The sequence below is a fragment of the Acinetobacter venetianus RAG-1 = CIP 110063 genome (assembly GCF_000368585.1).
GTDB lineage: Bacteria > Pseudomonadota > Gammaproteobacteria > Pseudomonadales > Moraxellaceae > Acinetobacter > Acinetobacter venetianus.
In genome coordinates this window covers 702,270-759,940 of the sequence record NZ_KB849557.1, presented here as the reverse complement: position 1 = coordinate 759,940, position 57,671 = coordinate 702,270, and the positions used below count along the sequence as shown (strand labels likewise).

The following is a 57,671-nucleotide window of genomic DNA, read 5'->3' as shown; positions in this document are numbered from 1 at the left end:
ACAAATTATTGTGAAATGGGGCATTAAGTAATGGACAGTTTCGATCTGAAAATACGCTATCCACATCATATTGATTTAAAAGATGTAGAGCAGCTTGGGGCACTCAATACCATTGGGGTGTTAACTCGTTTTGATAAAATGGGTTGGAAGCAGCAACTCAGTCGTTGGTTACAATTAGATGGTGCAAGTCCGACTTTTACTATCACAGATGGAAAGACGGAACGGACGATAGAAATTGTCTTAAATACTTATGGTTCAGCGCAAGAGCTGAAGTTTATTGTGAAAACAGATATTCCAGTACTAGTTGATAAAAAGCAGGTATTCGGATTAATTAAGCGTCAGGCAAAAGAAAAGATTCATTTTAATCAATTGTCATTAATGCAAGTGAAAACCTATCTCACTGCATTTTTAAAGCAAGACACAGATGCTTTAGCGCGTTATTACCAAGAAAGTAAATACGTGGTCTGATCTTTTGAAAGGGGCGAAGTATCTCTTCTTTAAATTTGGTCTAATTCTCATTGTATTTTATTTAAGTTACGCCAATCTCAACTTTAAGTGAAAATCTATAGAATCCCCCTAAATCCCCCTAAATCCCCCTTTGATAAAGGGGGACTAATTCTGAAATTACTAGAGGTATTGAATTTTTGATGTTCCTCCCTTTTTAAAGGGAGGTTAGGAGGGATTTTTAAACATATCAAAAAGTATGTATGCAATTGATATTAAATTATTTTTATATAATGGTGAGATTGGCTTTTAAGTTATAAAAAAGAGCGGCAACACATCATGGTCTTGCCACTCTTAATCAAATCACTTACAAAACATTTTCAACAATCGCGCGAATGACCCCGAGCGCCAAACCGATAAATGCACCTACGATCACACCATTCACACGAATCATATGTAAATCACCACCAACCTCACTTTCGATTTTGGCAATCATTTCTCTTGAGTCCCATTCATGGATGCGTTCGCTGATATAACGAATGATTTTGTCGCTATATTGCTCACTAAAATTGATCGCTAAGCCGACCATTTTTTCATTTAAAACTTGGCGAACTTTTTCATTCTGTATCAAGCTTTCTCCAAGCTGTTGAATCGCAGCCTGCAAGTTGGTTGCTATGCCTGAATCTTCCTGCATTAAATCAGTTTTGATCGCATCACATAAAATAGCGATGGCACCACTGATAAAGTTGAGTACTTGTGGACTATCCAAAAGTGCATCTTTACCATCATTTAAACGCTGGCTCGCTTCACTATTGCCATCTGCAAGTTGTAACATCAGTGAATGCGTTGTCGCTTCAATGTCTTGTCGCCATGGATGCTCTGGATTCGCCAACATAGATTCCACTTTTTCAATCAGTGAATCAATGGTTCTTTGTTGTACATCAATACCGATCCAACTTGCACCTTTTGCCAGTTTCCAAACCCCCAATTCTTGAAAGAGTTTACGGGATAAATCGCGAGCTTCTTCTGGATGTGAAACCATCCATTCATGTGCAAGATCAAGACCTCGTTGTAAAACATCTTGATGGAAATCATTTTCCAAAACGGCACGTAACATTTCGCTGGCAAGCTTATTGATTTTGGTACTACGCACCCATTGCACACTGTTATTTTGAACGAAATGTGCGATTTGATCTTGGCTGACAAATTCAAAAATTCTGGGCACAGTATGCTGGATCATCTGTACCACTTGTTTATTATTTTTTGGATTGGCAAGCCATTCGCCCACAGCCAAACTTAAATCTGCATTTTGCAAACTACGTTGAACAACTTGTGGTGATAGGAAATTTTCCTGTACAAAGCGCCCCATAGATTCTGCGATACGGGCTTTGTTACGTGGAATAATTTCAGTATGGTCACGCAACAGCTTCGGTAACGGCATTTTCCCAAATGGGTTACGAAATAGAACGGTAACGGCATACCAGTCAGCTAATCCACCAACAACACCTGCCTCAGCGGCAAGCATGAAAATATGAATGATCCATTTATATTCAGGGAGAAAATGTGCCGCGACCATTAAGCCAATCCATGACACCACAGCGATGATTAAGGCCATAGTGGCAAAGTATTTACTTCTTTGCAGGCTAGGTACGTGGATCTCTTCAGCTGAACTCATCTAGTCATCCTTTAAATTCATTTTTTGTTTTCAGGTGGCACAGGTGGTTGTAGAACTTCACCTGTTGGACTCAACCCGTATTTTTGTCCCAAGGATTGCAAGATCAACTGAGCATCAAATGCATCAGGGGATTGTTCCTGAGTCTTGAAACATTCAATAGTATACGACACTTGGATTGGATCAATATTGACCACTTGTGGCATATCATAGAATGGATCAGGCCAAAAGGCTGGATGACGACGATAATAACCATAAGGGTAGTAATTAGGTGTTGGATAAATAACGGCCTGACGTTGAGCCTTGTGGCGTGCATTACTTGGGTCATCCATAACGGTGAAGTAACGGAAGCCATTTTTCACCGTGGTTTGTGCAGCTTTTAATAAGGTAATTTCCTCTGCTGTACCATAACTCAAATTATTATCAGCTTGAAAACCGACCCGGAAAGTTCTGTTATTTAATGGATAAGCGGTAAATTGGCCGAGCTGATCAAAGGTTCTGGGTTGAGTGGGTAAGCTTGCACATCCTGCCACTGTCAAAGCAACAAGGAGTGGGGTGCACATCAATAAACGTTTCATATGCAATTCCTATGGTTTAAAGCCGTGGGAGTAAGGCTTAAAAACTACTATTCGGTTGTGTTAAAAATTCAAGTTCTTCTGCTGAAGAGTCGCGTCCTAAAATTTTATTCCGATGTGGATATCGACCAAAACGGTCAATAATCACCTTATGTTTTTTCTCAAAACTGAGATTAATTTCATTGCCTAAGCGTTGAAACAGTTGCAATGCAAATTCATGAATGACTTTTGATTCACTATGCATAAACGGCATATATAAAAAAGAGCGTTGATCAGGGCTTAACTGAGCATCAAGTTGTAAACTAATTGCTTCTTGTGCCAGTATCAGGGCAATTCCATCATAAGCAAAGGCTTGAGCCTGATCTCGATATAGATTACGAGAGAACTGATCGAGGATAATAATTTCAGCGAGCCGTCCTTCTGCTGTTTTGCGCCATGACCAAAGTTCCCCTTGGCTTGCTTGTTGGTGAATTGTTTGAAAAAGCGCATGAATTTTTGCATCAAATTCATCACTTTTCGCATACCAAAGTGAGCGATGATCTGGATCAAACCAAAAATCTAGAATATCTTGCGCTTGCATGGGTGAGTACTCTTCGGAAGGTTTATTTTCAATAAAATCACAATTTCAGCGTGTCTTATGTAACAAGATTGTGATAAAAATTGCCAAACTAAATCAGATGACTAGCGCAGAATTGTCGTTATAATTGGCATCACAATGAAGTCGTTCCCTTTGATTTGGTCGGCTGATCTTGAATAAGCGAGCATATAAATTATGAATCAACCCAGCACACATTCTTCCTCTGTGATACCAAATTGGGTAGATGCTTCGCTATTAACAGGGATGCTGCGTGGTATAGAGCGTGAAAGTTTACGCATGCAAAGCAATGGATTTTTATCACAAAAAAATCACCCTAAAGCTTTAGGTTCAGCGCTGACGCATCCACATATCACCACAGATTATTCTGAAGCGTTGATGGAGTTTATTACCACGCCACACAACACCATTGCTGCTGCATTAAATGAATTACGTGATATTCATACGGTTGTACATCAACATTTGGAAGCAGGTGAAAAGCTGTGGCCATTATCAATGCCATGTATGCTGGATGATGATGAAGAAAATATTAAATTAGCCCAATACGGCACGTCTAATATTGGGCGTTTTAAGACCTTGTATCGTCATGGTTTAGGTGTGCGTTATGGTCGCCGTATGCAGACAATCTCAGGCGTACACTATAATTTATCTTTCCCTGAAGAATTATTTGCCGAATTAAAGCAACATGAAAGCAATCCTGAGCTAAAGCAACTTAGCCTACAAGATTATCGGAGTCATCGTTACTTTGGTTTGATTCGTAACTTTATTCGTTTAACACCATTGGTTATGTATTTATTGGGGGCAAGTCCATCGGTTTGTCGCTGTTTTCTAACCAATCGTCAACATCATTTGCAGCCTTTGGTCAAAGGTACACTTTATTTACCAGAGGCAACTGCATTGCGAATGGGGCGTCTGGGGTATCAGAATTCAGCTCAGAAACAATTAGGAATTCATTATAACGATCTGCATGATTATTTAGATGGATTGCAAAAGGCAGTGCATACGCCGTATCCGCCATTTACTGATTTAGGTTTGAATGATCAAAATGGCGAACCTATTCAGATTAATGACCATGTTTTACAGATTGAAAACGAGTACTACAGTCTCGTTCGTCCAAAACAAGTGCCTGAAGCTGGAGAGACACCGTCACAAGCATTGAAAAATCGTGGCGTGGGATATGTCGAACTTCGTGCAGTAGATGTGAACCCTTATAGTGAAATTGGGATCGACGAAATAACTGCAGGTTTCTTGGAAAGTTTAGCGCTTTATTGCTTACTGCAAGATAGTCCAGATTTGTTTGATGAAGAACAAGAGCAAGTTGATCGTAACCAAACTGAAGTGGTCAATCGTGGTCGCGCAGCTGATGCTAAAATTGAAGAAGGGCATACAACAACTTCATTACAAGCTTGGGCGCAAAAGCATTTAGATGCCATCAAAGATTGTGCTGTTTTATTAGATCAGATGTCGGCGACATCACTGTATCAAGATGCGCTGCATATTATGCAACAGCGTTTAGATCATGTTGATGCAACACTTTCATCGCATGTGATTGAAGATACTTTGAAGCATGGCGGTACTTGGAATTTTGGTAGCATGATGGCTGAGCAGCATGTCAATCGTTATGATCAACATCAGTTAAGCCAAGAACGAGCTGAATATTTTGAACAGTTAGCGCAAACTTCTTTGCAAAAACAGTCGCAACTTGAACAAGATAACGACACGAGTTTTGAGCAATATCTTGCACAATACCGTTAAAATTTTAGAGGACTTCCCATGCGATGGAATTACCGTTTAGTTAGTGCAGTTCTGGTACTGACCAGCATTATTGGTATCTCGTTTGCGTTGTATTTAGAGCATGTTCAAGGTTTAGAACCTTGCCCGCTGTGTATTTTCCAACGTATTGGTCTCATTGGAATGGGGCTAGTGGCGTTGATTGCATTTATTCATAATCCTATTTCAAATGGTTTTAAGCGGTTTTATGCATTATTGGCAACTTTATCAATTGGTTGGTCTGTTGGTGTTGCCGCTCGCCATGTTTGGTTGCAGCATTTGCCACCAGATAAGGTGCCTAGCTGTGGTCCAGGCTTAGACTATTTAGTTGAAGCATTGCCAATGAAAGCAGTTTTCCAAGAAGTGCTTTCAGGTTCTGGTGAATGTGCTGCAATAGATTGGACTTTCTTAGGTCAATCGCTACCTGTTTGGTCGTTTATCTATTTCCTTTTGATTTTATTGGTTTGCTTATGGCAGTTATTTAGAAAGTATAATTTAAAATAGTAAATAATAAAAAAGCCGACTTAAGTTGGCTTTTTTATTATTTACCAATAATTAAATTTAAGTCTCAACAATTCCTTCTAGATCATCAAAGGTATAATTATTCGGCACATTAATCATATGTGTTTGAACGCCATCCTCAACAACTTCACCGACTTCGGGATATAACCAACGGGTGATTTGTTCAGCTACACTTGAATGATATTGAATTTCAAAATGATTTAAACCATAGAATACGGCTTTATGCGTATCTGGCAATTTAAGCTGAAAACGGGGGTTTGGATGTTCACCCAAAGCACTCTTAACACTGACGAGATAATCCCCAATTACTTTAAGCGCTTTATTTTTTACCTTTTCAAACTCTAAAGTTCCAGCAATCAGGAATGTGTTGATATGTGAGGGTAATGGCGCAGGCTTACGATTGTCATCTGCAAAGCCGATACGTGCGTCATTATGTTCCCAATCATCATCACGAACACTACCATAACGCAGATCGAGTATCCCATTACTACGGACATTCACTAATTGACCAATAAGACTGATAAAAGGGAAAGCACCCAGTTTATCTTGTAAAATAAATCCAAAGCGTTCAAGTACCGCACCATGATGAGGCGAACCGATACAAACGAGGTTCTCAACCATGTGAACCCATTGATATAAGTTCTGTTTTCCATAAAACAATGCACTACGAGAGACTAATCCACCCATACTGTGACCGATTAAATCGATACTGGTAATACGTGGATTTCGTTGTACTAAGTCTTCCAGTACATTGGCAAAACTACGACCATTCGCAGAAATACGACGACCTGTGTTGTAGTTAAGGTACAGCATCGTATTATTGTCACGTTGTGCTAAGAGGCGTTCACCAATCCCACCATAACGTTGATTTGACCAACTTAAATGGTTCATACATAAACCATGTGTCAAAATCACAATACGCCCAGTTAGCTCACCTTGCTGTAATGATCCATAATGATCATAAAGCACCATTGGTAAAGCCATTGGATTGTGCTGTTTTAAAAAGAAATCACCAAAGATTCCATTGAGTGCACCAACTATAAAATGAAGGGTTGGATTCAATGGTTTATCATGCAAAACAGGAAATTTTTCAACGATATGGCGTAAACTTGGTGCAAGAAAACTGCTACCGTATTTTTGCAGTGCATCATAAGAAAATTGATAAAATTTCTGTAGTTGCGGCAATTTTTGTAATTTTTTTGCTTTTTGTGCGCTTAAACCAAGTGTAGTCCTTAACACTTCAGTTTGCACCAATTGCACCAATTCGTGAACACCGCTTAAACTTGTGCTCACAAGTTGTGCCAAACCTTCCAAAACATCTGCCTGACTTGGGGGCGTACTGTCCCATTTGCAGTAGGTTTCATGCAGAGGTGTTAAACTTGGCATTTTTATTTCCCCATCCTTGATATATATACCGAAGGTTTGAAGTTATTAACTTATCATTGTTTAGATAAACTACAACAAACTCTTACATCTTATGTCTTTCATAAGTAATTTTTTTAGAATACTGATGAACGGAGTACAGTATCGTTATTTGTGTCGGACAATATCGAGCTTAAATGTAATTCATATTGTTATATGTTTATCTATTAAGCAGAATAATGTGATTTATTTCACAACAAGTCAAGTTGTTGTCTATTTTGGTGCGTATGGAAATTATATATTTACACGGCTTCCGTAGTAGTCCGATGTCTATAAAAGGGCAACAATTGAAACATTATTGTGCAAAATTAGGCGATGTGCATGTTCATCTCCCTGATTTAAATCTTTCTCCAGATCAAGTGATTAAACAAGTTTCTGCCTTGATTGAGACATTACAAAATCAAAAAGTTGTGTTGGTAGGGAGTAGCTTGGGAGGTTTTTATGCGACATACTTTGTCGCCAAATATGCTTGTCCAGCTGTACTGATCAATCCTGCTATGCAACCATGGCAATTATTTCAAGATTTATTTGGGATTGAGCAAATACCACTCAAAGTCACCGAATCATGGACACTTGATCATGATCAATTGCAGCAATTACAATCGATTGCTGACACGAAGTTACGTCATGCTGATAAAATTCTCGTGCTATTGCAGCAAGGCGATGAGGTCTTGGATTATCGTCAAGCACAACGTTATTATAGTGCAGCAGGTCCATCCTCATTGATTTTAACCGACGCTAATGGTAATCATGCAATGGATGATTTTGAAGAAAAATTACCCTTAATTCTCGAGTTTTTATCGGCAGCCATCCAATAAGGAAGTCAGACCCAGTGACACAATACACGGCACAATCCCTTGAAGTTCTTTCTGGTTTAGATCCTGTTCGTCGTCGACCAGGCATGTATACCGATACCTCGCGTCCAAACCATTTGGCGCAAGAAGTGATCGATAATGCTGTGGATGAAGCACTCGCAGGACATGCAAGCCAGATTTGTGTCACGGTTTATGAAGATGGTTCTTTATCAGTAGAGGATAATGGGCGTGGCATGCCTGTTGATATTCATCCTGAATATGGGCAAAGTGGTATTGAGATTATTCTGACCAAGCTGCATGCAGGTGGCAAATTTAGTACCGATAATTATCAATTCTCGGGTGGTCTACACGGTGTTGGGATTTCCGTGGTCAATGCTTTATCTACGCGTGTTGAAGTTGCCGTTCAACGACAAGGCAATTTGTATCAGATGGCCTTTGAGCAAGGCGAACCTGTTGCCCCTTTATCCGTATTGGAAGGTAAAGTTGCAAAACGTGCGACGGGAACAACAGTACGTTTCTGGCCAGAAGCCAAATATTTTGATAGTCCAAAATTTGCATTAAAAGCACTAAAACATAATTTAAAGGCCAAAGCCGTTTTAGCGGCAGGTCTCAAAATTACTTACGACGATAAGATTAATAAAGAAAAGATTGAGTGGCAGTTTGAAAATGGTCTAGTTGACTATTTAATGGATGAGTTGGAAGACCGAGAGATTTTACCAAGTCCTGCATTTGTGAGTAGTGGACAAGCAGAACGTGCTGCATGTGAATTTGCGATCTGTTGGAATGTCGAAGGTGGTGAACAAATTCAAGAAAGTTACGTTAACTTGATTCCAACCGCACAAGGTGGTACTCATGTGAATGGGTTACGTTCAGGTGTAACCGAAGCTTTACGTGAGTTTTGTGAGTTACGCAGTTTGTTACCACGGAACGTCAAACTTTCTGCTGAAGATGTTTGGGATGGTGTGAATTTCATTTTATCTTTGAAATTTCAAGAACCTCAGTTTTCAGGTCAAACCAAAGAGCGTCTATCGAGTCGTGAAGCATCCAATATTGTTTTAAATATTGCCAAAGATGCCTTTGCTTTATGGTTAAACCAACACGCCGAGATTGCGACACAATTGGCTGAGATGGCGATTGCTAAGGCTGGGCGTCGTCTAAAAGCGGCAAAGAAAGTTGAGCGTAAGAAAATTGTTGCAGGGCCAGCCTTACCTGGAAAATTAGCAGATTGTGTGGGCTTAACGCGTGAAGACAGTGAATTATTTATTGTCGAAGGGGATTCTGCGGGTGGCAGTGCCAAGCAAGCGCGTGATAAGAATTTCCAAGCGATTATGCCGATCCGTGGAAAAATCTTAAATACATGGGAAGTATCTTCAGATGAAGTATTAGCTTCACAAGAGGTACATGATATTGCCATCGCCATCGGTGTTGATCCAGGCAGTGATGATCTTTCGGAATTACGTTACGGTAAGATTTGTATCCTTGCTGATGCAGATTCGGACGGTTTACATATTGCGACGTTGCTCTGTGCCTTATTTGTGAAACATTTTCCTGCCTTAGTCGAAGAAGGTCATCTCTTTGTGGCGATGCCACCGCTGTTCCGTATCGATATTGGTAAAGATGTGCACTATGCCTTGGATGATGACGAACTTGAAACCATCTTGAAAAAGATCAAAGGCAATAAGAATCCACAAATCACCCGATTTAAAGGATTAGGTGAGATGAATGCCAGTCAGCTACGTGAAACGACGATGGATCCGAATACACGTCGTTTGGTGCAATTGGATTTGGATGATGCACATTTAACTGCCGGTTTGTTGGATAAGTTACTTGCGAAAAAACGTTCAGCCGATCGTAAGCATTGGTTAGAACAAAAGGGTAATTTAGCGGATATCGTGGTGTGATACCGGATCAAAAATAACTTTTAAGAGCCAAGCACATGCTTGGCTTTTTTTCTTATTAATATTATTGAGTCTTTTATTGAATAAATTTGCATCATTTTAGTTCATTACGTATTTTTTGTATGCAGCGTTGTATACAAGATTGGATTTTCACCCAAAAATTATAGTTAATATTAATATAAAACAATAATTTAAATTGTTGGCATAGAAATTGAATAACTCCATTCAGTAAAGATCAAAATATCAATGGGTGGAGAAAAAAGATGCAAAATAAATTCATGTCAATGTCTGTGTTAATGGCAGCGATGATGGGGGTAGGCTTGGTCGGTTGTTCTAAGCCAGCGGAAAAAACAGAACAAACAAAAACAGAATCCACAGCAACACCAGCAGCTGATGGTGACACGATTAAAGTGGGTATTCTTCATTCACTTTCAGGCACGATGGCAATTTCTGAGACATCACTTAAAGATACTGCCCTCATGACCATCAATGAAATTAATGCCAATGGTGGGGTATTAGGTAAAAAATTAGAACCTGTCGTTGTTGATCCTGCATCTGATTGGCCATTGTTTGCTGAGAAAGCACGTCAGTTAATTACGCAAGATAAAGTGGCTGTAATTTTCGGTTGTTGGACTTCAGTTTCTCGTAAATCAGTTTTACCTGTTGTCGAAGAACTCAATGGGTTGCTGTTCTATCCAGTGCAATATGAAGGTCAGGAACAATCTAAAAATATTTTCTATACAGGTGCTGCGCCGAACCAACAAGCGATTCCAGCTGTTGAATATTTAATGAGTGACGAAGGCGGTAAGGCTGAGCGTTTTGTTTTACTCGGTACGGACTACGTTTATCCGCGTACCACCAACAAGATTTTACGTGCTTTCTTGAAGTCTAAAGGTGTTGCCGATGCAGACATCATGGAAGAATACACACCATTTGGTCATAGCAACTATCAAACTATTGTTTCAAATATCAAAAAATTCTCTGCGGGTAAAAAGACTGCGGTGATTTCAACCATCAATGGTGATTCAAACGTTCCTTTCTATCGTGAGTTGGGTAACCAAGGCATCAAAGCATCAGATATTCCAGTGATGGCTTTCTCTGTCGGCGAAGAAGAGCTACGTGGTATTGATACTAAACCATTGGTCGGTCATTTAGCGTCATGGAACTATTTCATGTCAGTAAAAAATCCGAAAAATACGGATTTTGTGAATAAATTTAAGCAATACGCAGTCGAATATAAATTGCCAAATGCTGACAAAGTTGTGACCAACGATCCAATGGAAGCGACTTATGTCGGAATCAATATGTGGAAACAAGCGGTTGAAAAAGCAGGTACAACCGATGTTGATAAAGTTCGTGATGCAATGGCAGGTCAAACCTTCGCAGCACCATCTGGCTATACCTTAAAAATGGATGAGAGCAATCACCATTTACACAAGCCTGTGATGATTGGGCAAATCCGAGCAGACGGACAATTTGATGTGGTTTATAAAACCCCTGAGACCATCAAAGCAGAGCCTTGGAGTCCTTACATCCCTAAATAATTTCTTTTAAACCTGCTGTTTTAAGCAGCAGGTTTCTTTATTTTCCGCTTCAATCATTTCAAAAATACAGTAAATAAGGGGAGTCATATGGCGAAACAATATGTTTTGGCGCTGCTCTGTGTCATGGCGCAAGTGATTTTTAGCCCTGTATGGGCAGAGCAAGCCACATCGACGATAACACCAACAACAGTGACGCCTACAGCTTCTCAAGATGCAATTCAAACCTTTGTTCAAGCAGATTTCGTAACGCGCCGAGCGATGCTGAATCAATGGCCTGCAAGTATTGAGGAGCTTGATCAATTGGTTGCTTATATTGATCAAAATCAGCTTTATACTGATAGTGCAGGGCGTACTTATATTCTGCAAGATGATGAAAAATTATTAAGCTATCCACAACAACAAGTTATTGAAAATTGGCCTGCGGACTTATCACAAGTGACGTTGGTCAATACTTTGCGCAAAGCTTTAAATTTTGGACAAGCCAAAGTTAAGCTCAATTCAAATGACGCATCGCAACGTTTAGCAGCGGTTGATATTTTAGAAAATAATTTGGATGAGCTAGATCTTGCGACAGTAAAACAACTTTATCTGAATGAGAAAAATGATCAGGTCAAAGCACGTTTAGCGCAATTGAAAGCGCGTTTAGATTTTAACAGTGCCGATGAGTTCACCAAGATTGAAGCAGTTAAAGTTCTTTCAGATTCTAATCGTCCTGATGTGTTGGCATTGATCGAACAGAGCTTAGCCCAACCCCAAAATAACGCAGTATTAAAAACAGCTTTAGTCGATGCGCAAAAGAAAATTAAAACACGTATTCAAATGAGTGAATGGTCTGGACATGTATTCTCGGGTTTAAGTACTGCAAGTATTTTACTTTTGGCGGCGTTGGGGCTTGCGATTACTTATGGCTTGCTTGGTGTCATCAATATGGCGCATGGCGAGCTGATCATGATCGGCGCGTATACCACTTACGTGGTGCAAAGCTTCTTTAAAACTCATTTTGCTGGCTTAGTCGATTGGTATTTATTAGCTGCGATTCCTGCCGCATTTTTAGTGAGTGCTTTGATTGGCATGTTGATTGAACGCACTGTGATTCGTCCGCTTTATGGTCGCCAACTCGAAACATTATTGGCAACTTTCGGGGTCAGTCTGATCCTCATGCAAGCGGTACGTATGATTTTTGGTGCTCAGAATGTTGAAGTCTCCAACGTGGCATGGCTCAGTGGCGGGATTGCCGTTACTCCAAGTTTAATGCTGCCGTATAACCGTATTGCCATTATTGGCTTTACTGTTGCGGTGTTGCTGTTGTTGCTGTTTTTACTCAATAAAACTCGTTTTGGTTTATTTGTCCGTGCGGTCACGCAAAATCGTCAAATGGCGCGTGCGGTGGGGATTCGTTCAGCGCGTATCGACATGATGGCATTTGGTCTGGGTTCTGGTTTAGCAGGCCTTGCTGGTTGTGCTTTGGCTCAAGTGGGCAATGTCGGGCCTGACTTAGGACAAAACTACATTATTGATGCCTTCCTTGTTGTTGTGGTGGGTGGTGTCGGTCAAGTTTGGGGTGCAGTACTTGCTGCGTTAGGTCTTGGGATCAGTGGTACGGTCTTGGAGATCGGGCTAGGTGCTGTGCTTGCAAAAATTATTCTCTTGGTTCTTGTGATTTTGTTTATCCAAAAGCGTCCACAAGGTTTGTTTGCCATCAAAGGTCGTTTCGTGGAGTAAGCCAATGAAAATCACTTCTCTCTTTGCAGATAAACCGTATAGCGCCGTCGCGATTGCAATTTGTTTTGCAGTGTTGATGGCACTACCGTGGTTACATTTACTTTCTCCAGATTCTGCATTTTATTTGTCTGCTTACTGGATCACCTTGATTGGCAAAATCATGTGCTTGGCCTTGGTCGCATTGGCACTGGACTTGGTTTGGGGTTATGCAGGCATTTTGAGCTTAGGACATGGTTTGTATTTCGCTTTAGGTGGTTATGCGTTTGGCATGTACTTAATGCGTGAATCAGCAGGTGATGGCTTGCCTGATTTCATGCGCTTTTTGAGCTGGACAGAATTACCTTGGTATTGGATTGGAACAGAGCATTTTTTATGGGCCTTGGCTTTAGTCGTACTGGTTCCAGGCTTAATTGCTTTTATCTTTGGCTTCTTTGCTTTCCGCTCAAAAATTAAAGGCGTGTATTTCTCAATTATTACCCAAGCCATGACCTTTGCGGCAGCGCTATTGTTCTTCCGTAATGAAACAGGCTTTGGTGGCAATAATGGTTTTACTGGTTTTAAAACGATTTTAGGTTTTGACATCACCTCAGCACCGATGCGTGCCAGCTTATGTTTTATGACTGCTTTGGTTCTGATGTTGTGTTTTATTGGTTTACGTCAATTGATGAATCGTCCTTATGGTCGTGTGCTTGGTGCGATTCGAGACAGTGAAAATCGTTTGCAATATCTAGGTTATCGCACGCTTTGGTACAAGCTGTCTGCATGGGTGCTTTCTGCGGTGATTGCAGGCATTGCAGGTGCGCTGTATGTCCCGCAGGCAGGCATTATCAATCCAAGTGAAATGAATCCTGTGAATTCGATTGAAATGGCAGTTTGGGTCGCAGCAGGGGGGCGTGGCACATTGATTGGACCAATTTTAGGTGCTGGTTTGATTAATGCGGTGAAAACTTATTTTACCGTGGCAGCACCAGAAGCATGGTTACTCATCCTTGGCGCATTGTTCATTGTGGTGACTTTATTCTTACCAAAAGGTGTGATTGGTTTATTTGACCGTTTTAAAAAGGAGAGCAATTAAATGAGTGATTTATTAACAAACTCTGCTCAACATGGCGGTCAACTCGGTGAAGGCTATGGTCGTACCAAACCTCAAGGCGCTGATTTTAGTCATGGTATCGCGCTTTATTTAGAAAAAGTTAGTGTTTGGTTTGATTCGTTCCGTGCCTTGAATGATTTATCGCTGTATATCGCAGAGGGTGAATTACGCTGCATCATTGGTCCAAATGGTGCAGGCAAAACTACCTTAATGGACGTGATCACAGGCAAAACTCGCCCGACGACAGGCACGGCATTTTTTGGGCAGAATTATGATCTTGCCAAAATGAGTACTGAACAGATTGCGGAAGCAGGAATTGGTCGTAAATTTCAAAAACCAACGGTATTTGAAAATTTCACGGTGATGGAGAATTTACTTCTCGCAGCGCCGCGAGACAAAAGAGTGAAGAAAAGCTTTTTTAGTCGTTTAGCCCCAGAAGCGCAGTTGGCATTGGATGAGAGTTTGCAGCAAATTCGTCTGCAAGAGTTCATTCATAAACCCGCAGGCTTGCTGTCACATGGTCAAAAACAATGGTTGGAAATCGGTATGTTGTTGATGCAACGCCCGAAGCTAATTTTGTTAGATGAACCCGTCGCTGGCATGACCGATGCAGAGACAGAGCGTACTGCTGAACTCTGTTTAGAATTAAAAAAGAATCATACCTTGGTGGTGGTGGAGCATGATATGAGCTTTATCGATACCATTAGTGAAAAAGTCACAGTCTTGGCACAAGGTGCAATTTTGGCAGAAGGCACATTGGCAGAGGTTCAAGCCAATGAAGATGTGATTGAAAAATATTTAGGACGCTAGGAGACTGCCATGTTAGAAGTTAAACAAGTCAACCAGTTTTATGGTGGCAGCCATATTCTTCGTGATGTGTCTTTGTCTGCCCCAGTCGGCGAATGTAGTGTTGTGCTAGGACGTAATGGTGTGGGAAAAACCACATTACTCAAGTGTTTGATGGGGATTCTGCCGATTAAGTCGGGTGAAATATTATTGGATGGAAAAGACATCGCAAAAATGACACCTGAGCAGCGTGTTCGTGCCGGTTTAGCTTATGTGCCCCAAGGTCGTGATATTTTTTCGACATTAACCGTTGAGGAAAATATTTTAATTGGTATGGCTAAATTTTCAGGGGCTAAAACTCGTAAAGTTCCAAGCCATTTATATGAGATTTTTCCTGTTCTTGATGAAATGAAACATCGCCGTGGGGGTGATTTATCGGGTGGTCAACAACAACAACTTGCGATTGCGAGGGCTTTGGCATCAGAACCTCGTGTCTTGATTCTGGATGAGCCCACAGAGGGGATTCAGCCATCCATCATTAAAGATATTGGTCGAGTGATTCGCAAGCTCGCCGATCAAGGGGAAATGGCAATTATTTTGGTTGAGCAATTTTATGATTTTGCCGAAGAGCTCGCGGATGCCTATACGGTAATGGCGCGTGGGCAAGTCGTCGCTCATGGGAGAGGTGAGGAAATGCCTGAAAAAGGGATTCGCGAGTTGGTAGCGATTTAATATTCTTCAACTAATGATTTTTTAGCTGTTTTCTAAATCATGTGCCTGAGTGATATATTTTACTTTTGAAAGATCAAAAGTAACAAAAATCTTTTGTTCGACTGACGGTACGTCCTGAGCAATTCCAAAGCATGGCTTTGGAAGCAGCGCAAGGCAGTCGAACAAGGCGACATCCATGTCGCCTGTCAAAATAGTGAATGGTGGGTAAATACAATTTAGAAAATTAAATGGTTGGTACTAGATTTATTTGCCTTCAACCTTATAAAACGTGCCACCTGCATAAACATTGTGTCCAAAGCCACAGGTTGAATCACCATTGTTTTGCTCAACCTCGATTTTTTGACCATTTTGTAGGTCATTTAAAAACTGTAGTTTGATGGTGCAATCTTCATAACGATAGCTGGCTTGCTTTGATGTAACAGGCATGTTGGTGTCAAATTGACCCATATTTGGACCATAAATTAGACCTCTAAGCCCAAAGTAATAACCATCGAAGTCGATTTCATATTTATTTTGTTTTTTACTCACCTTGATGTAGTCCCATTGCCCAAAACCATTGGCTCGGACATAAGTGCCTTGTAAGTCTTTGGTGATCTGAGGTTTTGGGAGCTGTTTTAAGTTGTATTGACTGGTTTTAGAATCTTTATCTCTAAGAAACCAAACTCTGGCCCATTGAGGTTTTCCAAGTTTGGCATAGCTTAAACCGACATTATTATTGGCGATTTCTATATCACGATCGCTGACTTGGATACCGCTTTCATCAGCATTTAATTTACAGAAATGCGCCCATGCTGCTTGGTCTTCAAATTGTTTTACTGCTTTAGCATACTGTTTTTGATCGTAGAACTTCTTACCTTGCTGGGTATATTGTTTTACTTTGGCACAACCTTGTTGTAACTCTTCTGCAAAAGAAGATTCAGCAAAACTACTTGCAGAAACAATGGCAGTGATGGCGATTAAACTGAGCTGAGATATTTTAATCATTTTCAATATTTTTAAAGTTGCTATGGCAACAGTTTATCCAATGACGATGGATTTGCGCTGTGATGAAATTGTTAGTTGCTGAGCTGTAGTTGCATCCAAACTAAGTCTCGCCAAGTTCCCTTTTTTTGTCCAACTTGGGGCATATATCCCGTTTGTACAAAACCAAGCTGTTCGTGTAGCATAATTGAACCCATATTTTCACTATCAATTGCGGCAACCATGATATGCATCTGTTGCTGTTTTGCTAGATGAATCAATTGTTGCATGAGCGCTTTTCCCATTCCTTTACGGGCATAACTTGGATCGATAAACACAGAGTGTTCAATTGTTTGACGATAACCCGAAATACTTCGAAAACTTGCATAATAGGCATAGCCCGCGATTTTTTTGAGTTGTAAATCCTCAACCACAATCATTGGAAATTGTTGTTCTTGTAAGGTTAGAAAACGTTGTCGGTAGTCTGCAAAAGAAACCGCTTGATCGTTCCAGTTCGCTGTTCCATTTAAAATCTCTGCATTATATATCGCGAGAATTTGTTCGAGATCGTGTAAGTTAGCAAAACGAATTTGATAATCTGATGAGAGTGTTGTTGGAGCAAGTGAAAGCAGAGCTGACATGGGTGAGACCATCAAAGCAGATTAAAAATATAGATTAAATCATATTTCAATACGAGAAATATCAAGTGATTCCAATATGATGGATGCAAACAAAAACAGCAAGGAAATCCTTGCTGTTTTTTCACATTCTAAAAGGCTTAGAAATGATATTTGATCAAAGCACTGACGTTATTTTCGTCACGGTTTTTAAGACCAAATTTGTTATTCCAAACAGAATGTTCAACACCTAAATATAAACGAGTGTCTGGTGAAATGTGTTTACCGACATTCCACTTATATTGTGTTGTCCAGTTGAGTTCGCTCGCATGATCTTTCTCACCCGTAGACCAATCAAGGAAACCATCAACCAAGAAATCTTCGTTAGATACTTTAAATGGCAATGCATATGCGATCGTCATTTGATAGTCATCAGCAGTTTTTTCGTTGTTTGCGCGATAGAAATTCACATTCGCATATTGGAAATATGGAATTGCAAGATCGAAACCTACGCCGTATAAGAAGTTATCAAAACTAGAGAAATCATCATTGTTGCTTTCCCAAGTTGTTGAGATTAAAACATCTTTCACTGGACCAAAAGCAAGTTTTTGACCTGAAATTTCGCCTAGGCTTAAACGTGGAGAAAGTTCGAAATAAGTGCTTTTATGATCGTCGCTACCACGCATGCGATCCATAAAAAAGAAAACATCGGCATATTTAACTTTTGCCGCATATTCGACAGTCAAAGTTGTTTGTTTTTCATCAACAACTTCGTAATTTTCACCATATAAACCAGTTAAGCTGAAATCCTGCCAAATTGGTTTCGCCTGAGCGAAAGCTGCTGTAGATACCAATAGACACGTAGCCGCAAGTTGCTTCAATTGCATTTAAAAAATCTCCCCCACAAAAGGCGTGTAAAGCATACAAGTTATGAAGCAAAAATAAAGCCAAATTTGACCAAATGCTCAAAAGAATTGTATACGGCAAAATTCAGCTTAAAAGACAAGGCTTGAGCGCTGAATTTTTAATCATATTTCGATGAAAATCTGCAAAATCAGCTTGCATATTTATAAGGAAAGACAGATATTGGAATGAGAGAAGATCTTCTAAATGACTGAAACGCAACAGATGTGAAGCAAGGAGACGACAAGCATTTACATAATCAAAATATACAACTGCACTGAATGAATGCATGCTCAAAGTGTGCTGAATAAATAAAGTTTCGTAGAACCGTCTCACAGAAAAGAGAGGAAGATATTTATGAATATTGAAATCCGTACAGATAAAAACATTCAAGGTAGCGAACGTTTAATTAGTTATGTCCGTGCAGAACTTACGCAAGAATTTCAACGCTATAGCGAGCGTATTACACATTTTTCGGTTCATATTAGTGATGAGAATGGGGAGAAAACGGGCGATCATGACAAACGTTGTATGATCGAAGCTCGTCCAGCTGGAATGAAGCCAATTGCTGTGACTCATAAAGCAGCCAATATTGATGCATCTATTCATGGTGCAATCGATAAGCTGAAACGTAGTTTGGAACATTTATATGAGAAAAAAGACCATCATCGTGGTGGCTTACCAGAATATGTCGATGTTGAGGTCGATGACGAAGCGTAAATGTCGGTAAAGACATAAAAAAAGCCCTTAGTTGGGCTTTTTTTATGTGTGTATCAAATTTATACATGATTTTTGGGTCGTTTTATAAAAACCTGTCAGGATATTCGGCATAATAGAACCATTAAAAATATTGAGAGAATTGGTCATGTTAAGTAACCAACAGCAGACCTTGGTGCAAGCCATACAACAACTCGACTTAAACCAAGTGCAATCTTTGCTTGCTGAAGGACTCGACCCAAATTTTATTGATCCTGAACAAGGTCCTCCGGTCTCAATGATTTGTGATGGTTTATTTGCTTGGTGGGAAAAGATTTGCGAAGCATATGAAGCTGGTGAACCACTCAGTGAGACAGAAAAACAACAAGAACTCCAAGTCTATTTAGATATTTTAGATGCACTGATTAAAGCAAAAGCAAACCTGCATTTATGGGATGCCGAAGAGTTTTATGGCCCACTTTGGGATGCAGCAAGTTCAGCATGTGTACCAGTTGTACAACGTTTGTTGGATGAAAAAGTTGATCCAAATACCCGCGATGAAGAGGGCTTAACTATTTTATCGTCTATTAGTCAGCTATTCTTTGATTGTGAATTTGATGAAATTGATTGGTCAGAGTCATTAAAAGAAGAGCGCGAAACGCTAGAGTTGCTCCGTCAAAATGGTGCGAAAATGTCAAAAGAGCTAACGGCATAAGCTTAGCCAACAGAATGAAACAGGGGATAATGATGAAAAAAATTCAGACATTGGGCGTTGTAGCCGTATCAATGATGGCAAGCACAGCTTTTGCGGCAGACTTTTCTTTTGACCGTCCGGGTTCAGGGATCAGCACGGGCATTACACCTGTAGGTCAACTCGCTTGGGAGCAAGGTCTACCATCTGCGAGTTACCAAGAAGATACGATTGATGGTGAGAAAACCAAAACAGTTACTTTAAATGGCGATATGTTGCTACGTACAGGTCTTGCGGATGGGCTTGAGTTACAACTTGGTTGGCAAGGTCCAGTTTGGCAACAGTATAAACGTGCGGGTAAAACCAAAGAAACGAATGGTTTAGGCGATGTAAGTGTTGGTCTAAAAAAGGCGATTGATTTAAAAGATGATCGTTTAACGATGGCTTTGTTGGCTGAAGCAATTATTGCGACAGGGAACGATGAATTTACAGCGCATGATGACATTTATAGCTTAACGTCTGCGGTCGCTTATAAGTTTAGCGATCTCATCGGAACATCAATTACCATGCGTTACGAAGCACAAAATAGTGATTGGGCTGTAACCGCAATTCCAACGATTGATTATAAAATTGCAGGTAAATTATCAGGTTATTCTGAGTTCGTTTATCGAAAAGCTGAAAGTCAAGACTATGAATATGGCTTAGGTACAGGCCTTATTTATGCGATTAATGACCGTGCACAATTAGATGCAAGTGTTGGTGTCGATTTAAATGGTGACGCACCTAGTTATAACGGTGGCTTAGGCGTATCTGTTTTATTTTAATGAAAAAATGCTCTGAGTTATTCCTGTTTCTATGATTTTTGAAGCACTGAAATGAGGTCTCGGAGCACATCAGAGAGAAAATAATGAAAATGTGTGTTCAGGGTGAACGCAGTTCCCAATGGATAAGTTATTTTATTGGAACGTTGCTATTACTCTGCGGGTCTTTGACCTATGCGCAAGACAATTCAGCAACCTTACTAAGCCCTGAAGATGCATTTACATTTTCAGTTGAATCGACCAAGACCAATCAAGCGCGTTTACATTGGACGATTCAGCCGAACTATTATTTATATCAGCACAAATTTGAAGTACAGCAAGGCAATCAAGCGGTTGCACTTAATTTTCCAAAAGCTGTTGATCAATATGATGAAAACTATGGTCATAGCCAAGTTTATTATCAACAAGTCGAATTTGATATTCCCACACAAGCATCACAACACTATCGTGTCACATGGCAGGGTTGTGCCAAAGATCGTATTTGTTATCCTCCACAAAATATTGAATTTCAAACAGATGCAGATGGTTTGGTCAGTGTACAAAACACCAATCCAAATGCACAAAAACGATTTTTGGATCTCGCACGATCGTCCAATGCTTTAGATACTCAAACCACTTCGTTAGAAACAACTGAACAAGCACCTAATGTAACCTCATCTGATCAAGCTGACGGTGCGGTTATGGCTCAAGACCAAAAATGGTCAAGTCGTTTGGAACAGCACTCTTTGGCTTATAGCCTATTATTATTTCTTGGTTTAGGCATATTGCTGGCTTTTACCCCATGTTCATTGCCTATGCTGCCAATTCTCACGTCGTTGCTTGTTCGTGAGCATAGAGGCGTTCGCGCTTGGTCGATTGCACTTACTTTTGTGGTGAGTATGGCGCTGGTTTACGCTGTTTTAGGTATGATCGCATCAGCAGCAGGTTTGAATTTTCAGCGTTGGTTACAGCAACCCGCAACCCTCATTGCTTTTAGCTTATTGTTTGTGGTGTTTGCACTAAATTTGTTTGGTTTGTTTGAAATCAAATTACCGCAAAAATGGATCAATCGACTGGATCAAATGCAGTCAGCACAACAGGGTGGTACCTTGGTGGGCGCAGGCATCATGGGGATGATTTCGGCGCTATTGGTCGGACCCTGTATGACCGCACCTTTGGCAGGTGTACTGCTATTTATTTCCCAAACTCAAAATCAATGGCAGGGAGCTTTACTGCTTTTTGCACTGGGTTTTGGAATGGGGATTCCTTTGCTGTTGGCAAGTGTGCTTGGCTCTCGTGTGTTGCCAAAAGCAGGCGATTGGATGAATCAAATCAAGATCATTTTTGCCTTTTTGATGTTGGCACTTAGTCTCTATTTCATTCGTCCAATCCTGCCAGAATTAGCGATCCAAATTTTGAGTCTGATTGTAGGCCTCGCCTTTATTATTTATGCAGTTTATCGCTTATTTGGTCAAAAAAACAAACTGCAATGGTTATATGCTGTATTGCTGGTTTTAGTAATTCCAGCACTCGCATTCAATCAATATCAACATTACCAAAATCTGAGTTCGGTACAAGCAGACAAGTTAGCCGAATGGCATGTTGCCAACAGTGCTGATCAATTTAATCAAATTCTTGCTTCAGCACCGACTGATCGTATGATTGTGATTGATGTTTATGCAGATTGGTGTGTGGCATGTCAGCCGATTGAGCATCGTATTTTAAAAGATGCAGAAGTCCAAAACGCGCTTGCGCCGTATTATCTAATTAAGCTTGATCTAAGCCACTATGATGCATCACATCAAGCTTTATTGAGTCAGTGGGATATTCTAGGGCCACCTACTTATTTGTTCTTGGATCAGCAACATAAAGAAATACGTACTTTACGTTTAACAGGTGCATTCCAGAAATCTGAATTACTGCAACAGCTTGCGCAATTAAAAGAGAAATCATCATGAGTTATCAGCTATTTATAGGAAATAAAAACTACTCAACATGGTCGATGCGTCCGTGGATTTTATTAACACAAGCCAATATTGCATTTGAAGAACATTTAATTCGTTTTGATAGCTTTGAGCCAGAAAGTGAATTCAAAACGGAAATTTTAAAGCTCAATCCCACAGGTAAAGTACCCGCTTTGGTTGATGGTGACATAGTAGTTTGGGATAGTCTGTCGATTTGTGAATATGTCGCAGAACAAAATCCTGAAAAAGCATTATTACCAACAGACCAAAAATTACGTGCAAGAGCGCGGACAATTAGCGCTGAAATGCACAGCAGCTTCCAAAACCTACGTAATTTCTGTCCGATGAATGTCGAAGCTGATTTGGCGCATATTGGACAACAATTGTGGAATGAGAATGCTGAATTACGTGCAGAAGTTGCACGAATCGATCAAATTTGGTCTGAACGTCCAAGTGAAGACAGCTTCTTGTGTGGTGATTTTAGTATTGCCGATGCATTTTATGCACCAGTGGTCATGCGTTTCGTGTGCTATCAGCTACCGATTTCCCAGCCGAGCCAAATGTATATGCAAAAAATATTAGCGCTTGCATCAGTGCAACAATGGACTGATGAAGCCAAACAAGAGCAAATGTATGTACCTTTTGACGAACCGTATCGTCAGAATCGTGAGGAATATCTCATCGATTAGTTGAACTGATAAAGCGAAGATACAACGATCTTCGCTTTAATTCGCCACTAAATCCGTAAATATTTTTACTTGATTACGCCCAGCGGCTTTTACCGCATAAAGGGCTTGATCTGCCTGACTTATCACTAAATGCGGCTCATCTGCACTCAATGAGCTACTAATACCAAAACTGGCACTCACTGAAAACTCCTGATGATCTTCCGTAGTGAAAATCAGCTGGGAAATTGCCATACGGCAACGTTCAGCAACATTTTGTGCATGGGGTGTGGTGGTATTGGGAAGCAATAAAATAAATTCCTCACCGCCAAAGCGACCAATCATATCCTGATCACGAATATTATCTGAAAGACATTTGGCTACTTGGACCAACACTTGATCTCCCATATTGTGACCAAAATGATCATTAATACTTTTAAAATGATCTAAGTCCAACAGAACAACGGAATACAGTTGATCTGGCTGTTGATATAACTTCTCCAAGTGATTGCTAATACTTCTGCGATTCATCACGTTGGTCAGTGGATCAAGGCGACTTAATACCTGAATAGCTGTTTCGCGAGTACGCCACTGGGTGAGTAAGCTTTCAAAAAGATATAAACAAGCAATTAAAATAGGCAGTAAAAAGAAAAACATGCTGCCGACCCAAAACGGGTGCATTTGCGCTTGATTTAACACTTCAGGCTTAAAGATTGGCGCGTAAGTTAATATGCCACAAATACTTAAAAAACTACAAAATAAGAGCGCTATAGTTGCAGGTACGAGGGCGCAATAAATCATTCTACGATCAAACAAGACCAATCCAACACCCACTACACTGACATAAGCAACCATGGTTGCTGGACTAAAACTACCGATCAAATAGCCTGTGTGGCAGAGCAGAACAGTAAAAACCTGTACGCTTAGAATAGGAATAATATTCTGAACCCATTTTTTGTCTTTATAGAAGTAACAAGGGATAATCATGCTCAGAAATACACAGAGCATAATAAGATTGGTCCATAATTTAGAACGAACCAAAGGTAAATTAACCCATTGCCATGTCGCAGAATTCAGTAGAACAAAACTGTCCCAAATAATCCCAAAAAGGCTCATTAATGAAGCAAGGATTAGCAGCAAGATTGTTTTTCTTAACATGTTCCAATTGATTAATGGTTCATGTTCCCAAAGCTGCGAAAAATTCCATTTTTCTGTATTTGCTAAATCCTTAAATCGAATCTTTATCATTGGCATGCATCCTTATATGCAATGAGATTCCTAAGAAACTTTATAAGTGTAAATTCGTCATCAAAATTATCGAGAAATGACTGTTAAAATAACAATAACATCTTTGGAATGAGAATGAAGTCTAGCTAAAGACTTTTTAATGCAAAATAGAAAGGGAAAAATTCTTTGAAAAACGGTCTATTATCTAAATATCCGATGATTTTTATTTTATAATGACAAAAATAAATTAAGAGTGACAATGGTCAGACATAGCTGACCATTTTTGCATATATTTTGATCAGGTTAGTCTAGATCAAGCGAATGTGCGAATTCAGCAATATCAGCCAATGCCTGTTTAGCTTCAGGAAACCATGCATTAAACATTTGGAAGTTATGCCACATTCCCGTATAGAGTTTGAAATGAACTTTGACATCTGCTTGTTCTGCTTTTTCTCTAAAACGCTTTGAGTCATCCAGCAGAATCTCTTTAGAACCGACCTGAACCAGTGTAGGCGGTAAACCATCAAGATCATCAAACAGGGGAGAAACTCTCGGATCGCCAGGTTGGATATCATCGGTTAGATAATGCTTGATACCTGCTTGTAGAGCTTCAATCGATAACAATGCATCGTGCTTCTGATTGAAACGTAGCGATTCACTGGTCAGTGTCAGATCCAAATAAGGCGACATCAATATCAAACCACTCGGCATGAGTTCGGGTTGCTGTTTCAGGCGGAGGCAAAGCGCAAGTGCGAGATTGGCACCACATGAATCACCTGAAATAATAATATCCTTTGGTTTAATCCCTTGAACGAGTAGTGCTTGATAGACATCAAAAATCGCATCAATCGCTTCAGGGTAAGGATGTTCAGGTGCAAGAGGGTAATCCACATGAATCACTTGCATCTGAGTACGCGCAGCAAGATCAGTCATCAGAGCACGGTGAGTATTTAAGCTACCAAGAAAAAATGCACCGCCATGAATATGAAAGATCAATTGCGTTGCAGATGCTTGCGCTTTAATTTCTTCACCACGTACACCAGCCAAACGAATTGGTCGAATTTGTACTGTTGGATTTTGTGGAAATAAGCGACATAGTTGATCGAGAACAGGTCGTAAAGCATTCGGTGCTAAATTCAACTGACTTGGCGTGCGAATGGTCGCCTTTAGTAACGATTCAGTAAAATAATATTTCCAAACAGTACCAAATTTCATAATTTTTCCATATTGTTAGATCAGTATAATAATAAGTAGAGTTAGTTCATGAACTCGTCAGGTTATACCAAATAGTCATAATCAAGAATTGCAATATTGATTGAAGTTCCCAATACTCTTGGTCTTGAAAAGACCCCCTTAAGGATATTACAAAAATGAAGAAAATTGCTTTAGCATTTGGATTGCTCGGTTTAACAACTTTTGCCAATGCGGCGGATGCGCTGAATGGTACAGTTTGGCAAACAATTGATGATGAAACAAAACAACCAAAGGCAATTGTAAAGTTTACGGAACAAAAAGATGGATCGTTAACCGCATCGATTCAAAAATATTTAGTTGCTGGTCAGGAAAATGCCTGCTCTAAATGTGAAGGCACTTATCACAATAAACCCCTAAAAGGCGTGACGATTGTTCATAGTCTGAAAAATGTTGGTGGTACGAACTACGACAATGGTTCAATCATTGATCCTAAAAATGGTAAGACATACAAGTTAAAAGCTGAAATGATTGAAGGTGGCAAAAAGCTCAAATTACGTGGTTATATCGGTATTGCCGCTTTAGGTCGTAACCAAACATGGATTCGCGTGAACTAAGATTTCATAGCGCTAAAAAACCGAGCTAAAAAGCTCGGTTTTTTTATCTTTATATTCAGCTTAGGCTGATAATGCCTCATAGCTCGCCTCATCAAAGCCAATCACAAAACCTTGTGGTGTTTGTAATACAGGACGTTTGATTAGGCTTGGCTGCGACATAAGCGTTTCAATGAGGTTCTGTTCATTGCTGGTAGCGTGAGCTTGCTCATCTGCTGTTAGTTTACGCCATGTTGTGCCCTTTTTATTCAGAACTTTGTCAGCGCCAATCTCTTTTAACCAAACTGCTAAAGTGTCTGCATCAATGCCTTGCTTTTTATAATCATGAAATTCGTAGTTGATGCCTTTTGCCTGCAATGCATCAAAGGCTTTTTTCATTGAATTACAATTTTTAATACCATAAATTTTAAACATGCGAAAACCACAGAAAATAACAAAAAGATATGCCCAAAGCCTAACGTAAAAAGGCTGCGCTGTGCCAGTTGAAATTTTTTATTCAGTTGATCGATGAAAGAGATAAAAGGGGTGACCAAATTGATCAGTTGAATTGAATAAAAATGCGATGGATAAAGTCAGTAAAAATATTTAGTATCTAAAAAAGAGAAAACCCGCATTTAATCTTCCTGATCATGCGGGTCTCATTTCAACGTCCAATGTCTCATCCTTGCAAATAAACTTAAACTAAGTTTATTTTTCCTTCCTACGGCGTCCTATCCCTTTGTGGTCATCCTGACCGCTTCCCTGTGCCGTGGTGCTATAATGCCGTTACAGGGGGTAAATAAAAATACACAAAAAACGACACGGGATGTAAGCTAAAGAAGCGGTCAAAGTGAACAAGTGTTCACTTATTCGTGTATTTTATAGTCGATAATCACGGGTGCATGGTCACTAAACCATTGTTCTTTATAGACCCATGCGTTTTTGGTACGCGATTTCCAGTCTGGCGAGCAAGCATGGTAGTCGATACGCCAACCTACATTTTTCGCACGCGCTTGACCACGATTTGACCACCATGAATACAATTCAGCTTCAGGTCGTACCTCACGGAAGGTGTCGACATAACCTAACTCATCATAAATATGGTCGAGCCATGCACGTTCATGCGGCAAAACACCTGATGACTTTTGGTTGCCTGACCAGTTTTTAATATCGATACGCTTGTGTACGATATTGTAGTCACCACACACAATGATTGATTTATTTTCATCTCGCCATTGTTTTAGTATTTTGGCATATTCTTGTAGAAATAAATCTTTGCGTGCTTGTGCTTCATCACCACTTGAACCTGATGGCAAGTATAAAGAAGCAATATGAACAGGATGTGACAGTCCTAAATCAAATTCTGCAGTAACAAAACGACCTTGAGAGTCCGCAAGCTCAAAACCTAAACCATCTTTGACTGAGACAAAGGGCAAGCGGCTATAAATCGCCGTACCTGCATAGCCTGCACGTTCAGCAGGGAAGAGGTGAGTGTACCAACCTTCAGGTTTAAATTTATCAGTCCATTGTTCGTGGGTAATGCGGCTTTCTTGCATACATACCACATCGGCACCAGACTGTTCTAACCATTCGAGCAAGCCTTTGGTGACTGATGCGCGCAAGCCATTTACGTTAATTGAAACGACTCGAAGAATTTTTACATCACTTGGATAGCTATCCTTTGGTATCATACGTCTGTTTAACCTCAATTGAAGAATTTGGAGCACCTTATATGACAACGCCTGTGTCATTTCATCCGCAAGCTTTTATCGAACTCGCATTATCACGTGGAGTGCTTAAATTTGGTGAGTTTACCTTAAAATCAGGCCGTGTCAGTCCTTATTTCTTTAACGCAGGTTTGTTAAACGATGGCGAAGCGCTATCTTTATTAGCACAAGGCTATGCCGATAAATTGGTTCAGTGTGACAATGTTGGTGTGATTTTTGGTCCTGCATATAAAGGTATTCCTTTTGTTGCGGCGACTGCGGTGGCGTTGTCTCAAGTACATGGCAAGAGCGTTCCTTGGGGTTTTAACCGTAAAGAAGCTAAAGATCATGGTGAAGGTGGTGTGTTGGTTGGTGCATCGGTTGCAGGTCAAAAAGTGTGGATCATTGATGATGTGATCACTGCGGGGACTGCGATTCGTGAAGTAGTGACCATCTTAAAAAATGCTGGTGCAACGATTGCAGGGGTATTAGTGGCACTAGATCGTCAAGAGCGTGGTCAAGGTGAGCTTTCTGCGATTCAGGAAGTACAAAAAGAACTCGAAATCCCAGTGCATGCTTTAATCACGATGAAAGATTTGATGGATTATTTGGATGCAAAAGGCGAGAAAGAAGCATTGGCAAATATGCAGGCGTATCGTGAAAAATATGGTATCTAAGTTTTAGGTGTAAATGAAAAAAGGAAGCGAAGGCTTCCTTTTTGTTTAGTTGAGTTAATAAATTATTGAAAATAATGATTAAAAAATAAGCGTGGAACGTGAAAGATCACGAAAAAGCCGTTCCAGTGCGCTGAACCCTAGAACGTCTTAGACTAAGATATTGATGCTTATAGGAAAACTTTAAGCATTACGCATAAGGCGTATTATGTTAATTTTAGAAAATCTTAACTTCTTAATGCGACAGAATCCTAAAAATTCAACCAAAAGTTGGGCTATTTAAAGACTTAGTAAGAAGAAGATTTGATTGGAAAATTGATAATTAGATTTTTAAAATTTCTTTGATATGTATCGTTTATTAAAAAATTAGGTGAGGCTCCTTTTCAATTACCGTGTAGGTGGTGATCGTTTGTGTTTACACACATCCTCCCACTTCCCTAAACGATATCTACAATAAGCTCGAACATTGACTGTTTTTGCTTTCATGGCTAGCTCCTTTTGTGGTTACGAAATGTGTAATTCACAAAGAAAAACTAAGGAGCCTCAAGAATTATTATACTACAAAAATTATTTTATAAGTTACTAATTTTATTTATAATTAGAGGAGTTATTGAATATATTTTTTAGGTATTTTATGAGCTTTAGATGGACATGTCCTTACTGTAATCACAAATGTACTATTGGGGATAAAAATTTTGATTATCAAACTCATTCATTCGGTTTATCTAATAAATATAAAAATAAGTTAGGACTTAAGTCCATAGTTATTGTTTGTCCTAATGCTGAGTGTGAAGAAATAACGATAAACTCTTATCTTTATAAGAGCACAAATTATTCTGAATACCCTTATACAGAACCTGATAATCAGAATGATTATATTCATAAATGGACGCTTTTACCTCATAGCCATGCAAAACCATTTCCAAGCTATATCCCTGAACCTATTTTAAATGATTACAATGAAGCTTGTGCTATTAGTGATTTAAGTCCAAAGGCTTCTGCAACATTAGCAAGACGATGTTTACAAGGGATGATTAGAGACTATTGGGAAATCACCGATACAACTTTATATAAAGAGATAAATGCTTTAGAAGGTAAAGTAACTGAGCAAGTATGGGAATCTTTAAATGCTGTCAGAGAGATCGGCAATATTGGTGCTCATATGGAAAAAGATATTAATGTAATTGTTGATGTAGAGTCTGATGAAGCAAAAATTTTGATAGAAATGTTAGAAATTTTATTCGAAGAATGGTACATCGCAAGACATGAAAGAGATTCGAAATTGTCTCGTATTCAGCAAATCCGAGATCACAAAAAAGCCATAAAAGTACAATGAGCTATTAATCCTTCAAAATAAAACCACTTATTTAAGTGGTTTTTTATGTATAGAACTTTGTTGGCTATTCAAGGAGTTATAAGAAATTACTTTGGAGCATACTTCATAGTATCTCTTGCTTCCTGCTTCATACGTTCTCTGTCTTCTAGCTGCTTCTTCCTTAATGCTTCACAAGCAGATCCCTGATAATCATTTTTTGTACATTTTGTAGTTAACTCAATTAACTGATTCGAAGTTAAATCTTCAACATTAAAGTTTGTAGCTTCATTACTTGCGAATGTGCTTGAAGTTATTCCCAACAAAGACATTAAAATAGCTTTTTTCATTTTTTATCCGAATTTTTTTTAACTGGTTTTTGCAAAGGTAATGTTAGATTTGGCAAATTTAATCTCTGAGAAGTTGTAGCAACAAATTCTCTCCAATAAGGCCAAACATTATGACCAACATTTTTTAGACAAAACTCATCAATAGCCATATCAGAGATTTTTTGCTTCAGCTTATATTCAGCAACATATTCAGCCTCAATAACAGCTAATTCATCTTGAGGATCTTCTTTTGAAACCCATTTAACACCGTAACTAAGCAATACTCTTAATAAATGTTGCTTATGATCAGTGCTTTCTAAGATAGAAGATCTAACTACTTTATGCTTTAAAAGCACTTTATAGTCGGAGTTTGGATAAAGCTCTATATCAAATTTGAAGTTTTCACACTTCATTGATTTTAAAAAAATATCTTTAATAGCTAAGTTAGCTAGAGCTTCATCTATAGGATTGAGAATATCTCTTTTATTTGTATTCATGCAGCATCATCACATTGAAGTTCTGTGTAACCATTTGTTCCAGAATCAAATTCTTGAGAAGCTTCAACTACAAATATACTTGGTCTATTTTTGCATTCCACTAAAGGATTAAAGTCTTCTTCTAGATATACATCTTCATAGTCACCTTGAAACTTTGGTGAAGTTGATAAAGATGATTGAGATACCAAATATGGGAGTAGATCAGGAATTCTGTTAGCTGCACCAATCAAAGTATTCATTGATTTTGACTGAATAACATCATCATTCTCATATTTAGAAAAAGCTACCTTTCCACCACCAAAAATAGCACTAGCTTCAGTTTGAGAAAGTCTTAAACCTTCACGTATTTCCTTGATTTCCGAGCCAGTAAATAAATCTAGCGCTTTCTTTTTCTCTATGTTTAAAGCACGATTATTTACTTTCATATACTCATTATCTAATTCAATACAACCACATAGGTTACATTCAAGATGAGTATTCGGAACTTTTAGTACTTGCCCTTTAAAATCTACATTATCAATGACTGTTTTTTTTATAAGTAGACCTTCATCACACATTACACAAGTATGATTTAACATGGCGAACCCCTTACACCTTATGAAATCAGTTTTTAGGAGGGTGAGCTGAAACTATCAATAAAGCTTGCCCTTTGTTATTCAAAGCAAACTTAAGATAGATCTCACTAGTCATATATTTATGAGCATTCTGAATATATTCGGTATGTTCAAATTTATATGAATCGCAAGCAGCCCACACTGCGTCACTGGTTTTGCACCACTGCGAATTAAGATACTTACCCTTTGTCAAAGCAATACGTACTAACTCTCTTAATTTTGATACATCTGATGGCAAAGTTATTTGAAGACGATAAGTTAAGTCTTTTCTACTTTGCTGCGTAGCAGTAATAAAGCGAAAAGAGTCATCCTTAAGCTTCTCTAAAATCTCTTTAGGGTCATAAAGAGGGCATTTATTAGAGGTAATAAAAAGCTGAGATTTTTCTAAACCGTCATGAAGATTTTCTAGATCGCCCAGTTCTTTGTACCTACTAATTATTCTATATGTTACCATTATGGTAAGTCTACCCTCTATAAAAAAAATAACAAAGTTTAACTTATGAACTAAAAAATCTTATTAAGTCTTTATATTTTCTATATGTTGGGGTCTTTAGGCAAGTTTTTATCACTTTCAGCACGACATATTGTGTCTTTTACTTAACATAAAATCTCTTATGAGAATCACTTCTTCTCACACTTTTTACATTCCAACATCACCCCTAACTTTTCCTTACGCCCTTGCTCCATCAAAACCCAAGGGCGATTTTGCCACGGTGGGTCATGACGTACATGCTGCGTATGACCACAAGTGAGATCAGCAACCCAATGGTTCTCTTCATCGAGATGAAATCCAACAATGGCTTGTTGCATTTATTCACTCAAGCTTTCGAGTTTAGAATCCTCTAAACCTTTTAAAAAACGATGGCATAGATTATGAATCGCCACCAAATCATTTGGATCAACACTCAAAGAGCAGGCGAGTTTAAACGGAATTAAGGTAATTTCATCTTTTGCAGCAAGTGCTTTTTCCAGCAAAATCACTTTCTTCATCCGCTCATCTTCTTTCACTGCAACGCGCTTTAAAAACTGCTTTTCTTCCAGTTTTTTAATAATTGGCGTCAGCGTGCCCGAATCAAAAAAGGTCTTTTGACCAATTTCAGACAACGTCACATTGTCTTTTTCATACAAAGCCAACAGTACGATAAATTGCGGATAGGTCAGGTCGTATTCCTGAAGCAAGGGACGATATTGACGAATCATCGCATTGGTCGCGGAATACATGGCAAAACACACTTGATTATCCAAGTAAGAAAATTCAGTCATGCTTTGCTCCTCAACATCATTTTTGCTAGCTCACAGTATAGTTTGATTAATCGCAAAAGTATATTGTGCATAATAAACTTGCACGCAAGATAATTGTGTGCAATATTAAATGAACAAGCTGAATGATTAAGCAAACTATTTTGAGCAATCCCACAATTGGATAGTTGAGAAAACACCTATGAGCAAGATTTATGATTTTCAGGCTGAACTTTTAGAAGGCGAGCAAAAGAACCTAGCCGACTATCAAGGCAAAGTTTTATTGGTGGTGAACACGGCAAGTCAATGTGGCTTAACCCCACAATTCGAAGGTTTGGAAAAGCTTTATCAGGACTATCAACAACAAGGTCTGGTGATTCTCGGTTTTCCGTGTAACCAATTTGCCAATCAAGATCCATCAAGCAATGAAGAAATTGGCAGCTTCTGTCAGCGCAACTATGGCGTATCATTTCCAATGTTTGCCAAAGTCGATGTCAACGGTCCAACGGCACATCCCTTGTATCAATACCTGACTTCAGAAGCTAAAGGTCTGTTAGGAAGCAGCATTAAATGGAACTTCACCAAATTCCTGATCAATCAAAAAGGCGAAGTGATCAAGCGTTATGCTCCCATCACTAAACCTGAAAAAATTGCCAAAGATATTGAAAAACTTTTGGCTTAATTCGATGCTGAAATTGAATATTGCACGAATTACTGGTGATGGATTCATTTGCCAGTAATTTTCTATTTTTAATCAGTGATAAAATGCATTATTTAAATAAAATTAGCCTAGTTGTTTGAATAATTTATATTTTTTTAGATCAAAGAATTACACAACTAGTTTAAACATCATCATTAAACTTCGCTATACTTTTTGCCAAGATTAAAAATACGAGCGTCAGATTATGCGTGTACTTGTAGTGATGGACCCGATTGAAACTGTGAATCTCAAAAAAGATTCAACCATGGCGATGTTATGGGCGGCGAGCCGTCGTGGGCATGAATTGGGTTATGTATTACAGCACGATTTATATATTGATCAAGGCAAAGCCTTTGGTTTGATTTCGCCGCTTAAAGTCTTTGAAGATTACAATCATTATTATGAGTTGGGTGACAAGCAAAAAGAATCATTGGCTGATTACGATGTTGTATTGATGCGTAAAGACCCACCGTTCGACATGAACTTTGTCTATACCACTTATATTTTAGAGCAAGCCGAACGTGAAGGCGCATGGATTATTAACAAACCACAATCGCTACGTGACTGTAATGAAAAGCTGTTCGCAACCCAGTTCCCAGAGTTACAAGTACCCACTTTGGTCACGTCTCAACAAAGCCTAATTCGTGAATTTATCAAAGAGCATGGCGATGTGATTGTGAAACCACTTGATGGTATGGGCGGAATGGGGATTTTCCGTTTGTATCAAGATGGGGTAAACATTGGTTCGACTTTGGAAATGCTCACTGAAATGGGCACACTTCCAATCATGGCACAACGTTATATTCCTGAAATCGTGGAAGGTGATAAACGCATTTTGATGGTCAATGGTGAGCCGATTCCATATTGCTTGGCGCGAATTCCACAAAATGGTGAAGTGCGTGGAAACTTGGCGGCAGGTGGCTTGGGTCAAGCACGCCCTCTGACTGAAAACGATAAATTGATTGCTGCAAAAGTGGGACCTTTTTTACGTGAAAAAGGTTTGGTCTTTGTTGGTTTGGATGTGATCGGTAACTATGTGACTGAAATTAACGTGACTAGTCCAACCTGTATTCGTGAGATTGATGCCCAGTTTGGAACTTCGATTGCAGATGATTTATTTAATGTGTTAGAAGCAGGTCGCTCAAGCTAAATAAGAATCATTATTTGACCGAATTGCCCGTTTGAATTTGTACCAAATTGACAAGCAAATGGGCAATTGGATATCCACAGAACCTTGTTTTTAACAAAGAATCGAAAAAAGCACGGCTTTCTGTTGTAAACAAGTGAAATTCGCTTTTCGTGAATGAAGCTTTAGGATTAAAATAACTCCCGAAAACAATAGACGATAACCTTCTTTTTTGAGTTGAAGAATTAGACCGTGACCAATTCACCACAGAACAAACCCAAACATGTCATGATGATGGCCGCTGGTACAGGGGGGCATGTTTTTCCTGCGCTTGCTGTTGCCAAACAACTGCAACAAGAAGGCTGCCAAGTGTCTTGGTTAGCAACGCCTACAGGAATGGAAAATCGGTTACTCAAAGATCAAAATATTCCGATTTATCAGATTGATATTCAAGGTGTACGTGGCAATGGTTTATTACGTAAACTGAGTGCACCCTTTAAAATTTTAAAAGCCACTTTAAGCGTGATGCGCTATATGAAACAACTTAAGATTGATGCTGTTGCTGGCTTTGGTGGTTATGTTGCAGGGCCGGGTGGTTTAGCTGCACGTTTATTGGGTATCCCTGTGTTGATCCATGAACAAAATGCTGTTGCAGGATTTACCAATACCCAACTGGCGCGTGTTGCATCAACAGTTTGTCAGGCTTTTCCAAATACTTTCGCAAATAGTGATAAAGTCGTGACCACAGGCAATCCTGTGCGTACGGAAATCACTGCGATTTTAAATCCATCTTGGCGTTATCAAACGCGTGAACAAGCGCAGTTGCCGTTGAATATTTTGATTGTAGGCGGTTCATTAGGCGCCCAAGCGCTCAATGAGCGTTTGCCAGAAGCTCTGAAAAAGGTCAATTTGCCACTGAATGTTTTTCATCAATGTGGTCAAAATCAGCAAGAGATTACGCGTGAACGTTATCAGGGTGCATCTGCAAATTTAAATATTCAGGTTGAGCCATTTATTCACGATATGGCAAAGGCCTATAGTGAAGCAGATTTAATTATTTGTCGTGCTGGTGCTTTGACGGTGACAGAGGTTGCAACAGCAGGTTTAGCCGCAGTGTTTGTACCTTTGCCGATTGCCGTAGACGATCATCAAACTGCAAATGCAAAATTCCTTGCCAATGTCGGCGCTGCAAAGATTTGCCAACAAGCAGAAATGACACCCGCTGTTTTAGATGAGTTGTTAGCCACATTATTAAATCGCCAACTGCTCTCTGAAATGGCAATCAAAGCACGCCAACAAGCACAACCGAATGCAACTCAGCATGTGGTTGATCTGATTAAAAAATTGTAATTCGAGTTTATCTATGTCTCCAACGAATCCAAACCAAGCCAAAAAGCTGATCAAAGTGCCTGAAATGCGCCGTATTAAACATATCCACTTTGTTGGTATTGGTGGTGCGGGGATGTGTGGTATTGCCGAAGTATTAAGTAACCAAGGTTATAAAGTTTCAGGTTCTGATATTAAAGCGTCAAAAACCACAGCTCAGCTTGAAGCAAATGGTATTAAAGTATTTATTGGACACTCTGCTGACAATATTAAAAATGCCAATGTACTGGTTGTTTCAACGGCAATTGACCCTGAAAATCCAGAGATTAAAGCGGCCATTGAGCAACGTACTCCAATCGTGCGCCGTGCAGAAATGTTGGGTGAGTTAATGCGCTACCGTCATGGTATTGCAGTTGCGGGAACGCATGGTAAAACTACGACTACAAGTTTACTAACAACCATGTTGGCAGAAGAAAACCTTGATCCAACTTATGTAATCGGTGGTTTGCTGAATAGTACAGGTGTCAACGCTGCATTGGGTGAGAGTCGTTTTATCGTGGCTGAAGCGGATGAATCAGATGCTTCTTTCTTGTATTTGCAACCGATGGCTGCGATTGTGACCAATATCGATGCAGATCACATGGATACCTATGAAGGTAGCTTTGATAAATTAAAAGATACTTTTATTCAATTCTTACATAACTTGCCATTCTATGGTTTGGCCGTAGTGTGTGGTGATGATGCCAATATCCGTGAAATCTTGCCGCGTGTAGGTCGTCCAGTATTGACCTATGGATTTGATGAAGGCAATGACATTCGTGCGGTCGATGTTGAACAAGAAGGCATGCGTTCGCACTTTACGGTATTGCGTAAAGATCGTGAGCCATTACGTGTCACGATTAATCAACCGGGTTTACACAATGTCCTAAATGCACTTGCTGCGATTGGTGTTGCGACAGATGAAGGTGTTTCTGATGGTGCGATTTGCCGTGCTTTAGCAGGCTTTAGCGGTGTTGGTCGTCGTTTCCAAGTTCAGGGTGAATTTGAAGTCGGCGAAGGCTTAGTGAAATTAGTCGATGACTATGGTCACCATCCAAAAGAAGTTGAAGCAACCATTAAGGCAGCGCGAGCAAGCCATCCAGATCGTCGTTTGGTCATGATGTTCCAGCCACACCGTTTTAGCCGTACTCGTGACTGTTTCGATGACTTTGTCGATGTGTTATCGCAAGTCGATCAGCTATTATTGCTTGAGGTATATCCTGCGGGCGAAAAACCGATTGTGGGTGCGGATAGTCGAGCATTGGCACGCAGTATTCGTCTACGTGGTCAGGTTGAACCGATTCTTGTTGATCCAGTTGAAGGCAATTTGCCAAGTGTTTTACAAAAAGTGTTACAAGCGAATGACCTGTTATTAACACAAGGCGCAGGTAACGTCGGTGCAATTTCGGTAGAATTGGCTCAGCATCGCTTGTATGCCGAATAGTTTTAGAAAATCTCTCCCAACCTTCCTTTAATAAATAGGGAATAGGGGGAGATTTAGAGAATTTAGAAAAGTTTTAAGGATATAAACGTGTCAAATGCTGCAAAATTCGGCAAAGTTGCCGTGTTATTGGGTGGGAAGTCGGCTGAACGTGCTGTTTCGTTGGACAGCGGTCAAGCCGTATTAGAAGCATTATTGCGCTCGGGTGTGCAAGCAGAAGCATTTGACCCTCAAGATCGTAGCGTGACAGAGCTGGTTGCTTATGACCGTGCTTTTATCGTGTTGCATGGTCGTGGTGGTGAAGACGGCCAAATCCAAGGTGTCTTGGAATGGTTGAACCTACCTTATACAGGAACAGGTGTGCAAGGTTCTGCGATTGGTATGGACAAAGTCAAAACCAAGCAAATCTGGCAGGGTAGTGATTTACCAACAGCGCCGTATCGTATTATTACCAAAGAAACTGATTTAGATTCAGTGATTGCCGATCTTGGTCTACCTGTGATTATCAAACCTGTTCACGAAGGCTCAAGTGTGGGCATGAGCAAGGTTGAGAAAGCAGAAGATTTTGCTGCTGCGATTGCAAAAGCGACCGCACATGATGCTGTGGTTATGGCAGAAAAATGGATTACAGGGCGTGAATTTACGATTTCATTTTTAAATGGTCAGCCCTTGCCAGTCATTCGTTTACAACCACCAGCAGATGTTGCTTTCTATGATTATGAAGCAAAATATCAACGCAATGATGTCGAATATGGTATTCCTTGCGGATTGAGTGACGCTGAAGAGAAAAACTTGCAAGCATTGTGTCTACGTGCATTTCAAGCAGTGGGTGCAGAGGGCTGGGGACGTATCGACGCGATGCAGGATGAACAAGGGAGTTTCTGGTTATTAGAAGTAAATACTGTACCAGGTATGACCAGTCATTCTTTGGTACCGAAGGCAGCACAAGCAGTTGGTTATAGTTTTGATGAGCTTTGTGTTGCGATCTTAGAGCAAACATTAACTGAGTCGGTCTAACTATTTATGGCTCAACTTCCTGCATCAATGCGTCGTAAAACACGACCAGCGATTAGCTCGATTCACGAGAAACCGCCTTCGCCAAAACAAAAAATGGTGAATGCGGGCGGCTGGGCATTGTTGATTATTGCATTTGCTGTTCTTGCCATTGGTCTTTATGGTTTATATAAAGTCATGACTGATGCAAAAGTGGCGGAATTGCAGGTGGTTGGTACCCATTCAGATGTTGAAAATCAACAGATGATTCAACATTTGGATCCAGTCATTAAAGATAACTATTTCACTTCTGATTTAGAACAAATTCGAGATCAAGCATTAAAGGTCTCATGGGTTGATCGAGTGGTTGTATCACGGGCTTGGCCAAATGCAATTCGAGTGCGCGTGATGCCGCGTCATGCAATTGCACGTTGGGGAACAGGGCGCTTGCTCAGTGATAACGGGGATGTATTTAGTGAGGCTGTGTTAACCGCACATCCAAATTTGCCACTTTTACATGGTCCAGTCAGCCAATCCAAAATGATGATGCGTCGTTATAATGAAATTAATCAGCTTTTTCATCCTGCAAATTTGCGTTTAAAAGAGTTGTATTTAACTGAGCGTATGACGTGGTTTATGCAGTTTGATTCTGGCTTGCGCATTATCGTTGATCAGGATCAGACCATGAATAAATTACAACGCTTAAGCCATTTGGCACAAACAGATCTAAAACCTGTATGGTCAAAAATCTCGGCGATTGATTTGCGATATCGGAATGGCTTAGCGATTCAATGGAAAAATGCAGCACCGCCAAAGATTGTGAACGGTCAGTTTGTTGTAACGATTGATGACACAAGCCTTGCAGGTGCAATTCAGGCAAAGCCATAATACGTGGCTTGAAAATAATAGGCAGTGGTCCTAAACAACATTAAAGAAATGGTATTTAAGTAATGAGTGAAGCTGTTCCCTCAGTTGTTGCGATTGATATTGGGACTCATAAAGTCTCAGTTTTGATTGGTAAGATCCATGCACCGGATAAGATCCAAGTCATTGGCATGGCAACTGCTCGCAACCGAGGTATGGTTAAAGGCAAGATTGTCAGTTTAGACAAGGTGATTGCTGCGATCAAAAATGCAGTATCCGAAGCGGAAGATATGGCTGAATGTCGTATTCATAGCGCATGGGTGTCGATTCCAAGTACAGAATTACAAAGTTTTTATGCTTCAGGTCGTACACCTGTTGCTAACCATGATCATATTATTACGACAAATGAAGTGGTTAGAGCATTAGAATTGGCGAAAGCGAGTCATGTTTCGCCTGATTATTATTTGGCGAGTGCAGTTCCTTTAGGCTTTGAACTTGGTGACTCTGCTGAATGGGTACAAAACCCAGTTAATATGTCTGCACATAGTATGACGGGTCATTATCAGTTAATGATGATGCCTATCAGCACCATGCAAAACCTTGATCGTGCTATGAAAGGCGCTAATATCGGGGTGGAAAAAATGGTGGTGTCTTGCTTGGCAACAGCTGAAGCAAGCCTGCTAAAAGATGAAAAAGAATATGGCGTTTGCCTTGTTGATATTGGTGCAGGTATTACCAATCTCGCTGTGTATTTAGATGGTCGATTAGCTTTAGCACGTACCCTCGCGCGCGGCGGTGAAAATGTAACGCGTGATATTGCTGCGGTATTGCAGACCACAACTGAAGAAGCTGAGCGTATCAAGATTTTACATGGTTGTGTTGACCTGAGTGTTGTGAAACCAGATCACATGATTCAAGTTCAAGGAATTGATGGTGCACAAACCATCAGTCGTATTGAGCTTGCAGAAATTATTATTGCGCGTTATGAAGAGATCTTTGCATCAATTCGTGAAGAACTAGAGCATAGCGGTGCAATTCACGGTTTATATCATGGGGTGGTTTTAACTGGGGATGCATGTCAGATCGAAGGTATGGTCAATTTGGCACGTCGTATGCTTGGGGTATCTGCACATTTAGGAAATCCACCATTACAGGTTTATGCTGATGATCAACATTTACCAGCATTACGTCGTTCGATGTATGCAACGACGGCTGGATTGTTGATGTTTAGCCAAAGTGATCTACAAGATGCAGTAGAAGAGCCAGAGGAGGCAAGTGATCGTAGTTTTATTGATCGTGTCTCAAATGGCTGGAATGCATTAAACAGTAAGCTGAAGGCGATATTCTAAGTTGTAGGCATTTTGGGGAAAAATTGTTAGGAAGTTGTAATACTAAGTCACTGGACTTGACAAGCTGACGAATATTGAACAGCATCCTAAACATCAGGTGTTTTAAAAATCAAGGCAGTAACGGGCTGAAGTAACTGCCATTTATATATTAGGAAATCTAAAGGTCATGGCCTCATTTGAATTTATAGAAGATGAACTAGACGATGGCAACGGTCAAGCCCGTTTCACAGTATTTGGTGTTGGTGGTGGTGGTGGTAATGCTGTCCAGCACATGGTGCAATCTGATATCCAAGGTGTGAAATTTGTTTGTGCGAACACCGACAAACAAGCTTTAGATAGCATGAATGCGCCATTTAAAATTCAATTAGGCGAACAAAGTACGCGTGGCTTAGGTGCTGGTGCAAACCCAGAAGTGGGTCAAATTGCTGCGGAAGAAAGTCGTGAAGTCATCCGTCAGCATCTTGAAGGTACTGACATGGTATTTGTCACTGCTGGTATGGGTGGCGGAACAGGAACAGGCGCTGCACCCGTAGTTGCTGAAGTTGCCAAAGAAATGGGCATTCTGACAGTAGGTGTGGTAACCACACCATTCAATTTTGAAGGTCGTCGCCGTCAAAAGTCTGCTGAAAAAGGTATTGATGCTTTAGAAGCACATGTTGACTCGCTTATCATCATTCCGAACCAGCGCTTACTCAGTGTTTATGGCGATATTTCAATGAAAGATGCCTATAAAAAGGCAGATGATGTATTGCTCAATGCGGTACGCAGTATCTTTGACTTGGTTGTAAACCGCGGTCATATTAACCTTGACTTCGCCGATTTGAAAACTGCAATGAGTACTCGTGGTTACGCAATGATGGGTGCTGGTTTAGGTCGTGGTGAAGATCGTGCTCGTCAAGCAGCTGAACAAGCGATTCGTAGTCCGTTGCTTGATAACGTCAACATTATCAATGCCAAAGGCGTGTTGATTAATATCACGGGTGGTGATGATATTACCCTACGCGAAACTGAGATCATTACGGATGTCGTTAACCAAATCGTTGATTTGGATGAAGGTGAAATCTTCTACGGTACCGTATTTGATCCTGATGCACGTGATGAACTTCGCGTAACTGTTATAGCGACAGGTTTAACGCGTAATGCAACTGAAGTTGAACATAAGAAACGTACTGTTCCTTCACATCACGCATCAGCTCAAGTTGCACAGCAATCTGTTGATGAAGACGATGTACCAGCGATCAGTAAACGTACAAATACTGAAGCGCCAGTTAGCTCTGCACCAAATTCTACGCCACGTTCGTCTCCGATGAGCATTCAGGACTATCTAAAAAATCAACAGCGTAAATAATAAAATCAATTATTTAGGAAAAGGGGGCAAGTAATTGCCCCCTTTTTTATTTTTTTAAAATGGCAAAATATGCTAAGTTATATCGGTTTTTGCAAATGAAGTTAGCATGGCATGGTGAAACAACGAACTCTAAAACGTGTGGTGAAAGCGAGCGGTATTGGTCTGCACAGTGGTCAAAAAGTGCTGATTAATTTTGTTCCGCATCATATTGATGGAGGAATTGTATTTCGCCGTATTGATCTCAACCCACCCGTTGATATCCCTGCCAACGCTTTATTGATTCAAGAAGCTTTTATGTGTTCCAATTTGGTTCGAGAAGACATTAAAGTCGGCACAATTGAGCATGTCATGAGTGCGATTGCTGGCTTAGGCATTGATAATCTGATTGTCGAAGTCTCTGCTTCTGAAGTACCGATCATGGATGGTAGCGCAGGACCATTTATTTACTTACTCATGCAAGGTGAGTTAGCGGAACAAAATGCCCCAAAGAAGTTTATTCGTATTCTTAAGCCTGTCGAAGCTTTGATTGAAGATAAACGTGCGATTTTTACTCCTCATTCAGGTTTTCAACTGAACTTTACTATTGATTTCGATCATCCTGCCTTTGCTAAGGAATACCAGTCTGTCACCATTGATTTCTCCACTGAAACATTTGTCTATGAAGTCAGTGAGGCGCGTACCTTTGGTTTTATGAAAGATTTGGATTATTTAAAAGCCAATAATCTTGCATTGGGTGCAAGTTTAGAGAATGCAATTGGTGTAGATGATACGGGTGTCGTCAATGAAGAGGGTTTACGCTTTGCTGATGAGTTTGTGCGCCATAAAATTTTAGATGCTGTGGGTGACTTATATTTGCTTGGGCATCAAGTTATTGCCAAGTTTGATGGCTATAAATCTGGACATGCGCTAAATAACCAACTTTTACGCAATGTTCAAAACGATCCAAGCAGCTATGAAATTGTAACATTTGTTAACGAGAATGAATGTCCAATTCCATACGTGAGTGTGACATAAGTCATTGTCTTTCAGTGGGTATGTTATATTATAACAATCCAATCTGAGATTTTTGTCACAAAATTTGTGTACGTTTTCTTACTGTAAAGCTAGGTTATTATTTTTTATTGCTTGCCAAACGTAGTAAAGCTTGGCTAAGCTTAGGGTCGCTCACATATTCAGCGGCACTGCGTAATAGCTCTTGTGTCTCTGATGAAAGTGCTTTAGATGGGGGAGAGGGTTCACGAGAGACTGTGGTTTTGTTTCTCAACCGGACTTGTATTTTTCGTAATTCCTTGAAACCTTCAAGCTGAGCTAACTGCGCAACATAGTGACTTTGTAAATAACTCAGTTGACTGATCATTGCTTGATTTTCACCTGTTATAGTCAAAATACCATGTTGATAACAAACAACCTGCCATTGCTCTGGTTGGGGCAGTAATGGTTGAATAATTTTCGTAAGTTGTTTCCATTGTGTGACTTGCGTAGTGAGAAACGTTAAGTTTCCAGTTTTTATGTGTTGTCCTTTCTGTTGAAAAACGTTGGTAGGTTCAGACATGTTAACTTCCTCAGAGGTTATGTGTTCATCTTAAGCGTTCAGTTCAGCTGTTATCAAGGAAGAGATGATAAAGGAACTTTAGTAAGGACGGTTTCAAGAGGTTTTTTATGCATCATACGCGTCGTATTTTACTCACATTTTCATTGGCTGCGTCAGCTGCTTCGGTTGCTTTTGCAGATTATCAAAATATCAGCCAAACAACGGACACTGACCGTTTAGAACAGTTATCTAAAACCTTGGCTCAAGGTTCTTATAATCACCCAGATGATATTGATCTGCCAGCAGTTTCAAATGTTTCAGTTCAATTGCGTGAAAAAACTATTGAATTGAATAATGCGACGATTGAAAAGAAATACGGCCGTTCTGCAATTTCAAGCAAAGACAATGCACCATCATTCTCTGCGAATACAGGTTATTCATGGTTAGTGAGTCATCCATTACAAGAAGGTCGTGTAAGTTCTTCTTGGGGTAATCGTACGCTACTGGGTTCAACGCGTCATCATTCAGGTCTTGATCTTGCTGCGCCATCAGGTACGCCGATTTATGCGACTGGTCCAGGTGTTGTTACCAAATCAGGTTGGGGCACAGGCTACGGTCAATATGTTGAGATTGATCACGGCAATGGTTACATCACTCGTTATGCACACGCATCTCGTTTAATCGTGAATGCTGGTGATCGTGTAAGCGCTGGTGAGCATATTGCGAATGTTGGATGCACAGGTCGCTGTACAGGTCCGCATTTACACTTTGAAGTTGTAAAAGATGGCCAACGCAAAAATCCTTCACCGTACTTAGCGATGTTGCCATAATATAATTTGTTAACAGTTGTATAGAAATATTAAAAAATCGCCTTTATTGGCGATTTTTTGTATTTTTTGTTTCATTTGGGTCAATGACTATTTAGTGAGAAAATATTAAGGGATTTTGTATTCATTTGGGGCAATACCTTTATGAAGTGAAAACATGATAAATATATAACGTCAAAATAACTTAAGGGAAAAGGTGAATTGTATGGCGTTTTATGGCGACTCAGACGCGCAGGAAACCCAGGAATGGCAAGAAGCATTTGATTCAGTATTACAACATATGGGCACGGAACGCGCTGCATTCTTACTCGAAAAACTGTATCAAAGAGCAATTGCGAAACATGTTCCAATCCAACGCTTAAATACACCTTATCTCAATACCATTTCAGTTGAAGAACAACCTGCAATGCCGGGTGATCAGGACATGGAGCGTCGTATCCGTGCTTTGATTCGTTGGAATGCACTGGCAATGGTATTGCGTGCGAATAAAACCGGTGATGACCTAGGCGGACACCTTGCAAGTTTCGCTTCTTCTGCGACTTTATATGATGTTGGTTTTAACCATTTCTTCCGTGCTGCTTCAGATAACTTCGGCGGCGATATGATTTATTACCAAGGTCATTGCGCCCCTGGTATTTATGCACGTTCTTTCTTAGAAGGTCGTTTAACTGAGGATCAGCTCAATAATTTCCGCCGTGAAGTCGGTGGTAATGGTCTCCCAAGCTATCCACATCCTTATTTAATGCCTGATTATTGGCAGTTCCCAACGGTATCGATGGGTTTAGGCCCTATTATGTCGATTTACCAAGCACACATTCAAAAGTACTTGATGAATCGTGGTTTGATTAAAGAAGAAGATCGTAAAGTCTGGGCATATCTAGGCGATGGTGAGATGGATGAGCCAGAAAGTACGGGTGCGATTTCACTGGCAGGTCGTGAAAAATTAGATAACTTGGTTTGGGTGGTGAACTGTAACTTACAGCGTTTGGATGGTCCAGTACGTGGTAATGGTAAGATTATCCAAGAGCTTGAATCATTGTTCCGTGGTGCAGGTTGGCGTGTGATTAAAGTGGTGTGGGGCCGTCATTGGGATCCATTGCTTGCACAAGACGCTTCAGGTGCTTTAAAAGCGGTCATGGAAGAAACGGTTGATGGTGAGTACCAACGCTATCAAGTGAAAGGCGGTGCATATACCCGCGAGAAATTCTTTGGTAAGTACCCAGAAGCTGCGGAACTTGTAAAAGATTTAAGCGATGAAGACATTGATAATCTTAATCGTGGTGGTCATGACCCGTACAAAGTGTTTGCTGCCTATGCAGAAGCAATGAAAGCTAAAGGTCAACCAACCGTTATTCTTGCGAAAACGGTTAAAGGTTACGGTTTGTCTGAAGAAATTGAAGCGGTGAATAAAACGCACCAAATCAAAAAAATGCAGATCGACTCTTTGAAATATGTACGTGATCGTTTTAATCTGCCATTTACAGATGACAAGTTAGAAGAGCTTCCGTTCTATCGCCCAAGTGAAAACTCTCCAGAAATGAAGTATATGAAGGCGCGTCGTGAAGCATTAGGTGGCTACCTACCAGCACGTCGTAAAGAGAGTGAAACTTTACCGATTCCTGAATTATCTGTATTTGATGCTGTATTAAATGGTTCAGGTGGTAAAGAGCAATCGACTACGATGCTGATGGTGCGTTTAATTGCTACTTTACTGAAAGAAAAAGCCATTAAAGATCGCGTTGTACCCATCGTTCCAGATGAAGCACGTACTTTTGGTTTAGAGGGAATGTTCCGTCAGCTGGGTATTTATGCCGCTCACGGGCAAAAATATACTCCAGAAGACCAAGAACAGTTAATGCATTATCGTGAAGCAAGTGATGGCCACATGCTTCAAGAAGGGATTAACGAAGCGGGTGCGATGAGCGCTTGGGCTGCGTTGGCAACCAGTTATTCAACCAATAACTTGCCAATGATTCCAATGTACATGTACTACTCAATGTTCGGTTTCCAACGTATTGGCGACATTGCATGGGCTGCTGGTGATGCACAGGCACAAGGTTTCTTGTTAGGTGCTACTGCTGGCCGTACCACATTGAACGGTGAAGGTTTGCAGCACCAAGATGGTCATTCACATATCTTAGCGAACACCATTCCAAACTGCGTATCTTATGATCCATGTTTTGGTTATGAATTGGCTGTGATCGTACATGACGGTTTACAACGTATGTATGTAAACCAAGAGCGTGTGTTCTACTACTTAACTGTAATGAACGAAAACTACGAGCATCCTGCAATGCCAGAAGGCGCTGAGGAAGGTATTAAACGTGGTATGTACCTGTTCGAAAAAGATGAAAAAGCAACGGTTCAATTACTTGGTTCAGGTGTCATTCTGCGTGAAGTGATTAAAGCTGCGAAAATCTTACGTGATGAATACCAGATTCACTCAAACGTTTGGAGCGTAACAAGCTTCAATGAGTTGTCACGTGACGGTATGGCATGTGAAGAATACAACCGTTTACACCCACTGACTGATGAAGTGAAAGAGTCTTGGGTATCTAAACAGTTACGTGGTACAGAAGGTATCGTTGTTTCAGCAACAGACCATATGCGTGCGTATAGCGAACAAATCCGTGCATATCTTCCGGATGGTCGTCCATTTGTTGCATTAGGTACAGATGGTTACGGTCGTTCAGATACACGTGCAAACTTACGTAGTTTCTTTGGTGTTGATGCTGCGCATATCGTTGTTGCGACTTTGAAAAAACTCGCTGACGAAGGCGAAGTAGACGCACGTTTAGTCAAAGATGCGATTTCTAACTTTGAGTTAGATACGGATCGTCCAGTGGCTTGGGCGCCACAAGCGCATCCAGAAGTTCAGGCCGTTGCTGAATATCATGAAACACAAACAGGTGAGGGGAAATAATCATGCAAATCCAAGCACCTGATATTGGCGTAGATAAAGCGCTCGTTGCAGAAATCTTGGTCAAAGTAGGCGACCATGTTGCAGTTGACGATAGCCTTCTGGTCTTAGAATCAGATAAGGCAACGGTAGAAGTACCAAGCACTGCGGCAGGTATCGTAAAAAGTATTCTGGTTCAACAGGGTGATGAAGTTACTGAAGGCGTCGCATTGATCGAACTAGAGTCTGAGTCTGCTGCTGAATCACCTGCGAACGAAGCACCGAAAGCGGAAGCGCCAAAAGCAGAAACAAAACCTGTTGAAGCTGAAACAAAAGCACAACCAGCTGCCGCTCCAACAGCGACAGCAAGTCAGGTTGTGGATGTAAAAGTTCCAGATATTGGTGTAGAAAAAGCGTTGGTTGCAGAAGTACTGGTCAAAGTCGGTGATCAGATTGAACCTGAACAAAGTATTGTGGTGGTTGAATCGGACAAGGCGACTGTAGAAGTACCAAGCTCGGTTGCGGGGATTGTGGAAGCGATCCAGATTAAAGAAGGCGATAGCATCAAAGAAGGCGTGGTATTGATTCAGGTCAAGACTGAGAGCGCTGCAACGTCATCTGAACCGCAAGCTGCCCCAGCTCAAGCAGAAGCGCCAGTCTCAACTACAGAAGCACCAGCTGCAAGCAATACCTCAACAGGTAATGTTGAAATTGAAGTACCAGATCTAGGTGTAGAAAAAGCACTTGTTTCAGAAATTTTGGTCAATGTCGGTGATCGCGTTGAAGCTCAACAAAGCCTATGCGTGGTTGAGTCAGATAAAGCGTCTGTTGAAGTGCCAAGTTCAGTGGCGGGGATTGTAAAAGCAATCCATGTCTCTGCGAATCAAGAAGTTCGTCAAGGCGTGGCTTTGGCAACGATTGAGGTGAGTGGTCAGGCTGCCGCTCCACCAGCACCAAAAGCTCAACCCGCCGCTGCGACTGCTACGCAAGCAGCACCAGTAAAACCACAGGCAGCAACGACAGCAGCACCAAGTGCGCCAGCTGAGAAGCTGACCAAAGAGCAAGAAGCAGAAAATGCGAAGGTTTATGCAGGCCCTGCCGTGCGTAAACTGGCGCGTGAATTAGGCGTTGTTCTAGGTCAGGTCAAGGCTTCTGGTGAACATGGTCGTGTGATGAAGGACGATGTTTTTGCATATGTAAAAACACGTCTCACGACATCACAGCCAGCACCTTCTGCTCAAGCAGCACCAGTAGCTTCGGGCTTACCGAAGTTGCCAGACTTTGGTGCATTTGGTGGTGGTGAAGCGAAAGCAATGACGCGTTTACAGCAAGTGTCTGTACCACAGTTGTCATTGAACAATTTCATTCCCCAAGTCACCCAGTTTGATTTGGCGGATATTACTGAACTCGAAGCGTGGCGTGGTGAACTCAAAGATGGCTTTAAAAAGCAGGGTCTGAGCTTAACAATTTTGGCTTTTATTGCCAAAGCGGTTGCACACTTGCTCAAAGAAGAGCCTTATTTTGCTGGGCATTTGGCCGATGATCAGAAGTCAGTGTTATTGCGTAACGAAATTCATATGGGGATTGCAGTTGCGACTCCAGATGGCTTAACCGTTCCGGTATTACGTAACCCAGATCAAAAATCGATTAAGCAGATTGCGACAGAACTGGCTGAATTGAGCCAGAAAGCACGTGACCGCAAATTGTCGCCGAAAGATTTACAAGGTGCCAACTTTACCATTACCAGCTTGGGTAGTATCGGTGGAACTGCATTCACCCCATTGGTGAATTGGCCACAAGTTGCGATCTTAGGTATTTCGCCTGCAACCATGCAACCAGTATGGAATGGTAAAGACTTTGATCCACGTTTGATGTTGCCATTGTCATTGTCTTATGACCATCGTGTGATTAATGGTGCGGATGCAGCTCGCTTTACCAATAAGCTGACCAAACTGTTGAAAGACATTCGCACATTACTACTGTAAGTGTTTAAATTATATTTGGAATAACCTCGCAAATGCGGGGTTTTCTTTTCAGTGATACATCAAAACTTAAGCTTTATTTGTGGCCAATTTTATTTAGAATAATTCTCAGTATTGAGTTTAAAACAGGAGCAAGGATGTTTGCCATTTATCGAGTGATGCTACCGCTTTTGCTGGTTGTATTTGTAGCGATGGGGCTGTGGGTGAGTTTTTTGCACTTTCCTTGGGAATGGGTAATGTACGCGGTGATGGGTTTAGAAGTATGTGTTGCTACAGTGGTGATGGCTGTTGAATATCAAGCTCAGCATGTAGGAAGTGCGAGCGGTTGGGGGAGTTTTGGTTTTCTTGGCTTGAGTGCCTATTTTGCATTTCTTTTAGGTATATTCCGTTTGCTGTTATGGGGTTATCAAAAATTCTGGGTCTAAAGATTCAAAATGATATCTTTATTTGTTAGAATAGTATCACTTCATTGGGGAGTAGCCGCTCTTTACGCAAAGTAAAGAGGTGATGATCAACATAATTGTTCAACAGAACATGGTCATCATAGCAAAGAACCAAAGCAGCTTAGGCTGTGCTTTTGTTGGCAAGACCTTTGATTTATCACTCTGCATCAATCTATTTGATTTTGGCTAGCAGGAGGGATAAGTCATCGGTATATATGCTAGCCAGAGCATTCAATTATGTATGAATTTCTCATCTCAACTTCAATTGTTGCCGTTGCAGAAATGGGTGATAAAACTCAGCTTCTTGCCTTACTCCTTGCCGCACGTTTTCGAAAACCTGTTCCAATTTTAATTGCCATTTTACTTGCAACAACCATTAACCATGGTATTTCTGCGGTGTTTGGCCAATGGATCACAACTGTATTAAGCCCTGAGATTTTGATCTGGATCCTCGCACTTGGATTTATCGGTATGGCGATTTGGATGCTGATTCCTGATGAGCTTGGAGATGAAACTGAAAGCATTAATAAGTGGCAACGTTTTGGTGTATTCGGTGCGACTTTTATTTTGTTTTTCTTAGCGGAAATCGGTGATAAAACTCAAATCGCAACTGTCGCACTCGCTGCTCGTTTTGACAGTGTATTTTGGGTGATGTGTGGTACGACTGTGGGGATGATGATTGCCAATGCGCCTGCTGTTTTTATTGGTAATAAACTTGCTGATCGTTTGCCAATTTCTTTGATTCATAAAATTGGCGCTGCGATTTTCTTAATTGTCGGTGTTTCAACATTGGTTCAGCATTATTTCTTTGCTTAACCGCTGCATCAACGAAATCTAAGTTAAATAAATGCCAAGTCTATTTTGATGAAATTCAAAGTAGGACTTGGCATTATTCTTTAATTTTAGTAGTTAAATTTCACTGTAAAATTGATTTGGCGTGGGTTGCCTAGCGTAATTAGATTTTCATTGAGTGCGCCAGCATAGTAGTCTTTATCAAACATATTGCGGATTGAAAGTTGTGCACCCCAATGTTCTGTATCATAGCCTGCTTCAGTATCAAATACTGTGTAGCTCGGAATATCCACCGCTAAACCATCAACGCTTTTTTTCGTTTCGCCTCGAAGTCCTGCACCCACATACCAACCTAAATTTGAATTTGGTTCAAAGCGATAGCGTGTCGATAAGCTATAGCTCTGTTTTGGAATATTGTCGATGCGAATACCAATATTTTCAGCTGTTGTATCCTGAGTAGTTTTTGCATCTGGTGTATAGGTATATGCTGCGGTGAGTTTGAGCTGATCAAACAAATGCGCCGTGACTTCTGTTTCAATACCCCGTGTCATTTGCTCGCCACGTTGTACTTTAAATCCACTGTTGATTGGATCTGATACTGAGACATTTTGGCGACGTAAATCAAACCATGCGATGCTACCTTGGATGCGTTGATCTGGGCTTTGCAGTTTTAAGCCGACTTCAACTTGCTTGCCTTTCTCTGGTTTAAATGCATTGTCATTAGCATCTGTTCCGCTCACAGGAAGAAATGATGTTGCATAGCTAACATAAGGGGCTGCAATATCATTGATGGTATACAGGAGAGAAGCATTGCCTGTAAATGCATTATCTGATTGGTTTGATTCTGTATTTTTCACCAAATTTTTATTTTGTGTTTCAGCCCAATCGTGACGACCTGCTAGATTTAACACCAATTGATCATTGAGTTGAATTCGATCACGTAGATATAAACCTGTATATCTGAGGCGATTGATATTTTGAACATTTTCAGTGAGTGTTGTTTCTTGTCCATAAATTGGAGCGTAAATATTTAGAGCACCAATATCATATTTATTATTTGTGTAGTCGCTCTTTTCTTGTAATGCATCTAAACCAACAGTTAGATTGTGCTTTATATCATAAAGCACAAACTCTTTTTTCAATTGGTTGTCTATCGAGTAACTAAGATTATCAGCAATTTGATGTCGACTGTTTTTCGATCTATTTATTGTTGTATAGGTTTCATCAACCCAAAATTTCTTCGTTTGTGCGAAAACAGCATTTCCATCCATTTTAGTTTTTTGAATAGCAAAATTTTGGTTAAAATCCCAACCACTTTTAAATGCATATTTAAAATTGTAACCAGAGCGGTAAACATCCGCAGTGTATTTGCCAAAATTTGGGTCGCCAATATACAAACTTTGATTTATTTGTCCATTTGGATTTGCCAGCAATGTACCTAAGACTGGTAAGCCTTGTTGGCGCATATATTCACGATGTTGATAGCTCGCAATGATTGAAAGATCAGTATTGTCACCTAAGTCAAAATTATAAGAAGGTGAAATATAGTAATTTTTAAAATACACGAAATCGGTTGGATCATTTTGATCTGCAAGACGTCCGTTAATGCGGAAAGCGCCTTTTTCACTGTCATTCGGACTATAGTTTAAATCGAAAGTGCCTTGTTTAAGTTGATTAGAGCCGTAGGTCAAAGACCCTCGGTAGAATGAGTCAGCTTGAGGTCGTTTAGTGACCATATTGACCATGCCACCGGGTTGAACGAGGCCGAAATTAACCGATGCAGGCCCTTTGATGACTTGCACTTGATCCATACCAGAGAGTTCTGTTGCTACAAAAGTACTCTGCCCTTGCCGTAAACCATCAATAAAAACCTGATCCGATGAATTTTGTCCACGGATAATAAAATCGTCCCAACCCCGTCGTCCAAGTTGTCCCGAAACAACACCTGCAACACCATCAATTGCTTCTGCTAAAGTCTGTGCTTGTTTTTGCTCTAGCTGTTCTTGATTAATTACACTGACTGATTGTGCTGTTTTAAAAAGTGGAGCATCTGACTTTAGTGCTGAAGTTGCTTGAGTGGCAACATAAGTGTCAGTTTGATCTTGCTCTGCTTGAATTGAAATGGTGGGAAGCGTATTGGTTGTATCGTCTGCATAAGCGGTTGTCATAAAGCCGAAAACAAGTGTTGCTAGCAGCGTTCGATGTGGAGGGAGCATAGAAGATTCCAAAACTGAGAGGTATCTCAGATCGAGGTGATATTAATGAGAATGGTTATTATTTTAATTGATGTAAATAAAGATACTCAAGTTTTAAATCAGTAAAATTTACTTAGATAAATTACGATAAAAGTCCAATATCTGATTGAAACAGCGTCTAAATCCCATTATTTTATTATGGAATTAAAAATATTTCATATTTAAAGAATTTTTCTGGGGTTACTATGAGCTTTGATCGGACTACATCACAAATATTATTTGATAATGGTACTCATAAATGCATTAGTTTTACCAGTTTGGTAAAAGGCGAGGGGATTCAAGCCAATCAATTTTTAATTATTGATCATGATCGTGCTGCTGTTTTAGATCCAGGTGGGGACTTAACGTATGTTCCTTTGACGATGGAATTGAATCGATATACGAAGCTTAAAAATTTAGATTATGTGATGGCTTCGCATCAAGATCCTGACATTATTACCTCGATGCCGCGTTGGTTGGTTTATACCGATGCAAAAATTGTCGCTTCAAAATTATGGGCACGATTTTTACCACATCTGAATTCAGCTTTTATGAGTGATCGTATGAAGGGCAATTGGGAGGAGCGTCTGATTGAATTGCCTGACACAGGACAAGTGATTCCACTGGGTGAATCATCTATTGTTGTCGTACCTGCTCACTTTTTACATTCGGTTGGCAATTTCCAATTTTATGATCCAACGGCAAAAATTTTATTTTCTGGTGATATGGGGGCATCGATTGTTGAAGATGCCAGTCTACCGATCACTGATTTTGAAGCCCACATCAAAAAAATGAAAGGCTTCCATCAACGCTATATGTGCTCAAATAAAGTGATTCGTTTATGGGTCAATATGGTTCGTCAAATGGATTTGGATATGATTGTTCCTCAACATGGCACGGCATTTGTCGGTAAAGAGATGATTAATCAATTTTTGGATTGGATTGAAAATCTAGAATGTGGCGTAGACCTTATGAATGAGTATGTTTTCAGCATTCCAACGGAAATAAATTAAAGCTTGATTAATCCTTAAAATTTGAACGAATAAATCTATCGAAAACAGATAAATATATATTGTTTTCGGTAGTGAATTTTCTTAGGATTCGCGCTATAAAAAATTTGATTTGGTCGCGAGAATTTTAATAAAAATGTTGTCTCAAATTGCTACGCCAGATGCATGCATTAGTTGTGGTGCATGCTGCGCAAATTTCCGTGTCTCATTCTATTGGGCTGAAGCTGAAAGCATGCCTGAAGAAATGGTTGAACCTCTTACAGCGGTTTATTCTTGCATGAAAGGAACCAATCAATCACAACCTAGATGTGTGGCCTTACAAGGTGACGTTGGTGTCAATGTAAGTTGTTCTATTTATGAAGCGCGTAGCTCGAGTTGTAAAGAAGTACAAATTGCAGATGAACAATGTAATAAAGCACGAATGAAACACAATATGATTCCACTCATTTGTGTCGAACCACAAGATTCTGAAAATAATGATAATTTTGACCAGGTCTGTTAATTCTGTTTTGATAAACTCAATGTAAAAAAAATTTATTCTGATGAAGAAATGCTTTTTCTCAAATTATTTTCTTCATAGAAAATGAAAATCACATCGAAATTTGTTTATAATAGCTCACGGAAATTACCAGTGAGATTGTTATGCTGACCATCGTTCAAGAAGCCTTGACCTTCGATGATGTCTTATTACTTCCTGCCTACTCTACTGTTCTCCCAAAAGATGTCTCCTTAAAGACACGTTTAACTCGCGGAATTCAACTTAATATTCCTCTCGTTTCTGCTGCAATGGATACGGTGACTGAGTCTCGTATGGCAATTGCGATGGCGCAGAATGGTGGTATTGGTATTTTGCACAAAAACATGGACATCTCAGCACAAGCTGCTGAAGTTCGTCGTGTGAAAAAATTTGAAGCGGGGATGGTGAAAGATCCTATCACTGTGACACCAGAAACAACTGTTCGTGAATTGATTGCAATCACAAGTGCCAACAACATCAGCGGTGTGCCTGTTGTAAAAGATGGCAAAGTTGTCGGTATCGTAACAGGACGTGATACACGTTTTGAAACGAACTTAGAACAGCCTGTGAGCAACATCATGACAGGTCAAGATCGCTTAGTTACTGTACGTGAAGGCGAATCTAAAGAAAATATTCAAGCATTATTGCAAAAACATCGTATTGAAAAAGTCTTAGTTGTTGGCGAGCACAATGAACTCAAAGGCTTAATTACGGTCACTGACTTCCGTAAAGCTGAAAGCTATCCAAACAGTTGTAAAGATGACCTTGGTCGTTTACGTGTAGGTGCTGCTGTGGGTACAGGTGCCGAGACACCAAGCCGCGTAGAAGCATTGGTTGATGCTGGTGTTGATGCGATTGTTGTAGATACTGCACATGGTCATTCGGCGGGTGTAATTGAACGCGTACGTTGGGTAAAAGCAAACTACCCACAAGTTCAAGTGATTGGCGGAAATATTGCGACAGGTGATGCGGCATTGGCATTGCTTGATGCTGGTGCAGATGCCGTTAAAGTGGGTATTGGCCCTGGTTCGATTTGTACAACACGTATTGTGGCAGGTATTGGTATGCCACAAATTTCTGCGATTGACAGTGTAGCAAATGCATTGAAAGACCAAATTCCTTTGATTGCTGATGGTGGTATCCGCTTCTCTGGCGATATGGCAAAAGCAATTGGTGCGGGTGCGAGTACGATCATGGTGGGTTCACTGCTTGCTGGTACTGAAGAAGCGCCGGGTGAGGTTGAGTTCTTCCAAGGTCGTTATTACAAAGCGTATCGCGGTATGGGTTCTTTAGGTGCGATGGCAGGTGCGACTGGTTCAGCTGACCGTTATTTCCAAGACTCGAAAGCAGGTGCTGAAAAATTAGTACCTGAAGGCATTGAAGGACGTGTTCCATATAAAGGCCCAATGGGCAATATCATCCATCAAATGATGGGTGGTCTACGTTCTTCTATGGGTTATACTGGTTCATCGACCATTGAAGACCTTCGCCAAAATGCGAAATTCGTGAAAATTACTTCAGCAGGTATGTCTGAATCACACGTACATGACGTAACGATTACTAAAGAAGCGCCAAACTATCGTGTTGGTTGATTTTTGGTAATTTTACCGATAGAAAAACCGTCAGTTTACTGACGGTTTTTTTGTTTTTGGTGTAAAGTGAGCGTGATGAGAAATATATGGTGATAGACCATATAAACGATAAGAAAGTGAGTAGAAGATGAGTTATTTTGGCACTGATGGCATTCGTGGAAAATTTGGACAAATGCCAATTACCCCTGAGTTTGCATTAAAACTTGGCTTTGCCGCAGGAAAAGTACTAAAAAGAAATAGTCCGAAAAATAAGCCAATTGTGGTATTAGGTAAGGATACGCGTTTATCTGGATATATTTTAGAAGCGGCGCTACAAGCAGGTTTAAATGCTGCGGGTGTTTATGTTCATCTATTGGGTCCATTACCAACGCCAGCGATTGCTCATTTAACTCGTGCACTACATGCCCATGCGGGGATTGTGATTTCTGCGTCACACAACCCTTATTTTGATAATGGGATTAAGTTCTTCTCAAGTGAAGGTAAAAAACTTCCTGATACCTTACAGGATGAAATTAACCAAGAATTAGAAAAAGATCTTGTCATTGATGACACGGCAAACCTTGGTAAAAGCGTACGTGTAACAGATGCCAATGGTCGTTATATCGAATTCTGTAAATCTACTTTCCCATACCACTTCAATTTACATAATTTAAAAATTGTCGTGGATTGTGCCAATGGTGCAGCCTATAGCGTAGGACCTTCTGTATTCCGTGAGTTGGGTGCGAAGGTAATTTCATTATTCAATGAACCAGATGGTTTAAATATTAATGAAAATTGTGGTTCAACTCATCCTGAACAATTACAGAAAGCAGTTGTAGAACATCAGGCTGATCTTGGCATTGCTTTTGATGGTGATGCTGATCGTGTAGTGATGGTGGATAAAAATGGTGATCTGATTGATGGTGACCATATTTTGTATATTTTAGCGACGCAAGCCAACCACAAGCCAAAAGGTGTCGTGGGTACAGTCATGAGTAATATGGCGCTTGAACTGGCATTGCAAAAAGCAGACGTTGGTTTTGTCCGTGCCAAAGTAGGTGACCGTTATGTGTTACAAGCACTTGAAGAAAACGCTTGGGTAACGGGCGGTGAGCCATCAGGGCATATTCTCACCTTGGATAAAAGTACAACAGGTGATGCGATTATTGCTGCATTACAAGTGCTGACGGTTATGGTTGAGCAGGGTAAAGCCTTACATGAGTTAGTGGAAGGTTTTGTTTTATTCCCTCAAGTTCTCGTTAATGTGCGTTTACAGCAAATGATCGACCCGTATTCTATTCCAGCTTTAGTGGCTGAATTTGATAAAGCAGAGCAGCAACTCAAAGGCCGTGGACGTATTTTAATTCGTAAGTCAGGTACTGAGCCTGTGATTCGTGTGATGGTTGAAGGTGATCAACAAGAAGAGGTTGTGAGTCTGGCAAATCATTTAGCTGATGCAGTACGTGCGCAGGCGCAAGTTGCTTAAGGAGATAAATAATGAGTGATGTCATTAAGGATCTCAGCGAGCTACGTTTAAGTTACGAACAAGGCGAATTACACGAAGCGCAGATCAGCAGTGATCCACATTTGCAGTTTTTAAACTGGTTTAATCATGCGCTTGATGCAAATCTGCATGAACCCTATACCATGTCACTTGCGACAGCAAATGCACAAGGCCGTCCGCATGTTCGAACCGTCTTGTTACGTGGTGCGACTGAAGCAGGTTATGATTTTTATACCAATTATGATAGTCAAAAAGGTTTAGATCTTGCTGAAAATCCTTTTGCTGAGTTGTTATTTTATTGGCCTAGCTTAGAACGTCAGGTGCGTATCAGTGGTAAGGTACTTAAGATTTCTGAACAAGAATCGACTGATTATTATCATAAGCGCCCTCGTGATAGCCAAATTGCAGCGCACATTAGTACTCCACAAAGTGGTGCGATTTCGGGTCGTGAAGAATTGCAACAACGCTTTCAACAACTCCAGCAGCGCGTTGGTGATCAAGGTGAGTTAGCTAAACCTGAATTTTGGGGAGGTTATCGTCTCGAAGCAGATTATTATGAATTCTGGCAGGGGCGACCAAACCGCTTGCATGATCGTTTAAGTTATGAAAAACAGAATGATCTCTGGACGATTCAACGTTTGATGCCATAAATGACACAGATACTTATTCAAAAGAGACCATTACTTACACGCCCTGAACAGTTTCAGGGCGTGCCTCCGTTTATCGCAGAGATTTTGGCAAGACGAGGTGTTCAGTCTGAACAAGAGCTTGAATTAAAGCTTAAACATCTACTTGCTCCGCATTTGAAAGGTTTAGATAGAGCAGTTGAGTTGATTGATCAAGCGATTGATCAGCAAAAGAAAATCATCATTGTGGGTGACTATGATGCAGATGGTGCAACCAGTAC

General features: G+C 40.3%; 57 protein-coding genes and 1 riboswitch (1 of these 58 only partly in view). Of the genes, 38 read left to right on the top strand and 19 right to left on the bottom strand.

What is annotated here, in order from left to right; genetic code table 11:
- Nucleotides 1-30: 30 nt before the first annotated feature.
- The gene (locus F959_RS05105) at nucleotides 31-468 is read left to right on the top strand and encodes a hypothetical protein (protein ID WP_004878125.1); all 438 of its coding nucleotides are present in this window, start codon (nucleotides 31-33) and stop codon (nucleotides 466-468) included.
- Nucleotides 469-811: 343 nt separating this feature from the next.
- Here F959_RS05105 and F959_RS05100 read toward each other — a convergent pair whose 3' ends face one another.
- The 3 genes from F959_RS05100 to F959_RS05090 are packed head-to-tail and all read right to left on the bottom strand — an operon-like array spanning nucleotide 812 to nucleotide 3,271.
- Entirely contained in the window at nucleotides 812-2,119 is a 1,308-nt protein-coding gene (locus F959_RS05100; protein WP_004878124.1) for a DUF445 domain-containing protein, read from the bottom strand.
- Nucleotides 2,120-2,136: 17 nt separating this feature from the next.
- Complete coding sequence (locus F959_RS05095; RefSeq protein ID WP_004878122.1) at nucleotides 2,137-2,694, bottom strand: CC0125/CC1285 family lipoprotein; 558 nt, start codon at nucleotides 2,692-2,694, stop codon at nucleotides 2,137-2,139.
- 37 nt (nucleotides 2,695-2,731) lie between these two features.
- Nucleotides 2,732-3,271: a DUF924 family protein gene (locus F959_RS05090; RefSeq protein WP_004878121.1), complete on the bottom strand. Its 540-nt coding sequence runs from the start codon at nucleotides 3,269-3,271 to the stop codon at nucleotides 2,732-2,734.
- Between the two features lie 192 nt (nucleotides 3,272-3,463).
- Between F959_RS05090 and gshA the strand changes: the two genes are divergently transcribed.
- Together gshA and F959_RS05080 are read left to right on the top strand one after the other, a co-directional pair.
- Nucleotides 3,464-5,041: a glutamate--cysteine ligase gene (gene gshA / locus F959_RS05085; protein ID WP_004878120.1), complete on the top strand. Its 1,578-nt coding sequence runs from the start codon at nucleotides 3,464-3,466 to the stop codon at nucleotides 5,039-5,041.
- Between the two features lie 18 nt (nucleotides 5,042-5,059).
- Nucleotides 5,060-5,560 carry a disulfide bond formation protein B gene (locus tag F959_RS05080; RefSeq protein ID WP_004878118.1) on the top strand — a complete coding sequence of 167 codons (501 nt, stop codon included), beginning with the start codon at nucleotides 5,060-5,062 and terminating at the stop codon, nucleotides 5,558-5,560.
- A 57-nt stretch (nucleotides 5,561-5,617) separates the two neighbouring features.
- Here the strand turns inward: F959_RS05080 and F959_RS05075 are convergent, their stop codons facing one another.
- Entirely contained in the window at nucleotides 5,618-6,964 is a 1,347-nt protein-coding gene (locus tag F959_RS05075; RefSeq protein ID WP_004878116.1) for a PGAP1-like alpha/beta domain-containing protein, read from the bottom strand.
- A gap of 263 nt (nucleotides 6,965-7,227) precedes the next feature.
- Between F959_RS05075 and F959_RS05070 the strand changes: the two genes are divergently transcribed.
- The 7 genes from F959_RS05070 (at nucleotide 7,228) to urtE (ending at nucleotide 15,590) form a co-directional block, all read left to right on the top strand.
- Nucleotides 7,228-7,818 (top strand): YqiA/YcfP family alpha/beta fold hydrolase, encoded by a 591-nt coding sequence (locus F959_RS05070; protein WP_004878115.1) that lies wholly within the window; start codon nucleotides 7,228-7,230, stop codon nucleotides 7,816-7,818.
- Between the two features lie 14 nt (nucleotides 7,819-7,832).
- Complete coding sequence (parE, locus tag F959_RS05065; RefSeq protein ID WP_004878114.1) at nucleotides 7,833-9,716, top strand: DNA topoisomerase IV subunit B; 1,884 nt, start codon at nucleotides 7,833-7,835, stop codon at nucleotides 9,714-9,716.
- 260 nt (nucleotides 9,717-9,976) lie between these two features.
- The gene (gene urtA, locus F959_RS05060; protein ID WP_004878113.1) at nucleotides 9,977-11,257 is read left to right on the top strand and encodes an urea ABC transporter substrate-binding protein; all 1,281 of its coding nucleotides are present in this window, start codon (nucleotides 9,977-9,979) and stop codon (nucleotides 11,255-11,257) included.
- A gap of 87 nt (nucleotides 11,258-11,344) precedes the next feature.
- Nucleotides 11,345-12,979: an urea ABC transporter permease subunit UrtB gene (gene urtB / locus F959_RS05055; protein ID WP_004878110.1), complete on the top strand. Its 1,635-nt coding sequence runs from the start codon at nucleotides 11,345-11,347 to the stop codon at nucleotides 12,977-12,979.
- Nucleotides 12,980-12,983: 4 nt separating this feature from the next.
- Nucleotides 12,984-14,054, top strand: coding sequence for an urea ABC transporter permease subunit UrtC (gene urtC / locus F959_RS05050; protein ID WP_004878108.1), 1,071 nt, complete (start codon nucleotides 12,984-12,986; stop codon nucleotides 14,052-14,054).
- Nucleotides 14,055-14,882 carry an urea ABC transporter ATP-binding protein UrtD gene (urtD, locus tag F959_RS05045; protein ID WP_004878107.1) on the top strand — a complete coding sequence of 276 codons (828 nt, stop codon included), beginning with the start codon at nucleotides 14,055-14,057 and terminating at the stop codon, nucleotides 14,880-14,882.
- A 9-nt stretch (nucleotides 14,883-14,891) separates the two neighbouring features.
- Nucleotides 14,892-15,590, top strand: a complete 699-nt coding sequence (gene urtE / locus F959_RS05040; RefSeq protein ID WP_004878106.1) for an urea ABC transporter ATP-binding subunit UrtE — start codon at nucleotides 14,892-14,894, stop codon at nucleotides 15,588-15,590.
- Nucleotides 15,591-15,833: 243 nt separating this feature from the next.
- Here urtE and F959_RS05035 read toward each other — a convergent pair whose 3' ends face one another.
- The 3 genes from F959_RS05035 to F959_RS05025 form a co-directional block, all read right to left on the bottom strand.
- A complete protein-coding gene (locus F959_RS05035; RefSeq protein ID WP_004878105.1) occupies nucleotides 15,834-16,574 on the bottom strand; it encodes a hypothetical protein in 741 nt (246 codons plus the stop codon).
- A gap of 71 nt (nucleotides 16,575-16,645) precedes the next feature.
- Complete coding sequence (locus F959_RS05030) at nucleotides 16,646-17,191, bottom strand: GNAT family N-acetyltransferase (protein WP_004878104.1); 546 nt, start codon at nucleotides 17,189-17,191, stop codon at nucleotides 16,646-16,648.
- 137 nt (nucleotides 17,192-17,328) lie between these two features.
- The gene (locus F959_RS05025) at nucleotides 17,329-18,054 is read right to left on the bottom strand and encodes an outer membrane protein OmpK (RefSeq protein WP_004878102.1); all 726 of its coding nucleotides are present in this window, start codon (nucleotides 18,052-18,054) and stop codon (nucleotides 17,329-17,331) included.
- Nucleotides 18,055-18,427: 373 nt separating this feature from the next.
- On the opposite strand from F959_RS05025, the gene F959_RS05015 reads away from it, so the two are divergent.
- The 5 genes from F959_RS05015 to F959_RS04995 all read left to right on the top strand — a co-directional run bounded on the left by F959_RS05015 (nucleotide 18,428) and on the right by F959_RS04995 (nucleotide 22,910).
- Nucleotides 18,428-18,790, top strand: a complete 363-nt coding sequence (locus tag F959_RS05015; protein WP_004878101.1) for an HPF/RaiA family ribosome-associated protein — start codon at nucleotides 18,428-18,430, stop codon at nucleotides 18,788-18,790.
- Nucleotides 18,791-18,935: 145 nt separating this feature from the next.
- Nucleotides 18,936-19,481, top strand: a complete 546-nt coding sequence (locus tag F959_RS05010; protein WP_004878099.1) for an ankyrin repeat domain-containing protein — start codon at nucleotides 18,936-18,938, stop codon at nucleotides 19,479-19,481.
- Between the two features lie 32 nt (nucleotides 19,482-19,513).
- Nucleotides 19,514-20,281 (top strand): transporter, encoded by a 768-nt coding sequence (locus F959_RS05005; protein ID WP_017196836.1) that lies wholly within the window; start codon nucleotides 19,514-19,516, stop codon nucleotides 20,279-20,281.
- 83 nt (nucleotides 20,282-20,364) lie between these two features.
- Nucleotides 20,365-22,215, top strand: a complete 1,851-nt coding sequence (dsbD, locus tag F959_RS05000) for a protein-disulfide reductase DsbD (RefSeq protein ID WP_004878095.1) — start codon at nucleotides 20,365-20,367, stop codon at nucleotides 22,213-22,215.
- The gene (locus F959_RS04995) at nucleotides 22,212-22,910 is read left to right on the top strand and encodes a glutathione S-transferase family protein (protein WP_004878092.1); all 699 of its coding nucleotides are present in this window, start codon (nucleotides 22,212-22,214) and stop codon (nucleotides 22,908-22,910) included. The genes dsbD and F959_RS04995 overlap by 4 nt, the downstream gene beginning before the upstream one ends.
- A gap of 36 nt (nucleotides 22,911-22,946) precedes the next feature.
- Here F959_RS04995 and F959_RS04990 read toward each other — a convergent pair whose 3' ends face one another.
- Together F959_RS04990 and F959_RS04985 are read right to left on the bottom strand one after the other, a co-directional pair.
- Nucleotides 22,947-24,134: a GGDEF domain-containing protein gene (locus tag F959_RS04990; RefSeq protein ID WP_004878090.1), complete on the bottom strand. Its 1,188-nt coding sequence runs from the start codon at nucleotides 24,132-24,134 to the stop codon at nucleotides 22,947-22,949.
- A 282-nt stretch (nucleotides 24,135-24,416) separates the two neighbouring features.
- Nucleotides 24,417-25,328: an alpha/beta hydrolase gene (locus tag F959_RS04985; RefSeq protein WP_004878088.1), complete on the bottom strand. Its 912-nt coding sequence runs from the start codon at nucleotides 25,326-25,328 to the stop codon at nucleotides 24,417-24,419.
- Nucleotides 25,329-25,483: 155 nt separating this feature from the next.
- On the opposite strand from F959_RS04985, the gene F959_RS04980 reads away from it, so the two are divergent.
- On the top strand, nucleotides 25,484-25,921 hold the full coding sequence (locus tag F959_RS04980) for a DUF2147 domain-containing protein (RefSeq protein ID WP_004878087.1): 438 nt from the start codon (nucleotides 25,484-25,486) through the stop codon (nucleotides 25,919-25,921).
- 60 nt (nucleotides 25,922-25,981) lie between these two features.
- On the opposite strand, the gene F959_RS04975 is transcribed toward F959_RS04980, so the two are convergent.
- Together F959_RS04975 and F959_RS04970 are read right to left on the bottom strand one after the other, a co-directional pair.
- Nucleotides 25,982-26,332 carry an arsenate reductase gene (locus F959_RS04975; protein ID WP_004878086.1) on the bottom strand — a complete coding sequence of 117 codons (351 nt, stop codon included), beginning with the start codon at nucleotides 26,330-26,332 and terminating at the stop codon, nucleotides 25,982-25,984.
- Between the two features lie 431 nt (nucleotides 26,333-26,763).
- Nucleotides 26,764-27,588, bottom strand: a complete 825-nt coding sequence (locus F959_RS04970) for an exodeoxyribonuclease III (RefSeq protein WP_004878084.1) — start codon at nucleotides 27,586-27,588, stop codon at nucleotides 26,764-26,766.
- Between the two features lie 41 nt (nucleotides 27,589-27,629).
- On the opposite strand from F959_RS04970, the gene pyrE reads away from it, so the two are divergent.
- Both pyrE and F959_RS04960 read left to right on the top strand, forming a co-directional pair.
- A complete protein-coding gene (gene pyrE / locus F959_RS04965) occupies nucleotides 27,630-28,280 on the top strand; it encodes an orotate phosphoribosyltransferase (protein WP_004683560.1) in 651 nt (216 codons plus the stop codon).
- Between the two features lie 631 nt (nucleotides 28,281-28,911).
- A complete protein-coding gene (locus tag F959_RS04960; protein WP_004878081.1) occupies nucleotides 28,912-29,613 on the top strand; it encodes a DUF4145 domain-containing protein in 702 nt (233 codons plus the stop codon).
- Between the two features lie 86 nt (nucleotides 29,614-29,699).
- Here the strand turns inward: F959_RS04960 and F959_RS04955 are convergent, their stop codons facing one another.
- The 6 genes from F959_RS04955 to F959_RS04930 all read right to left on the bottom strand — a co-directional run bounded on the left by F959_RS04955 (nucleotide 29,700) and on the right by F959_RS04930 (nucleotide 32,292).
- On the bottom strand, nucleotides 29,700-29,939 hold the full coding sequence (locus tag F959_RS04955; protein ID WP_004878079.1) for a hypothetical protein: 240 nt from the start codon (nucleotides 29,937-29,939) through the stop codon (nucleotides 29,700-29,702).
- Nucleotides 29,936-30,415: a hypothetical protein gene (locus F959_RS04950; RefSeq protein ID WP_004878077.1), complete on the bottom strand. Its 480-nt coding sequence runs from the start codon at nucleotides 30,413-30,415 to the stop codon at nucleotides 29,936-29,938. The genes F959_RS04955 and F959_RS04950 overlap by 4 nt, the downstream gene beginning before the upstream one ends.
- On the bottom strand, nucleotides 30,412-30,993 hold the full coding sequence (locus F959_RS04945; protein WP_004878076.1) for a type II toxin-antitoxin system MqsA family antitoxin: 582 nt from the start codon (nucleotides 30,991-30,993) through the stop codon (nucleotides 30,412-30,414). Before F959_RS04945 ends, F959_RS04950 begins: the two co-directional genes overlap by 4 nt.
- Before the next feature lie 25 nt (nucleotides 30,994-31,018).
- On the bottom strand, nucleotides 31,019-31,483 hold the full coding sequence (locus F959_RS04940; RefSeq protein WP_004878074.1) for a hypothetical protein: 465 nt from the start codon (nucleotides 31,481-31,483) through the stop codon (nucleotides 31,019-31,021).
- A gap of 167 nt (nucleotides 31,484-31,650) precedes the next feature.
- On the bottom strand, nucleotides 31,651-31,839 hold the full coding sequence (locus F959_RS04935) for a DUF3565 domain-containing protein (RefSeq protein WP_004878072.1): 189 nt from the start codon (nucleotides 31,837-31,839) through the stop codon (nucleotides 31,651-31,653).
- Entirely contained in the window at nucleotides 31,840-32,292 is a 453-nt protein-coding gene (locus tag F959_RS04930) for a MarR family winged helix-turn-helix transcriptional regulator (RefSeq protein ID WP_004878071.1), read from the bottom strand.
- 178 nt (nucleotides 32,293-32,470) lie between these two features.
- On the opposite strand from F959_RS04930, the gene F959_RS04925 reads away from it, so the two are divergent.
- From F959_RS04925 to lpxC, 9 genes are all read left to right on the top strand, one after another.
- A complete protein-coding gene (locus tag F959_RS04925) occupies nucleotides 32,471-32,950 on the top strand; it encodes a glutathione peroxidase (RefSeq protein ID WP_004878070.1) in 480 nt (159 codons plus the stop codon).
- Nucleotides 32,951-33,173: 223 nt separating this feature from the next.
- The gene (gene gshB / locus F959_RS04920) at nucleotides 33,174-34,118 is read left to right on the top strand and encodes a glutathione synthase (RefSeq protein WP_004878069.1); all 945 of its coding nucleotides are present in this window, start codon (nucleotides 33,174-33,176) and stop codon (nucleotides 34,116-34,118) included.
- Nucleotides 34,119-34,346: 228 nt separating this feature from the next.
- A complete protein-coding gene (gene murG, locus F959_RS04915; protein ID WP_029424880.1) occupies nucleotides 34,347-35,444 on the top strand; it encodes an undecaprenyldiphospho-muramoylpentapeptide beta-N-acetylglucosaminyltransferase in 1,098 nt (365 codons plus the stop codon).
- A gap of 13 nt (nucleotides 35,445-35,457) precedes the next feature.
- Entirely contained in the window at nucleotides 35,458-36,903 is a 1,446-nt protein-coding gene (gene murC / locus F959_RS04910) for a UDP-N-acetylmuramate--L-alanine ligase (protein ID WP_004878067.1), read from the top strand.
- 87 nt (nucleotides 36,904-36,990) lie between these two features.
- Nucleotides 36,991-37,917, top strand: coding sequence for a D-alanine--D-alanine ligase (locus F959_RS04905; protein ID WP_004878065.1), 927 nt, complete (start codon nucleotides 36,991-36,993; stop codon nucleotides 37,915-37,917).
- A gap of 6 nt (nucleotides 37,918-37,923) precedes the next feature.
- A complete protein-coding gene (locus F959_RS04900; RefSeq protein ID WP_004878062.1) occupies nucleotides 37,924-38,781 on the top strand; it encodes a cell division protein FtsQ/DivIB in 858 nt (285 codons plus the stop codon).
- A gap of 62 nt (nucleotides 38,782-38,843) precedes the next feature.
- A complete protein-coding gene (ftsA, locus tag F959_RS04895; RefSeq protein ID WP_004878061.1) occupies nucleotides 38,844-40,106 on the top strand; it encodes a cell division protein FtsA in 1,263 nt (420 codons plus the stop codon).
- 166 nt (nucleotides 40,107-40,272) lie between these two features.
- A complete protein-coding gene (ftsZ, locus tag F959_RS04890) occupies nucleotides 40,273-41,454 on the top strand; it encodes a cell division protein FtsZ (protein ID WP_004878059.1) in 1,182 nt (393 codons plus the stop codon).
- Nucleotides 41,455-41,565: 111 nt separating this feature from the next.
- On the top strand, nucleotides 41,566-42,468 hold the full coding sequence (gene lpxC / locus F959_RS04885; protein ID WP_004878058.1) for a UDP-3-O-acyl-N-acetylglucosamine deacetylase: 903 nt from the start codon (nucleotides 41,566-41,568) through the stop codon (nucleotides 42,466-42,468).
- Nucleotides 42,469-42,565: 97 nt separating this feature from the next.
- Here the strand turns inward: lpxC and F959_RS04880 are convergent, their stop codons facing one another.
- Nucleotides 42,566-43,006 (bottom strand): DciA family protein, encoded by a 441-nt coding sequence (locus F959_RS04880; protein WP_004878056.1) that lies wholly within the window; start codon nucleotides 43,004-43,006, stop codon nucleotides 42,566-42,568.
- 107 nt (nucleotides 43,007-43,113) lie between these two features.
- Between F959_RS04880 and F959_RS04875 the strand changes: the two genes are divergently transcribed.
- From F959_RS04875 to F959_RS04855, 5 genes are all read left to right on the top strand, one after another.
- Entirely contained in the window at nucleotides 43,114-43,815 is a 702-nt protein-coding gene (locus F959_RS04875; RefSeq protein WP_004878054.1) for a M23 family metallopeptidase, read from the top strand.
- A gap of 202 nt (nucleotides 43,816-44,017) precedes the next feature.
- A complete protein-coding gene (gene aceE / locus F959_RS04870) occupies nucleotides 44,018-46,735 on the top strand; it encodes a pyruvate dehydrogenase (acetyl-transferring), homodimeric type (RefSeq protein WP_004878052.1) in 2,718 nt (905 codons plus the stop codon).
- Between the two features lie 2 nt (nucleotides 46,736-46,737).
- Entirely contained in the window at nucleotides 46,738-48,696 is a 1,959-nt protein-coding gene (locus F959_RS04865) for a 2-oxo acid dehydrogenase subunit E2 (RefSeq protein WP_004878050.1), read from the top strand.
- A gap of 134 nt (nucleotides 48,697-48,830) precedes the next feature.
- Nucleotides 48,831-49,118 (top strand): hypothetical protein, encoded by a 288-nt coding sequence (locus tag F959_RS04860; protein ID WP_004878049.1) that lies wholly within the window; start codon nucleotides 48,831-48,833, stop codon nucleotides 49,116-49,118.
- Between the two features lie 34 nt (nucleotides 49,119-49,152).
- Nucleotides 49,153-49,291, top strand: a riboswitch (yybP-ykoY riboswitch).
- 82 nt (nucleotides 49,292-49,373) lie between these two features.
- On the top strand, nucleotides 49,374-49,952 hold the full coding sequence (locus F959_RS04855; protein ID WP_004878048.1) for a TMEM165/GDT1 family protein: 579 nt from the start codon (nucleotides 49,374-49,376) through the stop codon (nucleotides 49,950-49,952).
- An 86-nt stretch (nucleotides 49,953-50,038) separates the two neighbouring features.
- On the opposite strand, the gene F959_RS04850 is transcribed toward F959_RS04855, so the two are convergent.
- On the bottom strand, nucleotides 50,039-52,144 hold the full coding sequence (locus F959_RS04850) for a TonB-dependent siderophore receptor (RefSeq protein WP_004878047.1): 2,106 nt from the start codon (nucleotides 52,142-52,144) through the stop codon (nucleotides 50,039-50,041).
- A 224-nt stretch (nucleotides 52,145-52,368) separates the two neighbouring features.
- Between F959_RS04850 and F959_RS04845 the strand changes: the two genes are divergently transcribed.
- The 6 genes from F959_RS04845 to recJ form a co-directional block, all read left to right on the top strand.
- Nucleotides 52,369-53,175 carry an oxygen-binding di-iron domain-containing protein gene (locus F959_RS04845; RefSeq protein WP_004878046.1) on the top strand — a complete coding sequence of 269 codons (807 nt, stop codon included), beginning with the start codon at nucleotides 52,369-52,371 and terminating at the stop codon, nucleotides 53,173-53,175.
- Between the two features lie 133 nt (nucleotides 53,176-53,308).
- Nucleotides 53,309-53,674, top strand: coding sequence for a YkgJ family cysteine cluster protein (locus tag F959_RS04840; RefSeq protein WP_004878044.1), 366 nt, complete (start codon nucleotides 53,309-53,311; stop codon nucleotides 53,672-53,674).
- Nucleotides 53,675-53,814: 140 nt separating this feature from the next.
- Nucleotides 53,815-55,281 carry an IMP dehydrogenase gene (gene guaB / locus F959_RS04835; protein ID WP_004878042.1) on the top strand — a complete coding sequence of 489 codons (1,467 nt, stop codon included), beginning with the start codon at nucleotides 53,815-53,817 and terminating at the stop codon, nucleotides 55,279-55,281.
- 127 nt (nucleotides 55,282-55,408) lie between these two features.
- Complete coding sequence (gene glmM, locus F959_RS04830; protein ID WP_004878041.1) at nucleotides 55,409-56,746, top strand: phosphoglucosamine mutase; 1,338 nt, start codon at nucleotides 55,409-55,411, stop codon at nucleotides 56,744-56,746.
- A gap of 11 nt (nucleotides 56,747-56,757) precedes the next feature.
- Nucleotides 56,758-57,414: a pyridoxamine 5'-phosphate oxidase gene (pdxH, locus tag F959_RS04825; RefSeq protein WP_004878039.1), complete on the top strand. Its 657-nt coding sequence runs from the start codon at nucleotides 56,758-56,760 to the stop codon at nucleotides 57,412-57,414.
- Nucleotides 57,415-57,671, top strand: the 5' end (the start) of a protein-coding gene (recJ, locus tag F959_RS04820) for a single-stranded-DNA-specific exonuclease RecJ (RefSeq protein WP_004878037.1). It continues 1,444 nt past the right edge of the window; the window shows 257 of its 1,701 coding nt (coding positions 1-257); it begins with the start codon at nucleotides 57,415-57,417; the stop codon falls past the right edge of the window. It abuts the gene before it with no gap.

Bases quoted from the DNA above. Each gene is read 5' to 3' on its own strand.
- F959_RS04995 (WP_004878092.1), top strand. From the start codon at position 22,212: ATGAGTTATCAGCTATTTATAGGAAATAAAAACTACTCAACATGGTCG.
- F959_RS04855 (WP_004878048.1), top strand. From the start codon at position 49,374: ATGTATGAATTTCTCATCTCAACTTCAATTGTTGCCGTTGCAGAAATG.
- F959_RS05030 (WP_004878104.1), bottom strand. From the start codon at position 17,191: ATGTCAGCTCTGCTTTCACTTGCTCCAACAACACTCTCATCAGATTAT.
- murC (WP_004878067.1), top strand. From the start codon at position 35,458: ATGTCTCCAACGAATCCAAACCAAGCCAAAAAGCTGATCAAAGTGCCT.
- F959_RS04925 (WP_004878070.1), top strand. From the start codon at position 32,471: ATGAGCAAGATTTATGATTTTCAGGCTGAACTTTTAGAAGGCGAGCAA.
- ftsZ (WP_004878059.1), top strand. From the start codon at position 40,273: ATGGCCTCATTTGAATTTATAGAAGATGAACTAGACGATGGCAACGGT.
- F959_RS04975 (WP_004878086.1), bottom strand. From the start codon at position 26,332: ATGTTTAAAATTTATGGTATTAAAAATTGTAATTCAATGAAAAAAGCC.
- F959_RS04875 (WP_004878054.1), top strand. From the start codon at position 43,114: ATGCATCATACGCGTCGTATTTTACTCACATTTTCATTGGCTGCGTCA.
- F959_RS04940 (WP_004878074.1), bottom strand. From the start codon at position 31,483: ATGGTAACATATAGAATAATTAGTAGGTACAAAGAACTGGGCGATCTA.
- F959_RS04845 (WP_004878046.1), top strand. From the start codon at position 52,369: ATGAGCTTTGATCGGACTACATCACAAATATTATTTGATAATGGTACT.
- F959_RS04980 (WP_004878087.1), top strand. From the start codon at position 25,484: ATGAAGAAAATTGCTTTAGCATTTGGATTGCTCGGTTTAACAACTTTT.
- F959_RS05010 (WP_004878099.1), top strand. From the start codon at position 18,936: ATGTTAAGTAACCAACAGCAGACCTTGGTGCAAGCCATACAACAACTC.
- F959_RS04985 (WP_004878088.1), bottom strand. From the start codon at position 25,328: ATGAAATTTGGTACTGTTTGGAAATATTATTTTACTGAATCGTTACTA.
- F959_RS05025 (WP_004878102.1), bottom strand. From the start codon at position 18,054: ATGCAATTGAAGCAACTTGCGGCTACGTGTCTATTGGTATCTACAGCA.
- urtD (WP_004878107.1), top strand. From the start codon at position 14,055: ATGAGTGATTTATTAACAAACTCTGCTCAACATGGCGGTCAACTCGGT.
- F959_RS04900 (WP_004878062.1), top strand. From the start codon at position 37,924: ATGGCTCAACTTCCTGCATCAATGCGTCGTAAAACACGACCAGCGATT.
- F959_RS04860 (WP_004878049.1), top strand. From the start codon at position 48,831: ATGTTTGCCATTTATCGAGTGATGCTACCGCTTTTGCTGGTTGTATTT.
- F959_RS05095 (WP_004878122.1), bottom strand. From the start codon at position 2,694: ATGAAACGTTTATTGATGTGCACCCCACTCCTTGTTGCTTTGACAGTG.
- F959_RS04840 (WP_004878044.1), top strand. From the start codon at position 53,309: ATGTTGTCTCAAATTGCTACGCCAGATGCATGCATTAGTTGTGGTGCA.
- F959_RS05105 (WP_004878125.1), top strand. From the start codon at position 31: ATGGACAGTTTCGATCTGAAAATACGCTATCCACATCATATTGATTTA.
- F959_RS04850 (WP_004878047.1), bottom strand. From the start codon at position 52,144: ATGCTCCCTCCACATCGAACGCTGCTAGCAACACTTGTTTTCGGCTTT.
- F959_RS04880 (WP_004878056.1), bottom strand. From the start codon at position 43,006: ATGTCTGAACCTACCAACGTTTTTCAACAGAAAGGACAACACATAAAA.
- pyrE (WP_004683560.1), top strand. From the start codon at position 27,630: ATGACAACGCCTGTGTCATTTCATCCGCAAGCTTTTATCGAACTCGCA.
- lpxC (WP_004878058.1), top strand. From the start codon at position 41,566: ATGGTGAAACAACGAACTCTAAAACGTGTGGTGAAAGCGAGCGGTATT.
- dsbD (WP_004878095.1), top strand. From the start codon at position 20,365: ATGAAAATGTGTGTTCAGGGTGAACGCAGTTCCCAATGGATAAGTTAT.
- F959_RS04945 (WP_004878076.1), bottom strand. From the start codon at position 30,993: ATGTTAAATCATACTTGTGTAATGTGTGATGAAGGTCTACTTATAAAA.
- F959_RS05080 (WP_004878118.1), top strand. From the start codon at position 5,060: ATGCGATGGAATTACCGTTTAGTTAGTGCAGTTCTGGTACTGACCAGC.
- F959_RS05100 (WP_004878124.1), bottom strand. From the start codon at position 2,119: ATGAGTTCAGCTGAAGAGATCCACGTACCTAGCCTGCAAAGAAGTAAA.
- gshA (WP_004878120.1), top strand. From the start codon at position 3,464: ATGAATCAACCCAGCACACATTCTTCCTCTGTGATACCAAATTGGGTA.
- F959_RS04955 (WP_004878079.1), bottom strand. From the start codon at position 29,939: ATGAAAAAAGCTATTTTAATGTCTTTGTTGGGAATAACTTCAAGCACA.
- F959_RS04960 (WP_004878081.1), top strand. From the start codon at position 28,912: ATGAGCTTTAGATGGACATGTCCTTACTGTAATCACAAATGTACTATT.
- F959_RS04970 (WP_004878084.1), bottom strand. From the start codon at position 27,588: ATGATACCAAAGGATAGCTATCCAAGTGATGTAAAAATTCTTCGAGTC.
- F959_RS05035 (WP_004878105.1), bottom strand. From the start codon at position 16,574: ATGATTAAAATATCTCAGCTCAGTTTAATCGCCATCACTGCCATTGTT.
- urtC (WP_004878108.1), top strand. From the start codon at position 12,984: ATGAAAATCACTTCTCTCTTTGCAGATAAACCGTATAGCGCCGTCGCG.
- guaB (WP_004878042.1), top strand. From the start codon at position 53,815: ATGCTGACCATCGTTCAAGAAGCCTTGACCTTCGATGATGTCTTATTA.
- pdxH (WP_004878039.1), top strand. From the start codon at position 56,758: ATGAGTGATGTCATTAAGGATCTCAGCGAGCTACGTTTAAGTTACGAA.
- urtB (WP_004878110.1), top strand. From the start codon at position 11,345: ATGGCGAAACAATATGTTTTGGCGCTGCTCTGTGTCATGGCGCAAGTG.
- F959_RS05070 (WP_004878115.1), top strand. From the start codon at position 7,228: ATGGAAATTATATATTTACACGGCTTCCGTAGTAGTCCGATGTCTATA.
- F959_RS04865 (WP_004878050.1), top strand. From the start codon at position 46,738: ATGCAAATCCAAGCACCTGATATTGGCGTAGATAAAGCGCTCGTTGCA.
- F959_RS05090 (WP_004878121.1), bottom strand. From the start codon at position 3,271: ATGCAAGCGCAAGATATTCTAGATTTTTGGTTTGATCCAGATCATCGC.
- aceE (WP_004878052.1), top strand. From the start codon at position 44,018: ATGGCGTTTTATGGCGACTCAGACGCGCAGGAAACCCAGGAATGGCAA.
- F959_RS04990 (WP_004878090.1), bottom strand. From the start codon at position 24,134: ATGATAAAGATTCGATTTAAGGATTTAGCAAATACAGAAAAATGGAAT.
- F959_RS04930 (WP_004878071.1), bottom strand. From the start codon at position 32,292: ATGACTGAATTTTCTTACTTGGATAATCAAGTGTGTTTTGCCATGTAT.
- urtA (WP_004878113.1), top strand. From the start codon at position 9,977: ATGCAAAATAAATTCATGTCAATGTCTGTGTTAATGGCAGCGATGATG.
- ftsA (WP_004878061.1), top strand. From the start codon at position 38,844: ATGAGTGAAGCTGTTCCCTCAGTTGTTGCGATTGATATTGGGACTCAT.
- F959_RS05005 (WP_017196836.1), top strand. From the start codon at position 19,514: ATGAAAAAAATTCAGACATTGGGCGTTGTAGCCGTATCAATGATGGCA.
- F959_RS04935 (WP_004878072.1), bottom strand. From the start codon at position 31,839: ATGCAACAAGCCATTGTTGGATTTCATCTCGATGAAGAGAACCATTGG.
- urtE (WP_004878106.1), top strand. From the start codon at position 14,892: ATGTTAGAAGTTAAACAAGTCAACCAGTTTTATGGTGGCAGCCATATT.
- F959_RS05075 (WP_004878116.1), bottom strand. From the start codon at position 6,964: ATGCCAAGTTTAACACCTCTGCATGAAACCTACTGCAAATGGGACAGT.
- F959_RS04950 (WP_004878077.1), bottom strand. From the start codon at position 30,415: ATGAATACAAATAAAAGAGATATTCTCAATCCTATAGATGAAGCTCTA.
- F959_RS05015 (WP_004878101.1), top strand. From the start codon at position 18,428: ATGAATATTGAAATCCGTACAGATAAAAACATTCAAGGTAGCGAACGT.
- glmM (WP_004878041.1), top strand. From the start codon at position 55,409: ATGAGTTATTTTGGCACTGATGGCATTCGTGGAAAATTTGGACAAATG.
- gshB (WP_004878069.1), top strand. From the start codon at position 33,174: ATGCGTGTACTTGTAGTGATGGACCCGATTGAAACTGTGAATCTCAAA.